Here is a 57,671-nt window from a genome sequence, read left to right as displayed (position 1 = left end):
GACCACCGCGATGCTGACGAACCTCACCGTCTTCAGCCGGGAGCGGAACGCCCCCGCGTGGCTCCCGCAGAATCCCGTCGGGATCACGCCGAACCCGAACTACGCCTCCCTCGCCGCCTCGTCGAACGCGACCAACGCCTTCGCCCCCCTCATCCGGAGGACCGCCGCCGCCACTCTCACGAACTACCCCGTCTCCGGCTCGGCGACGACCTACAAGGTCGTCGCGGGCGATCCGGTCGTCTACACCCGCTTCCCCCTCGACCGGCTCCGCTGGATCACCTCGTCGGGCCCCGCCGCCGGGATCACCGACGACGCGATCCAGGCCTGCTTCGGCCTGAAATGGGACAAGCCGACCGGCGTGTGGAAGTATGTCGGCTCGACCCTTCCCTTCGCCGCCGTCGAGCAGTCGGCGATCAAGACCCTCGCCCAGGTCGCCGCCGAGTCGAGGCCGCGCGAGGCGAACTTCTTCGAGCTCCTCCAGGCCGGGATCCTCAACGGCTCCCTCGGGAGCGAGCTCCACGGCACCCTCGGGCAGGGCGCCGGGAGCACCCTCAATTCCTTCACCTTCCACGAGACCTCGGTCCTCCTCCACCTCTTCCGCATCGGGGCCTCGATCCTCAGCCAGGTGCAGGCCGACGGCTGCCCGATCGTCCTCGAATACGCCCAGCCGAACATCAGGCTCAACAACGTCACCTACACGCCGAGCGTCCCGTGGCAGGCCGTCGGCATCGCGAACCTTCCCTACCTCAGCATGATGACGGCGGTGGGCGGGACGAGCCCCGACGACACCAGCGCCTTCGCCACCTACATGATGTTTGGCCTCTGGAATCCCCACCAGGGATCGGGCGCCCTCGTCAGCCGCCCGCCCGTCCGCCTTCGCCTCCAGGGGAATGTCTCCGTCGGGAATTTCTTCTTCGGCTTCCCCGGCGGCGCGACGACCGTCTATGAGAACACCGGGATCAACGGCGGAAATATCCCCGGGGGACGCTGGAATCTTTCGAGCACCGTCACCCTTTCCTCGGGGGCGGGAAACGGGGTGAACGGCTTCGTCGATCCCCATGTTCCCCTGCCGGGCGACGTCGATTCCGTGACGACGGCGGGCACCCCGGCGGGGCTGACCTGGGCGACGGTCTCCGCGCCGAACGGCTTGGGCGGCGTGGCGACCTACGCGGCGTTCCGCCTCCCCGACCTGAAACTGAGCCCGACCTACACGAGCGACCAGTTCATCGGCACCGCCGGGGGGGACAACTATTGCAGCATCGTCAATTTCTGGGCGAACACGAAGGAGACGATCGCGCAGCTCAGCCCGACCCACCCCTTCAACGTCGTCCTCGAATTCCAGAACCCGAACGGCCTCTGGATTCCCTACAACTTCCTGACCGGCATCAACGATCCGCAGACCTGGATGGCCAAGTCGGGCGGCTTCTACGCCGGGGGGCTCGGCAAGGTGCCGACGAGCGGGCCGGGCACGACCGCCGCGCCGATTCCGATCAGCAACATGACGACCTCCGATCCGGGCAACCTGGTCTATTATTACAAGGCGTTCTGGGAAGTCCCCGATCCCCGTTCCCTCCGCTACAACTTCACCCAATCGGTGCTCCGGGGGCCCTCGACATGGGGGACGGGGCTCAACTCCTCCCCCTGGTCGGCGGCGACCGACGCGGGGAGCCAGACGCTGGGGCGGACGGGACCCCAGGTGGCGCAGTACGGCTTCGGCCCGCCCTATGCGCCCGCCTCGCTGATGCGGAACAACAACCAGTCGGGCTTCGCCCGCGCCGATGTGACGAAGGCCGCCGCCTATTCCGATCCCGACGGCGTCGCCCGGATGGCCGACAGCGGCGCCTTCGGCACCGCCGCCCCCTCGGGGGCCAACGCCTGGCAGGGCGATCCCTACGCCCTTTCGACGACGCGGGTCGCCGACCGGCCCGTGATCCTGAACCGGCCCTTCGCCAGCGTCGGCGAACTCGGCTACGTGAACCGCGATTACCCGTGGCGGACCCTCGACCTCTTCACCGCGAACAGCGCCGACGCGGGCCTTCTCGATTACTTCACCGTCAGCCAGTCGGCCGATTCGGTCGCCCGGGGGCGGATCAACCCGAACAAGGCCCCCGCCCCCGCCGTCGAAGCCCTGTTGCGGAACTCGCTGGCGAGCCTCGCCGCGACGAACGCGATCTCCAAGCCGTCGACCCTCGCCGCGAGCCTCGTCACCTTCACCGCCGGGACCAACGGTATCGCCGGGCGGGACCAGATCGCGACCCGCTTCGTCTCCGGCCTCACCGCGGCGAACTACACGACGACCGACGAGCGGAACGTCAAGGCGCTGCGGGAAGGCGCGACGCGGGCGCTCGCCGACGTCTCGCAGACGCGGACGTGGAACCTCTTCATCGACATGGTCGCCCAGGCGGGCCGCTATCCCCCGGGGGCGACGCGCCTCGACCAATTCCAGGTCGAGGGGGAGCACCGGTTCTGGCTGCATATCGCGATCGATCGGTATACGGGGGAGATTCTTGATCAGCAGGTGGAGAGGGTGATGCAGTAGGGGGGGGCGCGGGGGAGGGGCGGCCCTTCGGGACCTGCGCGGTCGACCCCGTACAGCTGGATGTAATCCGCTTTATAGCCACAGAGGGGCTCCGCCCCTCCGTGACCTCCCTTTCGGAAGGCCTGAACTAGGCGGACGCGCTTCCGCTGCGCCTCGTCTCCCTCACTGGATTAAAATCCGCTGCTTCCCGAGCGTCCGAGGATACGTACTGAAGGGGTAGCAGTACCAATACGCCTAGACTCCTATTGGGATAGGGGCGCTTGGGTGGCTTAAAATGGTGCGACGGAGAAGTCGTCGAAGTCGGCGACGGTGGGGCGCTTGTTGAAGGCGTGGATGGCGAGGGAGAGGAAGGCGGCTTCCTTCGGGACGGTCACGGTGAACGTATAAGGATGCCATTCCCGGGCGTCGGGCGGGACGAGGGAGATGAAATCGCCGGGGGTCTCTGGCTTGATGGGTTTCTTGTCGCCGTCGAAGAACTGGATCCAGAGGCCGACGCCGCTTTCCTCGACGCAGCGCGCCCAGTAGGCGATGCGGTAACGCTTTCCCCCCTCGACGGCGAGGCGGGGGCTCTCGAGCCACGAGCCGGGGCCGTCGGCGGCCTGCTTCACCCGGAGTCCCGCTTTGCCCTCGTGGGCCGCCTCGGCGCTCACCTGGCTGATCCCGGCTGTCTCGTCGTCCTTGCCGAGGGTCCAGCCGTCGAGCCCGGCCTCGAAGTCGGCATTGGGGAACGGCAGGGCGGCGGGGGCGGAGGGCGACGGAGAGGGCGCGGGCGTCGCTTCCTGTGCCGGGAGGGAGGCTCCGGCGAAGAGGAGGAAGGAAGAGGCGAGGACGAGGGCGGAGCGGTTCATGAGGGGGGAGGGGGGAAGGTTCTAGATCACGCCGCGGCGGCGTTCGAGGGCGGCGCGGACTTCGGCCATCCGTTTCCGGTCGAGGGGGTAGTACCAGATGAAGAGGAGGGTGACGCTCCAGACGGCGAGGGGGAGGATGAGGAAGATCAGCCGCATCCGCTGGAGGACTTCGGGAGGCTGCTCGGGCAGGGCGGCGCTGAAGCCGGAGAGCTGAATGAGGAGGCCGCCGAGGCCCGCCGCGCCGGTGAGGGCCGCCTTGATGAACCAGGAGAAGAAGGCGTTGAGGGAGCCTTCCCGGCGGCGGGTGCTGCGGAGCTCGTCGTAGTCGGCGACGTCGCCCTTCATCGAGGGGATGAAGAGCCAGACGGCCGAGACGATCATCGAGCTGAAGACGGCGGGGATGACCTGCAGGTAGGGCTTCCCGGGCTGGAGGCAGACGACGTTGAGGAGGTGGCCCGCCATGCTCCCGCCGAGGAGGATCGCGAGGACGACCTTCTTGTCGAGCCGCTCGCTCACCCAGGTCCAGAACGGGATGGCGACGATCCCGGTGAGGAAGGTGACGCTCGAGATCCAACCCCCGATGACCGAGGCGTGGGCGAGTTTCCCGCCGTTGACGTAGTAGATGTTGAGGTATTGGCCGAGGGTCCCGACGGCGCCGCCGCCGAGGAGGAGGAAGAAGGAGATCCCGATGAGGCACCACAGCGGGCCGCACCGGGCCGATTCCCCGATGCTTTTCCAGAAGGGGTCGCGGGCCTGGTGGCGGGTCTCGGCCTGGTAGTAGCGCTCCTTCACGAAGAGGGCGGGAAGGAGGCCCATGACGAGGATCAGCGCGGCGATGTAGCCGCTGCAGGCGCGGACGCCGTGGACGATGTCGGCCTTGCCGGTGACGGGATCGGCGAACCAGGAGCAGGTGAGGAGCGCCATCGTCCAGCCGCCGAGGAGGCCGGAGAACTTGCTGAAGAGGGCCATCCACGCGCTCAGCCGGGTCCGCTCGTCGTAGTGGGGGGTCAGCTCCAGCTGGAGGCTGTAGTAGGGCATCGCCCAGCAGCTGAACCCGGCGTAGAAGACCATCCCGACGACGATGAGGTAGGCGATCTTCCCGTGCTCGCCGAGGCCCTCGGGGAGGCGCCAGAGGAGGAGGGAGAGGCCGGAGGTCGCGATCGCCCCGGCGACCATGAAGGGCCGCCGCCGTCCCCAGCGGGTCCGGGCGTTGTCGGAAATGTTCCCCATCACCGGGTCGGCGAAGGCGTCCCAGCCGCGCAGGACCATGAGGGCCATGCCGAGGAGGGCCGGGCTGAGGCCGAGGCCGATGTTGAAGTAGGGCATCCAGAGGACCGAGGTCACGAGCCCGGTGGCGAAGTAATCGGTCGTCCCGCCCGCGCTGAACATGATTTTCTGGAGCAGGGGAATGCGGTCCCTCGACGGGATGCCGGAGGGGGCGCTGGCGGGCAGGGGATCCACCCGAGCAGCATGGGGGGCGCGCGGGGAGGGGCAACGCCGCGCCCGTTCTAAGCATTGAACGGGGAACGAGGCCGGCTCACCGCCCGGGGAGGGAGGGGGCGTCGACCCAGATGCCCTCGACGAGGAACTCGATGGGGGTCTCGGGGATGCCGCGCTCGTTGCGGTGGATCATGCCGACGAGGAAGTCGACGGCGGCGCGGCCGATGGTGAGGTTGTTCTGGTGGATCCCCGCGAGGAGGGGGGCGTTCCGCGTGGTCGAGATGACGGCGAGGCCGCAGGTGGCGAAGTCGATCTTCAGCCGCTTGAAGAAGAGGGGGATGCTCGGGTCGTGGGAGAGGATGGCGTCGGGGCGGTGGGCCTCGTACCAGGCGGCGAATTTTTTCTGGAACGCGGGGCCGGGATCGGCGCGGGTGGGGGAGCCGGGGCCGAAGCCGGTGTCGTCGAAGATGAGCGGCGGGAGGTGTTCCTTCCGCGGGAAGTGGCGTTGCGCCGAGAGGTAGCCGGAGGAGAAGTTCCCGTTGGCGCTCCGCTCGTTCCCCTCGACGGTGACGAAGCCGATCCGCCGGTAGCCCTTCGCCCGCATCGTCTCCACGGCGAGCATGGCGCTCCGGTACTGGGCGTTGCAGGCGCGGTGGAAGGCGGGATGCTGGAGGCGGAAGCCGAAGGCGACGGAGGAGAAGTTCTCCCAGTCGAGCGTGAGGTTCTGGTAGCCGACCGGCTGCGGCGGGAAGAGGAGGCCCTGGATGTTCCGGGCGTGGAGCATGCGGGAGAGCTGGGCGGGGGTCGTCGTCGCGGTGTGGAATTCCTCCAGCTTGTATCCCAGCTCGGCGCAGCGGAGGACGGTCCCCTCCCGGTACTCGCGGAATTCGGCGGGCTCATAGAGGGCCTCGGGCGGGGTGTGGTTGTTGATCCAGGCGAGGAGGCCCTGGTGGCGGGCCGTCCGGGCGTTCCGCTTGTAGGCGACGAGGGCGGCCAGCATCGGATCGGGCTCGTAGCCGAGGTCCTTCGCCAGCTTCTGGATCCGTTCCCGGGTGGCGGCGGGGAGGCGGGGGCTGTCGCGGAGGGCGAGGGAGACGGTGGTGACGTGGACACCGGCCCGTCGGGCGATTTCCGTCTGGCTGATGCGGCGGGACGACATGGAGTGCTCTCTTTTTAGGGGGGCGTCCCCTCCCGAGTCGAGTTTCATTCTATGGTTATAACGACGGCGGAATTGTCGGTTCCGGGGGGCCTCTCCATGCTGGGGGAAAGCCCATTCCATGCATTCCCCTTTCTCCAGCGCCGCGGCCGGGTCTTCGGGGAGGGTCTCGTGACCGGCCTGCCCGCCACCCTCCCGACGGCGGAGGCGATCCGCGCGGGGAGCGCCCCCTCGGCCTCCTCCTCCCTCTCGACCGACCGCGTCCTCATCGCCCTCCGGGGCGACGCCCGGGAACGCTTCGAGCCGCTCTTCGATCCCTCGCTCCTCGCCGACACGCCGTGGCTCTGGCCCGACCTCTCCGCCGAGGCGTCGTGGGGCGGGGTGCTGGAGGAATTCGCCCCCACCGTCGTCGTCACCGGGTGGGAGACCCCGCCCGTCCCGGCGCGGCTCGCCGCCTCCCCCGATTTTCCGCTCCGCTACCTCTGCCACCTCACGGGGACGGTCCGGACGATCGTGCCGCGGACGCTGCTGGAGCGGGGCGTCGTCGTCTCGAACTGGGGGCGGCAGGTCGCCCCGGCGGTCGCCGAGCACGCCATCCTCCTCCTCCTGATGGGGGTGCGGAACCAGCCCGCCTGGGGCGCGGCCCTCGCCGATTGGCCGAAGAACGGCTACGCCACCCTCGACCTCGGCATCGGCTCCCTGCGCGGACGCCGGGTGGGGCTCCACGGCTTCGGCGCGGTGGGGCGCGAGGCGGTCTCGATGCTGCGCGCCTTCGGGGCGACGGTCTCGGCCTACTCCGCCGGGGTGCCCTCCGACCACTACGCCCAATACGGCGTCCGCGAGTGCGAGACGCTGGAGGAGCTCTTTTCGACGAGCGACGCGGTGATCGAGTGCGAGGGCCTCACCGAGAAGAGCCGGGGCTCGGTCACCGAGGCGGTGCTCCGCCTCCTGCCGCGCGGCGCGGTCTTCGTCAACGTCGCGCGGAGCGCCATCGCCGACGAGGCGGCCTTCGTCCGGCTGGCGCGGGAGCGCGACCTCCGCGTCGCCCTCGACGTCTTCGACGCGGAGCCGCTTCCCGCCGCCTCGCCCCTGCGGACGATGCCGGGCGCGATCCTCACGCCCCACATCGCCGGGCCGACGCGGGAGGGTTTCGCCGCCCTCTTCCACACCGCGATGCGGAACGTCCGCCGCTTCCTCGACGGCGCGGAGGTCGAGGGCCGCGTGACCCTCGAGGCCTACGACCGGGCGACCTGATTCTTTCGAGTTTCTTGAACGCGTCCTCGTCTCGGTTAAGCTGAATTCCTCCATGCCGCTCCTTCCCCCCCTCGCCCCGGCCCGCGTCCGGGAGATCGAAGGCTTTCTCTCCGCCTCGGTCCCGGCGTCCGTCCCTTCCCGCCGCGCCCGCGCCGTCTGGGACGCCCTGGGGGCCGACGCGGCCGTGAGGGAGCGGATCGTCTCTCTCGCCGCGGCCTTCCTCGCGGAGCCGATCCCGGAGCTGAGCGACGCGGCCTACCTCGAATCGCGCCGCACCGGGGGGCGCGCCGGGTATCCGGCCCGGGCCGAGGACCGCCGCATCCGCGTCACCCTCTTCGTCCTCGCCGAGGCGGTGGAAAACGGGGGCCGCTTCCTCGCCGCCGCCAACCGGGAGATCGCCGCGATCTGCGCGGAGCGGATCTGGGTGATGCCGCCCCACGACTGGAACAAGCTCAACTTCGAGGGCCTTCGCATCGACAACGACCTCATCTCCGCGATGACGGCGTGGACCCTCGCCACCGCCGACGCGATGCTCGGCGACGGGCTCGAGGCCCCCGTCCGGGAGGCCCTGCGCGGGCGGATCCGCCAGACGGTGACCGGCCCCTTCCTCGCCGCGATCCGGGGCCTGCGGGAGCACGAGTGGTGGGCGCGGGACGCCTACAACTGGAACTCCGTCGTCCACGCCGGGATCGTCGGCGCGGCCCTCCTCCTCGCCGACGACTATTCCCCCGCCGAGCGGGCCGAGATGATCGCCGCCGCCGAGGAGGCGATGCCCTCCTACCTCGCCGGATTCCCCGCCGACGGCTACTCCGTCGAGGGGATCGGCTACTGGCGCTACGGCTTCGGCCACTTCGCCCTCCTCGCCGAGGCGGTGCTGGCGGCGACGGGCGGGAAGGTCTCCCTCTACCGGCCCCGATCCCAGCCGGAGGCGGCCTATGCGCACGCCCGCCTCGTCGCCCGGTTCCCGGAACGGTTCGAGATGACGCGCGGCACCCATTTCTATCCGCCCTTCGCCGACGCCCGCTTCCCGGAACCGCCCGCCGCCTGGCTCCATCATCTGTTGGAGTGGCGCTACGGCTACGGCCAGCCCCCTTCCCCGATCCCCCTGCCGGAGGGCGATTTCGCGCAGGGCTTCTTCAGCTCCTTCCTCCATGCGTGGGGGGTCGTCCTCGGCTTCGATCCCGGCCTCGTCGCGGGGAAGGCGGAACAGGCGCGGGGCTCCGACGGCCTCCGCGATTGGTTCGAGGCGAGCGCGATCCTCGTCGCGCGAGGGGCGCGGGCGAGCGTGGCGTTCAAGGGAGGGAAGAACGGGGTCGCCCACGGCCACAACGATCTCGGCTCCTTCCTCTTCGTCGTCGGGGAGACCCCCCTCCTGGTCGATCCCGGCCTCATCCATTACAACAACCCCGACACCTTCGGGCCGAACCGGTTCCGGAACCAGATCCTCGGCTCCTACGGCCATCCGGTCCCCCTCGTCGCCGGGCAGTGGCAGGGGAGCGGGAAAGACTTTTACTCGACCGTCGCCGAGGTCGCCTTTGCCGACGAGAGCGACCGCCTCGTCCTCGACCTCGCCCCGGCCTATCCCGTGCCCGAGCTCCGGACGCTCGAACGGCGGTTCACGTTCTCCCGCGCCGGAGGCGGCCTCCTGACCGTCGAGGACCGCTTCGCCTTCGCCTCGCCCCAGTCGTTCGGGGTCGCCCTGGTGAGTTACGGGACGTTCCGGGAAGAAAGGCCCGGGGTCTGGATCGTCTCGCACGAGGGCGCCGCCGCCCGGATCGAGATCGAGAGCGACGGCCTCCCCTTCGAGGTCGTCGACGAGGCGCTCCGCGACGAGCCCAAGGCCGGAAAGGTCCGCCGTCTCGGGATCACCCTGGCCGCCCCCGCCCTGGCGGGCCGGATCGCCCTCCGCATTCTCCCCTATTCGCTGTAGGCCTGTAGGCAGGCAAGAGGCAGGGAATCCCCGGACAAGGGGGTTATACTATGCTTAGAATTGCGAGAACGTTGTTTGCGTTTAATTGCTTCTTTTATGATGGAAGCGTATGAAAACGACCCCGCTGTTTTTCTCGTTTCTCTTCCTTGTGGGAATGGGAGTGAATTCGGAGGCGGCGAACACGGTGATCAGTTGGCAGGGCCTCGGGAGCGGCGTCGGGACGAGCGCCAGCTGGGACAGCGCGGCGAACTGGAGCGCCCCGGGCTCGTTCAACTCGACGACGACCAATCTCGACTTCTCGAACATCACCACGGCCACCACCCTCTCCGCCACCGGGGCCGGGACGATCAGTGTCGGGGCCATCGCCTTCGGCGGGGCGGCCTCCCCGACGTCGGCGCCGAACATCACGCTCAACGGCGACGGCACGGCGGGCGATACCATCATCACCCTGGGGACGTTGAGCGCCTCGACCTATGTCTACGTCGGCACGCTCGGCAGCACCACGTCGAACAGCCCGGTCGACACGCTCGGCAGCGACCTGACCCTCAACCTGGGGACCAACTTCACCGGCTACCGCTACTTCGGCAACTACGCCGCGAACACCGCCGTCACTGGCACCCTGGCCGGCAGGTCGGTCCTCCTCATCAACTCGAAGATCATCGGCAACTCCACCGGGACGAACGGGCAGCTCATCTTCAACAGCTATTCCGCCTACGGCACAGGCACCGGTTCCTATGGGAACGCCGCGACCGTCCTGACGAACAATGCCAATTCCTTCGACGCCCCGATGACGCAGAGCGGCTTGCTCAGCTACACCTCGATCGGGAACATCGGCGGCGGGCCTTCCGCCCTCGGTTCTCCCAGCCTCGCCTCCAACGGCGTGCTGAACTTCAGCAACGGCGCCGGTTTCACCTACATCGGCAGCGCGACGCAGACCAGCAACCGCGACATCAAATGGGGCGGGAGCATCGGCATCCAGAACGCCGCGACGACGGCCTCGGTCCTCACCTTCACCGGGAACATCACCAACACGGCGACCGGCTCGTCCCCGAGCACGCAGACCCTCCGCCTCGGCGCGACGAGCGGGAACACCCTCTCGATGAACGGCGTGATCGGTGATTCGGCGACGGCGGGCTACCTCACGAAGGTCGTCAAGGACGCGGGCTCGACGGTGATCACCACCTATTATGACTCGACCGGGACGCTCAAGACCTCGACGAACACCGGCACGGTGATCCTCCGGGGGGCGAACACCTACACCGGCGGAACGCTCGTCAGCGCGGGCTCCCTCCTCGTCGCGAATACCACGGGGAGCGGCCTCGGGACCGGCGCGGTCTCGGTCGCCAGCGGCGGCACCCTCGGCGGCAACGGCATCATCGCCACGACCGGGGCGACGGCGGCGACCAACGTCGTCGTGGCCAGCGGCGGCATCGTCTCCCCCGGCGGCGTCGACGGCGTCGCGATCGACACGCTGAAGTTCGACGCGGCGGGGGCGAACACGGCGAGCTCCGGCGTCGCCCTCCTCACGATGCAGACCGGATCGAAGTTCGCCTTCGACCTCGGGGCCTCGAACACGAGCGACAAGATTGTGATCTTCGACTACGTCGTCGGCAACCTGGCGCTGAACGCGAACGCCTTCACCTTCTCCGGGGCGCAGGCGGGGAGCTACGTCCTCTTCCAGACCTATTCCGACGCGCTGGGGAACACGCTGACCGCGACCGGCCTCACGGCGGCGAACTTCAGCCTCGCCGGGAGCACCGGCCTCACCGGCTACACCGCCACCCTCGATTTCAGCACCACCGGCGAGGTGATCCTCAACCTCGCCGCCGTGCCGGAGCCCTCCACCTGGGCGCTTCTCCTCGGCGGCGGCGCGGTCCTCCTCCTGCCGCTGGCGCGGCGGCGGCTTCAGGCCTGCAAGGCCTGAGGTTCCGATGGATCGATAGGTCGCCGCGCCTCTCCCCGGTCATGTCGCCGATCCGCTTTTCCCTCTTCCCCGGCGGACGGACCCACGCCGTCACCCTCAGCTACGACGACGGCCAGATCCACGACCGGAAGATGGTCGCGATCCTCAATCGCCACGGCCTCAAGGGGACCTTCCACCTCAATTCGGGAACCCTCGGCGGCGGCTCGGAACATCTCGCCCCCGGGGAGATCGCCGCCCTCTTCGAGGGTCACGAAGTCTCGGCCCACACCGTCACCCATCCCCACCTCGACGGCCTTCCCGACGAGCAGCTGATCCTCGAAGTCCTCGACGACCGCCGCGCCCTCGAGCAATGGGTCCCCTATCCGGTGCGCGGGATGTCCTATCCCTACGGCACGGTCAACGGCCGCGTGGCGCAGCTCCTCCCCCGGCTCGGGATCGAGTATTGCCGCGTCGGCACCTCGCACGGACGCTTCCACCTGCCCGAGGATCTCCTCCGCTGGGAGCCGACCTGCCACCACAACCACGACCTCCTCGCGAAGACCGAGGCCTTCCTCGCCACCCGCGCCCTCGAGCCCCGCCTCCGGCTGCTCTACGTCTGGGGCCACAGTTTCGAGTTCCATCGCGAGGACAACTGGGACCTCCTGGAGCGTTTCGGCGCGCGCCTCGCCGGGGAGGGGGCCTCAATTTGGTTCGCCACGAACTTCGACATCGCCGATTATCTCCAATGCCTGCGGCGTCTCCGCGCTACCGTCGACGGACGGCGGGTGCAGAACCCCTCCCACCGGCCCGTCTGGATCGAGTGGGCGGGCGCCGCGCGCGAGATCGCCCCGGGCGCGGTGGCGTCCCTCTGATCCTCTCCTCTTTTATGCGTATCGCCCTCCTTCCGGTCCTCCTCCTCGCCGCCGCCTCGCTGTGCGGTTCCCCCTCCCTCCGTGCTGCCGAGGAAAAGCCGGTCCTCGACCTCGGCGCGGCCGACGCCCCGCAACGCTTCACGCCGTCGAGCGGGACGATCGCCGCCGCGTCGGCCTCCCCCGGCGTCGAGATCACCGTCCAGCCGGGGGCCGAAGCCTATCCCGGCGTCTCGCTGAAGCCGGCCGAGGAGTTCTTCGACTTCGCCGCCTTCGGCTACGTCGAGGCGAAGATCACCAATCCCGGCACCCAACTCCTCGTCGTCAACCTTCGCGCCGACAACCTCTCCCCCCTCGGCGGGTTCTGGAACTCCGATTCGGCGAAGATCCCGCCCGGCGAGACCCGCCCCATCCGCCTCTATTTCAGCAAGCCGGTGAACGGTTTCCGCGCCGACCGGATCACCCGCCTCCTCTTCTTCGTCGGCAAGATCGACGGCACGGCCCGCTCCTTCCGCATCGATTCGATCGTGACGGGCGGGGCACCGGGTGAACTCGCGCCAAACGCCGAGGTCCGCACCGTCCCCCAGGACGGCGTCCTCTATGCCGAGGGGGCAGCGGTCGATCCCGCCCAGTTGTCGGGAAAGAACAACGGCGCGATGTCGTTCCAGAGCGGGACGCTGCGCGCCGTTCTCCCCGCCACGGCGGGCAAGGACGCCCTCTCCCTCTTCCGTCCCGCCGCCGGGGCGTGGAACCTCCGGTACTACCTGGAGGTCCGCGTCGTCGTCGAGAACGCCGGGAGCCAGCCGGTGACCCCCTCCGCGCGGCTCGAAAGCCAGTTCGGCCCCTCCGACACCGTCGCCGCCGCCGCGCCCCTTGCGCCGGGGGCCAAGACCGAGATCGTCATCCCCTTCGCCGCCCTCGTGCCGTGGAAGGGCGGGGCCGAGGCGGGGAAGGCCGGGTCGGTCGAGGGGAGCGGGAGCGCCTTCGCCAGCAACGTGGTCCAGGGCGTCGCCCTCTCGGCGGCGTCGCAGGCCCAATCCGAGAGCCAGGAACGGGTGCTGAAGGTCGTCTCGATCCGCGCCTTCCTCCCCGAGGCCCCGGCGATCCCCGAGTGGGTCGGCAAGAAGCCCCCGGGCGACGGCGACTGGGTGAAGACCTTCGACGACGAGTTCGACGGCACCGAGGTCGACGCCTCGAAGTGGAGCGTCGCCGGGGAAAACTGGTACGACAAGGTCTCCCATTACAGCAAGGAGAACGTGACCGTCTCGGGCGGCCTGCTCCACATCCGCTACGAGAAGAAGACCGGCTTCCACAACGACGACCCGACCCGCTACCAGACCGATTACGCGACCGGCTTCCTCGAGACGTTCGACAAGTGGGCGCAGCGTTACGGCTACTTCGAGTGCCGGATCAAGCTGAGCAAGGCCCCCGGCCTCTGGCCCGCCTTCTGGCTCATGCCGAACCGCTCCGGCCCGGAGAAGAAGGGCGTTCGCGGCAGCACCTCGGACGGCGGGATGGAATTCGACGTCATGGAGCACCTCGCGATCTGGGGGCCCTACCGCTACAACATCGCGATGCACTGGGACGGCTACGGCAAGGATCACCGCTCCGCCGGGTCGAAGATCTATTTCCAGCCCGACAAGGACGGCTTCGTCACCGCCGGGCTCCTCTGGACCCCCGGCTCGGCGATCTATTACGCCAACGGGCGCGAGGTGCTCCGCCTCGAGTCGCCCCGCGTCGCGAGCGTCCCCGAGATGATGATGTTCACCCTTCCCTCGGGCGGCTGGGACGGCAACGTCCTCGACCCGCAGAACCCGCAGCTCCCCGACGAGTGCGTCGTCGACTACGTCCGCTGCTGGCAGCGCCGCGACCTCGCCTCCGACGCCGACACGACGAAGATCGACGGCGCGAAGTAAGCCGGGAATTTATTCCGGGGCGATGTAGCCGTCCGGCCCGCCGAAGGCCATGAACCGCCGGTGAAGCGCGAGGTAGAGCGCCACCGCGATGGCCGAGAGGGCGGCGCTCATGAAGAAGGTGCTGCGGTAGTCGTGGCCGCTCCGGTCGAGGATGAGGCCGACGAGGGGCGGCAGCGCGATGGAGACGAGGGAGTTCAGGACGCCGCCCGCCGAGGAGAGCTCCGCGAACTTCGAGCGCGGCAGGAGGCGCTGCCCCACCGAGGCGGCGGCAGTGTAGAAGGTCCCCATGAAGACCCCGTTGGCGACGAGGGCGACGCTGAACCCGGCGGCCGAATGGACGAAACAGCCGCTCAGCAGGGTGCTGAGGGAGCAGAGCGCCATCGCGCCGATGGTGACCCGCAGCGGGTGGAAGCGGTCGGCCAGCCAGCCGAGGGGATAGGCGAGGGCGAGCGAGAATGCGTAGGTGAGGGCGATGTACTTGCCGTAGGCGTCCATCCCCATGCCGAGGCTCTTGGCGTAAAAGAGGTTGAAGACGAGGGGGGCCCCTGCCGCGCCGCCGATGATCCCCGAGGCGAAGCAGAGGAGGTAGTAGGGATTGGTGAAGCAGTCGCGGAAGTAGGTCTTCACCCCGGTCAGCGCGCAGACGGTCGCCTGCGGAAGAACCGGCTCGGGCGGCGGCGGGTAGCCCCCTTCCTTCACCTTCAGGCACATCAACGTGAAGCCGACGCCGTAGATAGCGGCCATGCCGAGGAAGATCCAGGAGAAGTAGGCCTCGGCCTTCCCGAAGATCCAGTAGCTGAAGATCATCCCGACGATGAGGCTGACGGCGCGGAAGAGGGCGTAGAAGCGGCCCAGCAGGCCCTGGGGGACGACGTCGTTGACCAGCGCGCCGAAGACCGCCCCCGCCGCGATGCAGCCGACCTCGAAGATCGTCCAGAACACGCAGAGGAGATCGAGGGTGAGGGCGTCGAGGCTCGGAGAATGGGTGCCGAGGAGGGCGGCGAGGGGGGGGGCCAGCCGCGGGCTCGCGGCGAGGCCGACCATGCTGAGGACGATGAAGGGGGTCGGGGCGAGGAGGTACGGAATCCGCCGTCCCCAGCGGCCCCGGTGGCGGTCCGACTTGTAGCTGATGATCGGCCCCATGAAGAGGCCCAGCGTCGCAGGAAGGGAAAGGAGCAGGAGGCCGGTGAGCGAATCCGAGGCGCCGAATTTCTTGAAGAGGAGCTGAATGACCGGCGGGATCGAGCGGTCCCGCATCGACCAGGCGAAATCCCCCCACAGGAGCCAGCAGAAGAGGGCGACGAGCCCGGCCGAGGTGTAGGTGAGGGTGCCGACGGTCCAGATTTTATGCGGCGCGGCGGCGGAGGGGGTCGCCGGGGTTTCGGTGAGGGGAAGACTCATGAATGGGAACCATTTTTCCAGAAGGGAAGGCTGGAACCAACGTCGAGTATGCTCTAACTATAGTTTATTGCGTTCCCATCAGGTGCGGTTTTCGAGAAGCGGGAGGCTTTTTGGAATCGCTTTTGAGGGGGCGCGTTCTATCTATAGAAATGATCCTTCCGGGCTATGTCGGACAGCGCGATATCGCGCAGCGGGCCGGTGTCCATATCACGACGGTTTCCCTCGCCCTGCGCGACAGTCCCCGCCTTCCCGAGGCGACGCGGCAGCGGATCCGCTCCATCGCCGAGGAGATGGGGTACCGGCCCGATCCGATGCTCTCCGCCCTCACGATCTACCGGGAGCGGATCAAGCGGGTCCGCCACCAGGGGACGCTGGCCTGGATCGGCCCCGTCTTCCGCAAGGGTCAGCCGTGGAGCGGCTTCAAGGAATACCGCAAGGGAGGCGAGGAGCGGTGCGCCGAGCTGGGATACCAGATGGAGGAATTCCGCCTCTCGGAACTCAGCAGCGGACGGCTCTCGAAGATCCTGAAGGCCCGCAACATCCAGGGCCTCATCATCCCGCCCCAGTCGTTCAGCCGCGCCCACATCAACTTCGATTGGGAGAACTTCTCGGCGGTCTGCTTCGGCTACACCCTCTCCCGGCCGCGGCTTCATCTGGTGAGCAACGCGCAGTACCGCTCCGCCCGGATCGCGGTCCGCGCCCTCCGCGCCCACGGCTACCGGCGGATCGCCTTCGTCACCACCCGCGTCAACGACGAGCGGACCGACCAGAATTTCTCCTCCGGCTTCCTCTCCGAGCAGCGCCGCTTCCGGCCCGAGGACCAGGTCCCGATGCTGATCCTCGACGATGGGCCGCGGGTCGACGAATTGCCGCAGTTCAAGAAATGGTACCAGCGGTACAAGCCCGAGGTCGTCATCTACCATTACCCGCCGGTCGCCGACTATTTCGCCCTGCTCGGCGTCGGTCCCGAGACCTGCGGCTGGGCTTCCCTCAGCCTGGCCTCCACCGACGGTAGCCTCGCCGGGGTCTGCCAGAACGACCTTCTCATCGGCCGCGCCGCCGTCGACTTCCTCATCGGGATGATCCATCGCAACGAGCGGGGCATCCCCGAGACCCGCAGCCAGCTCCTGATCGACGGCACGTGGATCGACGGGGCGACCGTTCTCCCGAAGAAGGACCTGATGTCGCTGCCCAAGCCGAATCCGACGCCCGAGCCCAAGGCGGAGGAGGCGATCTCGCCCAAGCCGAAGCCGACACGGCGACGGGTCGCGGCGAAATAGCGAATAGCGGTGGCGGCGGTCTCCGCGCCGCAGGGCGGGGAGAGGGGTATTCTATAGTATGAATTTCGTCGCCTTTGCTCGCATCGAAGCCCAGTGATAAGAAGAATCCCTGTAAACATGAAACGCCGCATCCTGCGCCTCCTCCTCACCCCTCTCCTCGCCCTCGCCATGGAAATCGGATACTCCACAGATGTCGTCGCCGCCTCGTCCTCCGACGGGAAGACCCCTGCCGAGACGGTGCTGACGGTGACCGCCGACCGGCCCGACGCCCTCTACCACCAGGGGGAGACGGTCACCTTCAATATCTCCCTCCTGACGAACCAGCAGCCGGTCGCCGAGGGGGCCGTCGAGTGGACGCTGACGAAGGACGGCGTCCTCCCGCCCCTCGACCACGGGACGGCGACGGTCCACGACGGCAAGGCCTCGATCACCGGGACGATGAGCGAGCCCGGCTTCCTCCATTGCGAGGCGAAGTTCAAGAGCGACAAGGGCCTCCTCACTGCGATCTCGGCGGGCGGGATCGACCCGACGCTGATCAAGCCGAGCCTCCCCGTCCCCGACGACTTCGACGCCTTCTGGGACGCGAAGAAGAAGGAGCTGGCGGCGGTCCCGATGAACACGAAGCTGACCCCCGTCCCGCCCCCGGCGAACCGTTCCGGCGTCGAGACCTTCGAGTTCCAGGCCGACAGCATCGGCAACCCCGTCATGGGCTTCTACGGCCGCCCGATCGGGGCCGCGCCGAAGAGCCTTCCCGCCCTCCTCTTCGTCCCCGGGGCCGGCGTCCGCAGCGCGAACCTCGACGGCGTCGCCGGCTGGGCGAAGAACGGGAATGGCATGCTCGTCGCCGACATCAACGCCCACGGCATCCCGAACGGCCAGCCCGGCGCCTTCTACGGCGGCCTCGACGGCGGGGAGCTGAAGGACTACCGCGTCCGCGGCCGCGACTCGCGGGACACCTACTACTTCCTCGGCGTCCACTACCGGAGCCTCCGCGCGCTCCAGTTCCTGATGGAGCAGCCCGAGTGGGACGGGAAGACCCTGATCCTCATCGGCGGCAGCCAGGGCGGCGGCCTCGCCTTCGCCGCGGCGGCGCTCGAGCCCCGCGTCACCTACATGATCGCCTTCGTCCCCGGCCTCTCCGACCACTCGGGCTTCCTCGCGGGCCGCATCGCGGGCTGGCCGAAGATCGTCCCGAAAGGGGCCGACGGCCAATACGACCCGAAGGTCACCGAGGCGATGCGCTACTTCGACACGTCGAACTTCGCCACCCGGATCAAGATCCCGGCCCACGTCGAGGTCGGCTTCCTCGACGTCATCTGCCCTCCGACCTGCGGCTACCTCGCCTACAACAACCTGGCCGGAAAGAAGGAGATCGTGAACCACGTCGAGAACGGACACGACATCGGGCCGCAGATCTGGAACGACTCGAAGAAGCTGACCCTCGCCCACATCGCCGAGCAGGCCAAGACCCCCTGATCGCCCCGATCTTCCGCTCCCGCTCCCTCATTTCAACCCAACCCCCGCCCTTCCACCCCAATGAACTCACGCGCCTCGTCCCTCCTCCTCCTCGCCGGTGTCCTGCTGTTCCCCGCCTTGCCCCTCCCCGCCCGCGCCGATGACGCGCCTCCCGCCCCCGCCGGTGCCGTCCCCTTCCCCAACGCGGGCTTCGAGTCGGGCAAGGAAAACTGGACGTTCGCGAAGGACGACGAGGCGCAGGGCCTCAGCCAGGTCAGCCCCGACGCGGCCCACACGGGCAAGTCCGGGCTCCGGGTGAAGCAGGCGACGGGCGGGCCGGGCTCGTGGGCGCAGTGCGACAAGATCCCGGTCGAGGGCGGGAAGCGCTACCGCATCTCCTATTGGGCCCGGTGCGTCGAGGACAGCGGGATCGGCGTCTGGGTGAACATCTTCGACGCGTCGGGCAAGGTGATCAAGCCGCCCTCGGCCGAGGCCTTCACCTCCCTCGTCCCGTCCTCGGCGACGACGTGGACCCAGTATTTCTTCGACGTCACGGTGCCGGCCGACACGACCTCGCTGAACCTCGCCGTCCACTGCTTCTCCAAGCGTTCGACCCTGGCCGACTTCGACGACTTCTCCGTCGTCCTGAATCCCTAAGTTCCGGGCTCCCTCCCACCCCATGCGTTTCTTGACGTTGGGCCTCGCTCGCGCGGCGGCCCTCTCCCTCTCCGTTGCCTCGTTGCTCCCCGCGGGAGCGGCGGCCCAGGAGGCGGCCCCGGCGGGTCCCCCCGTCTTCGATCCCGCGCGGGCCAAGGAGATCGCCGGTTTCCTCGATCCCGTCGCCAAGGGGGTCGGCCCCGCGATCGAGGACCGGAAGGCGTGGGAGGCGCTCGGTGCCGATGCGGCGTTCCGCGCCCGGATCACCGCCCTCGCGGTCCGTTACCTGACCGAGCCGGTCCCCGAGGTGACCTCCGCCCTCTACGCCGCGTCGGCGCAGAGCGGCGACCGCAAGATCGACAACGCCGTCACCCAGCGCCGCTTCCGCCTGGCGAACCTCGTCCTCGCCGAGGGGATGGAAAACCAGGGCCGCTTCGTCCCCGCGATCGAGAAGGAGCTGGCCGCGATCTGCTCCGAGACCAGCTGGATCCTCTCCGGCCACGCGAAGTTCACGAAATTCAACGACCTCGGCACCGCGATGACCTCGTGGAACCTCGCCACCGCCGACGCGATGCTGGGGGACCGCCTCTCGCCCGACCTCCGCAAGACGATCCGCGACCTCGTGCGGCAGCGGGTGATCGCCCCCTACCTCGACAGCATCCAGGGGAAAAAGCCGATCGAGTGGTGGGCGAACAACCAGAACAACTGGAGCGCCGTCGTCCACGGCGGCATCGTCGGCTCGGCCCTTGCCCTCGACGATTCGGTCGAGGAACGGGCCCAGATCATCGCCGCCGCCGAGAAGGAGACCCAGTTCTACATCGCCGGGTTCCCTGCCGACGGCTACTCCCTCGAGGGGATGGGCTATTGGAAGTACGGCTTCGGCCACTACGTCCTCCTCGCCGAGGCGATCCTCTCGGCGACTCACGGGAAGGTCTCCGTTTACTCCCGCGACAACATCCGCCTCGTCGCCCAGTTCCCCCGCCGCTTCGAGATGATCACGAACGTCTGGCCCGCCTATTCGGACTCCATGTTCATGGAGCAGCCGAGCCTCTGGCTCTTCCATATCATCGACCACCGCTACGGCTTCGGCGACAACACCGTCCCCAGCCTCCAGCTCGACGGGATGTTCTGCACCTTCCTCTATGCGTGGGGAATCAACCTCGCCTTCGACGAGGCGGCCCCCCCGCTTTCGACCGGCGACGACGTCCTGCGGGGCCGCCGCCTCCGCGATTGGTTCGGCGACAGCCAGATCCTCGTCGGACGGCCGCCCGAGGGGCAGCCCGGCCTTTCCTTCTCGTGCAAGGGCGGGAACAACGGGACGAGCCACGGCCACGACGACCTCGGCACCTACACCCTCGTCCTCGCCAAGGAGCCGATCCTCGTCGATCCCGGCAGCATGGTCTACGACGGGCGGACCTTCAGCTCGAAGCGGTACGAGATCGCGCTCAACAACTCCTACGGCCACGACGTGCCGAAGGTGGCCGGGCAGCTGCAGAAGGAAGGGGCGGCCCACGCGGCCGCGGTGGTGGCGAAGGAATTCGGCGACGACGCCGACAGCGTCACCCTCGACATCACCAAGGGCTACGCCGTTCCGGCGCTCAAGACCCTGACCCGCCGTTTCGATTACGTCCGGAGCGGCGGCACCTCCCTGACGGTGGCCGACCATGTCGAATTCGCCTCCCCGCAGGACTTCGGCACCGCCGTCGTCACCTACGGAATCCCGACCGAGGAAAAGCCCGGCGTCTGGACCGTCACCCGCGAAGGCGAGACCGTCCGGATCGAGATCACCTCCGACCTCCCCTTCACCGTGACGAACGAGACCCTGAAGGACGAAGGCCGCGCCGGGAAGCTGCATCGGCTGGGTATCGACCTCCAGGCCCCCGCAACGCAGGCGACGCTAACGGTGAAAATCGTGCCGGTGGTGGCGGGGAGATAAGGGGTCGCGGGGGAGGGGCAGCCCTTCGGGACCGGGTACATGGCCCTGTACAGGTGGATGCCGGACGCGCGTTTGAACGAACGGAGGGGTTGCCTCCCGGCCCTGCAAGTTAGTCTCCCCTGAGGAACGAGTGTCGCTAGCGCGACGGCAGTCGCCCCTCCGGACCCTCCTGTCTGATGGGCCTTGGTGTAGATGGGGCGTAATCCTAAAGGCCTATCTTCCATAGGCTCACTCTACTCCGCTGGATCTAACCTCCTTGAGGGCCGAGCCATGGGAAGGAGCATCCAATGAGCAATCTCATCTCCTCGGTGCTGAAACCCCTGAAGACCTCTCTCCCACACGCTTCCCTCCCGATAGGAATCTGGGTGTATTGGTACCGCTCCCCCTTCAGTACGTACCCTCGGGCGTACTGAAACCATCCGATTTTAATCCAGTGAGGAGACGAGGCGCCGCCAAAGCGCGTCCGCCTAGTTCAGGCCCTCAGAACAGGAGGTTCCAGGAGGGGCGAAGCCCCTCTTGGGCTATAAAGCGGATCGCCTCCAGCTGTACAGGGTCGACCGCGCCAGCCCCAAAGGGCACTCCCCAACCCGCCCCCCCCTACTGACTCACCCGCTCAATCTGCTGATCAATAATCTCCCCCGTATACCGATCGATCGCGATATGGAGCCAGAACCGGTGTTCCCCCTCGACCTGGAACTGGTCGAGGCGTGTTGCCGTCGGGGGGTAGCGGCCTGCCTGGGCGGTGACGTCGATGAGGAGATTCCACGTCCGGGTCTGGGCGACGTCGGCGAGGGAGCGGGTCACGCTCTCGCGCAGGGCCTTCACATTCGCCTCGTCGGTCGTGGCGAAGTTCGCCGCGTTGAGGCCCGCGACGAAGCGGGTCGCGATCTGGTCCCGGCCAAGAAGGGTGTTCGCCGCCGTCGCGGTGAAATTCGTCAGGCTTCCGGCGATGGTCGAGGGTTTGGAGAGGGCGTTCGTGGTGGCGACGCCGGAGATCGTCCCCCGCAGAATGGCCTCGATGACGGGAGCCGGGGCGCGGTTCGGGTTCACGCGGCCCCGTGCGACGGAGTCGCTCGACTGGCTGACGGTGAAGAGGTCGAGAAGGCCCGCGTCGGCGCTGTTCGTGGTGAAGAGGTCGAGGGTCCGCCAGGGGTAATCGCGATTCACGTAGCCGAGCTCGCCGACGCTGGCGAAGGGGCGGTTCAGGATCACCGGCCGGTCGGAGACGCCCCGCTGGACGACGAGGCTGGAGGAGGCGTAGGGATCGCCCGCCCAGTTGTTCGCCGTCGCCGGGGTGGTGAGGCCGAAGAGGCCGCTGTCGGCGATCCGCGCGACGCCGTCGGGATCCTTGTAGGCGGCGGCGCTGGTGGCGACGGCGCGGACGAAGTTGGCCTGATTGTTGTTTCGCGCCAGGGAAGCGGGGACCCACGAGGGGCCGAAGTAGATCTGGGCGATCTGGGCTCCGATCCATCCCAGGGTCTGGCTGGCGCTATCGGTCGACGAGGACCAGTAAGAGCCGTTGAGATGGGTCGGCCAGACCGACGTGCCGGCGGACTGGGATTGGGTGTAGTTGTAGCGGAGGGAGCGGGGATCGGGTACTTCCCAGAAGCATTTGTAGTAGTAGTTGTTTCCGGGATCGGTCGCGGTGGTTTCGGAAATGGAGACGGGAGTGGCGATGGAGTTGCTCGGGTTGAGCCTGCCGAGTCCCGCGAAGGTGAAGCCGGGCGTCTTCGCCATCCAGGTGTTGGTGTCGTTGATCCCGTTGAGGTAGTTGTAGGGGACCCAGACGCCCTTCGGGTTCTGGTACTCGAGCCAGACGTTGAAGGGGTTGTTGACGGGGTCGTTGTTGGCCCAGAAATTCATCGAGCTGGTATAGGAGGAATTGGTGATGGCGGAAGTGCCGCTGCCGGAGATGGTAAGGCTGTTAGTCCAGAAGTTGCTGCTCGCATAGGTCGCGCTGAGCTTGAAGTCGGGGAGACGGTAACCGCCGTAGGTGACGTTGCCGGGGGCCATGAATGTGGCCCAGGAGGAGCCGGCGGGAGTGCTGACCGGAGCGGAGACCGACATGTCGTTCGGCGCGATCGCATGGGGATCGACGAAGCCGTTCACCCCGTTGGCACCCGCGGTGGAGAGGAGGTTCGTGGTGTTGAGCGTATGGGTATAGCCCGGAATGGCGCCAGCGTTGACGGAGGTGCTTTGGGGGACCGTCGAATAGCCGCCGGGGGAAAACCCGCCGTAGAAATCGCAGACGGAAACGGTGCCGATGGAGCGCAGACGGATGGGGGGACGATTCGTCGAGGTCACGGTCCCCGTCCCCTGATGGGGGTTCCAAAGGCCGAACACCATGTAGATGGCCATGTTGGCGGCATTGTCCGGGCTGGTTCCGCCCAGGACGGTCATCATGTTGAGGTAGGGGAGGTTGGCGATGCCCGATGCCTGCCACGGGATGAGGCTCTTGCCGGCGGCGGGATAAGTGGTGCTGCCGATCTTGATGCTCGGCTGGACGTATTCGACGACGACCGGGCAGGCGTCGGGCTGGTATTGGGTGAGGATCGAGGCGCCGATCCGGAAAATGTGAAGGAGGGAGGAACTCTCGTGGAAGGTATTGGCGTTGAATCCGTTGACGCTACCGGTGAGGGGCGGGGTGAGATGGAGCTCGCTGCCGAGGGAGCCGGTGAGGATCCCCGCCTGGAGGAGCTCGAAGAAATTCGCCTCGCGGGGTTTCGTCTCGGCGGCGACCTGGGCGAGAGTCTTGATCGACGATTGTTCCGCAGGGGAGGAGGCGTAGGGAAGGGTCGAACCGACGTATTGCCACAGCCCGCGCGCGGTGTCCCACTTCAGGCCGAAACAGGCCTGGATCGCCTCGTCGGTCGCCCCGGCGGCGGGGCCGGAGGAGGTGATCCAGCGGATGCGGTCGAGGGGGAAACGGGTGTAGAGGAGGGGGTCGCCCGCCTTGACGGGATAGGTGTATTTGGAGGAGCCGGAGCCGCTGATCCGGTAGCTGGTGATGGTATTCGTCGTGGTGTAGCGGACGAGGGGGGGGAAGACGTTGGTCGAGGTGGCGACGGTTCCGAGGGTGGTGTAGTTGACGGAGGGAGTGATGCCGGGCGGATTTTGCGGGCGCCACGTGGGGGAATTCCGTTCCCGGCTGAAGACGGTGAGGTTCGTGAGGGCGGCGGTCGTCAGCCCGGCGGTTCCCTTCTGCGCGGCCTGGATGAGGTCCTGGCGGCTGAGGAAGGTGGTGTCCCCGTTGGCGACGCTCAGGAAGCCGTTCGTCGAGGCGAAGTTCGTGACGTAGGTGAGGTAGGAGGTGGCCGAGGCGGCGGAGGCGGCGTTGCGCCAGGTGGTCAATTTCTTCGGGTCGATCCCGAGGGCGGAGACGTCGGCCCCGGCCAGGGTCCCCTTCAGCGCCACGGCCTGGATCGCGGAAACGAGGTTGGTGGGATAACCGGCGATGGTGATGTCGAGGAGGCCGCTGGTGTCGTAGACGGCGTAGGCGAAGCGGCCGACGGCGTAGTTCGTGTTGGAGATGGCGCTGTTGTTGATCGTCTCGCCGGCGGGGCCGAAGAGGGCCTTCGTCCCGTCGGAGGGACCGCCGCGGGTGACGATGACCCAGGAGGGAAGGGCCTTCGTCGAGGGGAACGTGCCGAGGTAGGGATCGTTCCAGCGGGTGATGCCGAGGGAGCGGCCGTTGAGGGAGGCCGTCGCCGTGCTGATCGTCGAGGCGACGAGGGTTCCCTTCGTCCGCGTCCCGGTAAAGAACGGGGCGTTGGTGCTGATCTTGACGAGGAGCGGCATCGCGCTGTTCGTCCCGAGGGCCTGGGGAGAGAGGTTGGCGGCGGTGACGTTCGTGTAAAGAGGCTTGGCGGGGTAGGTGAGGTCGGGGAGCTGGTCCTTGCTCATCTCTTGGCGGAGCTGGGAGATCACCATCTCGAGCCCGGCGATCCCGATCTGCTCGGCGCCGAGCGATTTCGTGTAGTTGGCGCTCGCCTGGTGGTCGAGGCTGGTCCGGCTGACGAGCGCGACGAGCATCAGCGAGAGGATCGCGATGAGGAAGAGGGTGACCAGCAGCGCCATGCTCCGTTCCCCCCGTGGCGGAAGGGAGGGACGGCGGTCAGAAGACGGGAGAGACATAGACGAAGCGTTCGAAGATCTGGAGGCCGTTGCGGAGGGAGGCGGGATAGGCGGCCCAATCAAAGGAGCCGTCGAGGGACTTCTGCCAGGCTTCCTTCACGGTATAGTTCGCGGGGGCGGCGGAGGCAAGCGTCCCGCGCAGGGAGAGGAGTTCCGCCGGGGTCATCCGCTTGAGGCTCTCGTCGTCGACGACGGCGAGGGTGACGCCGATGGCGCGGAGAGGATTGTCGACGGTGTTCGCGTAGGTCGACTGCGTCGTCCCGTCGGCCATCACGAAGCGGATCTGGAGGCCGACGACGCCGCTCGCGGTATCGCTCGGCGTGACGCGGGCGAGGTTCGTGAGCGTGGCGTCGCCGAAGGAGACGTCCTTCGCCTGGGAGCCCCAGCCGATCGAGAGGTCGCTCCGCTTCAGGATGCTGTCGGTCGAGGTCGCGTCGATGGAGTACTGGACGAGGGCGAGGTTCCGCGTGGCGGCGGAGCTGGCCCCGGGGCGAAGGGTGTAGAAGGCGATCGTTGTCTGGCTTCCGGCGGGGTAGACGGCGAGGTCGCTCCGGTAGAGCCCCGCGGAGAGGTCGCGCGCCAGGAGGTCGAGCAGGGCGCGGGCCTTCGTGAAGTTGTTGATCCGCTGCTGGACGACGTTGGAGACCTTCTGCGCCGTCCCCATCATCTGCGTCAGCAGGGTGGTGATCAGCGTCAGGACGGTGATGGCGACGAGGACCTCGACGAGGGTGAAGCCGCCGCGCCGGGCGGAACGGCGGAGGCTAACGGAGCGGGATGGCGCTGATGAATTCATACGACTTCACGTTGGGTTGGGAGGGGGCCATCTGCGGGGGCCAGCTCAGGAAGAGGTGGACCAGGGCGACGTCGGCCCCCATCACGGCGTTCGTCCCCGCGCTGCACCGGATGCGGAAGGCGGCCTTCGCCGGGGTGGTGAGGGTGCCGTCGAGGGCGACGTACTTGTCGGCCCCGGCATAGGCGTCGCCGAAGGAGCGGGCGAGCGCCGTGGGAGGGATCGCCAGGGTCGCCATCGTCCCGTTGGTCCCCAGGGGGGAGGCGCGCCGGGCGGAGAGGATGAGGGAGGCGAGGTTGGCCGCCTCGATCTTTTCCCCCGACTCCCGGCTGTCGTGGAGGCCGATGGTGAAGAGGGCGAGGAGGGCGATGAGGACGAAGGAGCAGATGCCGAGCGCGAGGAGGACTTCGACGAGGCTGAACGCGGGGGAGGAGATGGGGGACAACAGGGAAGAGGAGGGCGAAGGAGAAGAGAGTGTCTGCATGAGGTGCCTTCCCTGATTCCCCCCAGAATAGGCCGCACGGGTTGTTACTGTATTACAAATAGCCGATTTCATCGCTCTCGAACATAATAATTGCTCCCAAACCAGCTTTAGCGATCTCTCTGAGATTCTCATTATAGAATCCATTCTATAGAGAGAACTTCGACGTTATTGTAAAACAAATTGCTTGATTCAAACTTTAGGCAAATCCACGCGCGTGAAAACTCACTCCCTCCTCTCTCGCTCCCTTCTCGGGGCGGCGGTCCTCCTTTGCCTGGGAGGTGTCGGCGGGGTCGTGGCCGACACGGCGGAATCGGTCTGGAATGGCGGGACGACGGCTTGGACGACGTCCGGGAATTGGTCGGCGGGCGTTCCTTCGGCGACGGTCAGCGCCGAGTTCAACTCGACCTTCACGAATCAGCCGGTGATCGCCGCCGCGACGACGCTGCAGGGGCTTTGGCTGGCTGACGGCCTCGGTCAGACTCTCACCATCAGTCCCTCGGCGATCCAGACTTTCGAGCTGGTCGGTACGGCGACGCTCAACGGCCTCGCCAACACGGCGATCCTGATCGACAACAGCGGCAACTTTGGGCTGACCTTCAGCAATAAGCTGAACCTGGTTGTCGATAACAGTTCGAGCTTCCTCGTCAACAATGCCTCGGCATTGACCCTCAGCGGCACGGTCGCCGTCGCCACGGGCCAGACCCTCACGCTCGGCGGAACGAACGCCTCCGGGAGCATCGTCCTCAACGGCGTCGTCAGCGGCGCTGCCGTGAAGGTGAACACGGCGGGGACGGTTTCCCTCTTCGCGGTGAATACCTTCACCGATGGGCTGGCGGTCCAGTCGGGGACGGTCCTGCTGAAGTCGGGAGGGGCGGGGGCGACGACCACGGCGATCTCTCTGGGCGGTACGGGCGGCAGCGGCTCGGCGGCGCTCATGGGCGCCAACAACAGCAACGCCACCATCGCCAACGCCATCGTCCTCGGCACCACCACGGGCACCCTCACGCTGGGGCAGGCAAGCGGCGGTACGAGCGCCTCGGCGACTTTCAGCGGCGCGATCAGCGGAGCCCACGACCTCGTCATCGCCAATAACTCGAGCGCGACCGGCAACGTTTCCCTCACGGGCGGCGTCAACAACTCCGGGACCATCACGAATAACGGCAGCAGTACCACGGTCATCACTACGGGGAATATGCAGGGCGGCGTGATCATCAACAGTGCCCTCGGGGCCAACGTGACGGGCATCGTCCAGGACAGCGCCACCTCTTCCCTCTATATCAACGGCGTCAGTGCTGCCCAGAACACGGCCTTCGTCGGAACGGTCACGGTGAAGAAGGGGACGCTGCTCGTCGGGGGCACCTCCGCGTTCGGGGCCTCCGCCAACGTGATCACGCTGGGCGATTCTTCCGGCTCCAACGCCGCGACCCTCATGAATCTCGGTACGACCAGCCTCACGAATAAGATCAGTCTGGGCGGCACGACCGGCGCGCTGACCATCGCGAGCTACGGGATCGTCTCGAATCAGCCGTTTACCCTGACCGGCGGAGTCGACCTGAATGGTCGCGACGTTCAATTCATCAACAACGTCACGAATGCGGGGACAACCAACCTGACCGAAAGCGGCGCCATCAACGGCACGGGCAGTGTGACCGTGACGACCAATTCGACGAGCGCCACGTTGATGTCGGGTGGCTTCAACCAGATCGGCAACCTCAATCTGGTCAGCGCGGCGGGCGGCACGACTTCGGTGACCGGCACGGTGAACAACACCGGGATCGTCACCCATTCGGGAGCCGGAACGGGTGCGACCACGATCAGCAGCCAGATCAAGACGAACGTGACGGGGGTTGTCCAGAACAGCCTGACGAGCGCTCTCATCCTCAGCAATGCCAACACCTATAACGGCCCCACCACCATCAACGCGGGTACCCTTCTCGTCACGAGTAACGGCGGCACCGGTACGGGTCTCGTCACGGTGAACAGCACCGGCATTCTCGGCGGCACCGGCACTATCACGCCTTCGACGACGTTGGGCAGCGGCCAGGTCATCGTGAACAGCGGCGGCGCGATCGCCCCCGGCCTCGCCGGTTCGATCGGCACCCTCAATTTCACCGGGGCGGCGGTGACCGGAAACGTGGTGACGCTGGCCTCGGGCGCGAAGCTCAACTTCGATCTCGGTGCCTCGAGCACGAGCGACAAGATCGTCTTCTTTAGCTACGTCAGCGGCGATCTCTCCCTCTCGGCGAACGCTTTCAACTTCAGCGGGACGCAGGCGGGGACCTATACCCTCTTCCAGTTCTATTCCAGCAGCAACACGTCGACGGCTGCCTCGGTCAACTTCCAGTCCTCCGACTTCGACCTCGCGGGGAGCACCGGCCTCGACGGGTACACCGCCACGCTCGATTTCACGACCGTCGGCCAGATCAATCTCATCGTCGCCGCCGCCGTGCCGGAGCCTGCCACCTGGGTTCTCCTCCTCGCGTCGGCGCTGTTTGTCGCCGTCGCTTCCCGTCGCCGTCTCCTCGCCTGTGGCACGGTGCGCGGTTAGCGACAACCTTCATTTGGACCTACCCGGGTGCTCAGGGGGCGCATTCGTTCTATAGGAAGAATTGCGGGATGATTGTGGATCAAATTGCTTGCTTCATGATTTAAGCAACCCCTGTTATGAAAACGACCTCCCGCATCGTCATCACTCCCCTCTTCCGGGCTGCAGCACTGCGCCGGGGAATCGCCCTGGCCTTTGGCGGTTTGGCCCTGCTCCTGGCTCCGCAAACCGGGGTGGCGACGACGACGGCGACCTGGAACGGGACTGGCGTCACGGGCGGGACGGGGAACGGGGTCTGGAGCAACCTTTCCAATTACACGAGCTCCGCCGCCTTCTCGACGAGTCAGATCCTCGATTTCGGGCTCATGAGCGGGACGAACACGCTCTCGGCGACGGCGGGAAGCTACGACGTTGGCGGCATCTCCTTCGGCTCGACCTCGGCGTCGAGCCCCAGCACCACGATGAAGCCGACCCTCACCGGCGACGGCGTGCTCGGGGACGTCACGATCAATCTGACGGGCAACATCACCGCGGCCTCCCCCGCGGGCTCGGTCGCGACCCTCGGCAGCGACCTGATCCTGAATCTCAGCAACGGGATTCATACGATGGGCTACGCGTCGAATCCGAACGTGACGGCTACAGCGTCGCCCGTCGGGGTGCTGGTCATCAATTCCCTCATCACCGGCGGCGGCTCCGGCGCGAGCATCGGCGTTGCCTTCGCCACGTATGGCTCCACGTCGACGTATGGAGGGAGCATGCCTTTGGTTCTCACGAACAATAACAACAGCTTCGACGCGGCCTTCATCTATTCGGCGGTCCGGGGCCCCCTTTCCTACACCTCGATCGGCAACGCCGGCGTGAATTCGAGCCTCGGCAATGCGAGCGCGGCGAACTCGACGATCGGTATCGGCAACAGCAGCTCCTTTAACTACATCGGCGCGACCAGCCAGACCACCAATCGCGGGCTCATCTATGGATCGACCCAGATCAGCAATTATGCGAGCTCCCCATCGACCCTCTCGTTCACGGGAACTCTGACGGCGACCTCCCAGACGTTGGCCGGGTATCTGCGCCTCGGGGTGTCGGCGGGGAACACGCTCTCCTTCACCAACGGCTTCACCGACTTCGGTGCTAATTCCAACATGGTGACCAAGATGGGGACCTCCTCCTATTACAATGCCTCCGGCGTCAGCACGGCGGCGAGCGGCACCGGGACCGTCATCCTGCGCGGGGCCAGCACCTATACCGGCGGCACGGTCTTCCAGTCGGCCTCGGGAACGATCCTGGTGGCGAATACGACCGGGAGCGGCCTCGGCACGGGCAACGTCACCTTCGCCTCCGCCGGTGGCTCGACCCTCGGCGGCACCGGCATCATCGCGCTCGGCGGGAGCGCCATCGTCAACGTCCTGACCGGCAACTTCATCTCCCCGGGCGGCGTCGACGGGGTCGCGGTCGGGACGCTCACCTTCGACGGCGGCAACACCACCGGTGCGGTGCTGACGATGGCGGTGGGAGCGAAGTTCGTCTTCGATCTCGCCGCCTCGAATGCGAGCGACAAGATCGTGATGCTGAACTACGCCTCGAACGACCTGACGCTGAACGCGAACGCCTTCGTCTTCTCCGGGGCGCAGGCGGGGGACTACGTCCTCTTCCAGACCTATGACTCGAACGGCGTCCTGACCGACGCGGGCCTGAGCGCCGCGAACTTCAGCCTCGCCACCAGCACCGGCCTGACGGGCTACACCTCGAGCCTCGACTTCGGCACCACCGGCGAGGTCATCCTCCACCTCGCCGCCGTGCCGGAGCCCGCCACCTGGGCGCTCCTCCTCGGCGGGACGGTGTTCCTGATGTTCTCCGCCGCCTTCCGCCGCCGCCGCGTCGCCCTTGCCTAACCTCTCCCATGCGGGACCTTCTCTCCTTCGTCAATCCCCTCCAGGGGACCGCCTCCGAAAAGGATTACTCGGTCGGCAACACCTTGCCGCTCCTCGCCCGTCCCTTCGGAATGCACCATTGGTCGCTCCAGACGGCGAAGGGGCCGTGGCTTTTTCACCCCGCCCATCAAAAGGTCTGGGGCATCCGCCTCACCCACCAGCCGAGCCCGTGGATGGGCGATTACGGGAGCCTCCTCGTCACCGCCTTCCGCGGCCCGGCGCGGGAGGAGATCGAGCACCAGGCCGGGGCCTACCGCCTCCTGGAATGCCAGCCCGCCTCGCTCCGGTACGAGTCGCTCCGCTACGGACTCCTCGTCGAGATGAGCCCCGCCGAGCGGGGCGCCCTCTTCGTCTTCACGCCGCAGGGGGACGCCTCCGAGCCGTTGAAAGTCCGCCTCCACTTCGGCGGCGTCCACGAGATCCGGGGCGGCGCGGGGGAGAACCGCTTCACCGGCTGTTCCCGCGACAAGACCTACGCCACGCCCGAGGTCTTCGGGCTCCATTTCTTCGGTTCCTTCGACGTCGCCCCGGAGGCCTTCACGCCGCTTCCCGACGGAGGCTATTGGACCTTCCCGGCCTCGGCCCGGCGGGTCGAACTCCGCCTCGCCGGTTCCTTCATGAGCGGGGAGATGGCCCGGACGGCGTGGGCGCGGGAACTGCGCGACCGCTCCCTCGACACGCTCCGAAACGAAGGGGCCGAGGTCTGGACTGCCCTCCTCGGTCGCGTCGATCTCGGAATCCCCGGGACGGCGGAGGAAGAGAGGCGCGCCCGCACCTTCTATTCGTGCCTCTACCGCTGCCTCCTTTTCCCCCGCTTCCTCGACGAGGTCGATGAGGCGGGCGCGGTCGTCCATTACAGCCCCTACGACGGGGGGATCCATTCCGGCCCGCTCTGCACCGACAACGGCTTCTGGGACACCCACCGGACGCTCTATCCCCTCCTCGTCCTCCTCTACCCGGAGACGCTGAAGCGGATGCTCGAGGGCTGGCTCAACGCCTGCCGCCAGGCGGGTTGGTCCCCGAAGTGGGCGAATCCCGGGCTCTGCGATTGCATGATCGGGACCCATTACGACGCCGTCGTCGCCGACGCCGTCGCGAACGGGATCACCGATTGGGACGTCGAGGGGGCGTTCGAGTTCCTCTGGAAGAACGCGACGGTCCCGAGCGATTCGGGCCGCTACGGGCGGCGGGAGCTCGACGATTACCTCCGGCTCGGCTACGTCCCCTCCGACCGCCATCTCTACGCCGTCTCGAGCACCCTCGATTACGCCTACGACGATTTCTGCGTCGGCCAGGTCGCCCGGCACCTGGGGCGGACGGCGGAGGCGGAGCAGATGGCCCGGCGCGCGCAGAATTACCGCAACGTCTTCGATCCCTCCGTCGGCTTCATGAGGGAGCGGCTGGCCGACGGGAGCTGGAAGACCCCCTTCCGCGAGTTCTCCTGGGGCGGCGGCTTCGTCGAGGGCGGCCCCTGGCAGCATCTCTTCAACGTTCCGCACGATCCCGAGGGCCTCGCCTCCCTCCTCGGCGGGCCCCGGGCGCTCTGCGCGAAGCTCGACCGGATGATGGCCCTCCCGCCGACCTTCGAGGCCGGGCACTACGGCTTCGAGATCCACGAGATGACCGAGATGGCCCAGGCCGGGTTCGGCCAATACGCCCAGTCGAACCAGCCGGTCCACGGCTTCCTCTTCCTCTACGCCCTGAACGGCGAGCCGGAGAAGACCTCCCGCTGGGTCCGCGCGGTGGCGACGACGCTCTACACCCCGGAGACCTTCCCCGGGGACGAGGACAACGGCGAGATGGCGGCCTGGTATGTCTGGGCCACCCTCGGCCTCTATCCCCAATGCCCGGGCCGGAAGGGACACGTCCATTTCGAGGGCCTCGGCGGCTTCGGTGGCTCGGGCGGCGTTGGAAAGATCGAACTCCCCGGAATCGAAATCGCGAAACTTCATCCTGTATGAGAAAGCCCGCCGCGTTGATCCTGCTCGACCGCCCTTACTGGGGGAATGTCTACGGACCGGCCGAGCGGAAGCGGCTGGAGGGAATCGTTTCCGGGCCGTGCCCGATGGACGACGCCGTCTCGCTCCGGGAGCGCGGGGGCGCCTCGGCGCAGGCCCTGGCCGAGGCCGAGGTCGTCTTCGGCGGATGGGGGATGCCCCGCTGCGACGAGGCCTTCCTCGCCGCCGCGCCGAACCTCAAGGCGATCTTCTTCGCGGCGGGAAGCGTGAAGGGCTTCGTCACCGACGCCCTCTGGGCGCGGGGCATCGTCGTCAGCTCGGCGAACAGCGTCCTGGCCGTCACCGTCGCCGAGTTCACCCTCGCCCAGATCCTCCTCAGCCTGAAGCTCGCGTGGCGGCACGTGGCCGACATGCGGGCGGCGCGGCGGCCGGTCCGCCATCCCATGCCCGGGATCTACGACAGCGTCGTCGGCCTGATTTCGGTCGGCGCGGTGGCGCGGCACCTCATCCCGCTCCTGCGGCCCTTCCGCGTCGAGGTCATCGCCTACGATCCGTTCCTCTCCGACGCCGCGGCGCAGGCCCTCGGCGTCCGGAAGGTCTCCCTGGAGGAACTCTTCGAGACCGCCCACGTCGTCTCCCTCCACACCCCGCTCCTCCCGGAGACCGTCGGGATGATCCGGGGCCATCACTTCGCGCGGATGCGGCCCGACGCCGCCTTCATCAACACCGCGCGGGGCGCCATCGTCAACGAGCGGGAACTGATCGAGGTCCTCTACCGCCGTCCCGACCTCCACGCCCTCCTCGACGTCACCCATCCCGAGCCGCCCGCCCCCGACTCCCCGCTCTACACCCTCCCGAACGTCGTCCTCACCCCGCACATCGCCGGGGCCGTCGACGGGGAATGCCGCCGCCTCGCCGCGATGGCGATCGACGAGTGCGAACGGTACCTGGTCGGGGCTCCCCTCCACGGCCAGGTCGACGAGGAGATGATGGCGACGATCGCCTGATTCCGTTTTATCTTCCTCAGTGCGAATCAAGCCGCTTCGTTCCCCTAGCACTGGGACGCGTGATTTCTCCCAAGCGGACAGGGGAACTAGCGGACCCTTTCTACCCGAAGCGGACAACATAATGCGGTACCGCTCCGAACAGTTCAGGCCTATCTGACGGGGACTGCCGTCGCGGTAGCGACCTCGTTCCTCAGGGAGAAACTAACTTGCAGGGCCGGGAGGCAAGTCCAGGAGGGGCAGAATGCCGTCGCGGTAGCGACACTCGTTTCTCAGGGGAGACTAACTGGCATGGCCGGGAGGCAAGCCCCTCTTGCGTCTTACAACACGTGCGGATCGCCTCCACCTGTACAGGGTCATCTGCCCGGTCCCGAAGGAGCACCCACCGCCCCTTCGCGACCCCTTCTTCCGCAGCCTTCCCAAAGTGCACGACAGCCCCTAGGCTCGGCGGTTCCCATGAACCACCGGCTCCTGATTGTCCTCCTTGCCGCCCTGACGATGCTCGGGGCGCTTTGCATCGACGCCTATCTTCCCTCCCTGCCGTTCATCGCGCGGGAGTTCTCGGCGACCCTTCCCGCGGTGCAGCAGACCCTCACGATCTATCTCTTCGCCTTCGCGGTGATGTCGCTCCTCTACGGGACCCTCTCCGATTCGTTCGGGCGGCGTTCGGTCCTGCTCGCCTCGATGTACCTCTACGTCGCCGGATCGGTCGGGGCGGTCTTCGCGCCGAGCCTCGGCTGGCTCCTCTTCTTCCGCCTCCTCCAGGGTCTCTCGGCGGGCGCGGGGCCGGTCATCGGCCGGGCCGTCGTCGGGGACTTCCTCAGCGGGGCCGAGGCCCAGCGGACCCTCTCCTACATCTCGGTCGTCTTCGGCCTCGCCCCGGCGATCGCCCCGATCCTCGGCGGCTGGCTCCAGGCCACCTTCGGTTGGCGCTCGGTCTTTGTCTTCATCGCCCTCTTCGGCCTCGTCCTCCTCGTCGCCTGCCACCGGTTCCTGCGGGAGACCCTCGTCCCGGAGGAGCGGCACGCCTTCCGGTTCGGCGTCATCGTCGCGAATTACTGGCACGTCGCCCGTCACGGCCGGTTCCTCCTCCAGTCCCTCGGGACGGCGTTCAGCTTCTTCGGGATCATGCTCTACGTCGCCGCCGCCCCGGCCTTCGTCCTCGACCTCCTTCACCTCCCCGTCACCCAGTTCGCGTGGCTCTTCATCCCGCTGATCGGCGGCATGACCCTCGGTTCCTTCGCGGCGGGGAAGATGAGCCACCGCTTCGCGCCCGCCTTCACCATCCGGGCCGGTTTCCTCATCATGTTCGCCGGGACGGGGATGAATCTCCTCTACACGGGCCTGGCCGGGGGGGCGCTCCGCGTGCCGTGGGCGGTCGTCCCGATCTTCGTCTACTCGCTCGGCGCGGCCCTCGCCACCCCGGCGATGACGGTCCTCTCGCTCGAGTTGCTGCCCCGCATCCGGGGCCTCGCCTCCTCCTTCCAGACCTTCATGTTCATGATGCTCTTCGCGCTCGATTCGGGCGTCGTCTGCCCGCTCCTCTTCGGGAGCGCCTTCCACCTTGCGCTCGGCCTGCTGGGCGGCGTCCTCCTCAGCGTGGTATTCTGGACCCTGGGGAGCGCGTTGCCCGAAGAGGGCGGCCAAGAGAGAGCGGAAGCGTAGCGGGCAGGGGGGAAATCCCCCTCCATTTGCGCCCGGCGGGGGAGTGCGTATATTAGTTCATGAATAATGAACTAACGGGCGGGCGGCCCGGGGAGCCCGAGGGGACGCAGCAGCGGCGGTTTTCCGATCCGGAGCTCCTCGACGCCTATTCGGGCGCGGTGACCGAGGCGGTCCGGCGGGCCGGTCCCGCCGTCGTTCACATCGAGGCCCGGACTGAGGGAGGGGAACGGGGCGGAAGCGGCTCGGGCTTCCTGATCTCCCCCGACGGCCTCGTGGTGACGAACAGCCACGTGATCGACGGGGCGGAGCGTCTCCGGGTCCAGACCTCGGACGGACGCAGCGTCCGCGCCGAGGTCGTCGGCGACGATCCCGACACCGACCTCGCCGTCCTCCGGATCGACCTGCCCGATCTTCCCTACCTCCGGTTCGCCGAATCGGGCGAGATCCAGGTGGGCCAGATCGCCATCGCGATCGGGAATCCCCTCGGCTTCGACCACACCGTCACGGCGGGGATCGTGAGCGCGCTCGGGCGGACCTTCCCGGCGCGGACGGGGCGGCTGATCGACAACGTGATCCAGACCGACGCGGCGCTCAATCCGGGGAACTCCGGCGGCCCCCTCCTCGACGCGCGGGGGCGGGTCATCGGCGTGAACACGGCGATCATCGCCTCGGCGCAGGGGATCTGCTTCGCCATCGGGAGCAAGACCGCCGAGTTCATCGTGAGCTGGCTGATCAAGGAGGGCCATATCCGGCGCGCCCGGATCGGCGTGGCGGGGCAGGACGTCCCGATCCACGAGAAGGTCGCCCGCTTCCACCAGCTGCGGCAGCGGTCGGGGATCCTCGTGCAGGAAGTGCAGGAGGGCTCCGCCGCCGAGGCGGCAGGGGTGGAGCAGAACGACCTCCTCATCTGGCTCGATCACGAGGAGCTCCGCTCGGTCCATGAGCTCCACCGGCTCTTGGTGCTGCGGGAATCGGGGCGGACGTCGCGGCTGACGGTGCTGAGGCGGCATCGGCTGATCCATCTTTGGATCACGCCGGAGGTGGAGGAGGAGTGAGGCGGAACGGCTACACCCGGAGGGCGGAGATGGCGAGGAGGCCGAGGGTGGTCGACTGGGTCGGGTCGATGGCGACTTCGATTTCGTCGAGGGGCTTTTCGGGCTCGGGGTTGATCCATTCGAGCGTGTAGAGGTAGGCGTGGCGCTGGGCGGCGTCGGTCGGCTCGCTCTGGTTGAAGGGGGCGACGCGGGCCCCGGGGAGATCGAAGTGGGGGAGGTCGGACCACCAGTCCTGGATGTTCGCCTTGAGGAAGGCGGGGGAGAGGACGCCGGAGGGATATTCGGCGGGGGGCTGGCCGAGGGGGACGAGGGGGATTTCCCCGATCCGTTTCTGGCCCCGGTAAAACCGGTACGCGCCGAAGGGCCTCAGGAAACGGGCGTAGCCGCACCCGTGGAGGAAGTAGAGCGCGCGGACCTTCGCCTCGACCGGGACGCGGAGGGCCGAGGGGAGTTCCCTCGCGCTGCCCTGCACGTTGACGGTCGACTGGAAGATGACGGCCCCGCAATCGGAGCGGCGGGGGCCGCCCCGGATGTGGAAGGGGACGCCGTGGATCGAGTGGAGCCCGGGAGGGATGTGCTTCAGCGGGAGGTCGCCGAGCCAGCCGCGCCGGTAGTTCAGGGGCCGGTTCATGTGGGGCTGGAGGTCGAGCTGGAGGAAGCGGGCGGCGTCGATCCGGGCGACTCGGTCGTAGGGACGCCGCCGCATCGCCTCGAGTTCGGCCTCGGGCGGGAACTCGGGCCGGGGCGGGATCGTTTTCTCGTGCGGCGCCTCGCCCGGCGGGGGGGATTTGGCTTTTCCCGAGGGCTTTCTTTCCCAGACGGCGGGTCCGGGGGCCGTCGATCCCCGGACGATCAGCTGGGGCTGGATGCGGATCTGGAACGGGGCGGAGGCGGCGCCCGGCCTGTTCCGTTTCCGGGCGAGCGACTGGACCATGAGCAAGGCGTTTTCGCGGATGAGATTGATGTCCGACTCGGCGGCGCCGATGGGGGGGACGAGGGTCCGCAGCGCCGCCGAATCCCGGAGGGAGAGGAGGGAGAGGTCGCGGGGGACCTGCTTTTTGCGGAGGGAGAGGATCTCCAGCAGGGGGGGAATGTTCGAGGCGTTGTGGGCGCAGACCAGCGCCGTCACGTCGCTCCATTCCGCGTCGAGGCGGTCGGCCAGGTCGACGAAGTCTTCCCGCAGGGGCATCGCCCGGTCGGGGCTCGCGATCCGCTTCGCCGAGGCGGGGAGGCCGTGCTGGCGGCAGAGACTCTTCCAGGTGTCGAGGATTTCGGCGAGGGCGGAGGTCCACGGCGAGGGGGCCGTGAGGGCGAGCTCCCGGTGGCCGAGCCCGTGGAGGTGGTCGACGATCAGGGCGAGCGAGCGGGGCGGGTCGCCGAGGATCGAGCAGAGCTCCCGCGCGGGGGTGTCGATGCAGACGAGGGGAACGCCGCGCCGCGCCAGGGCCGTCGCCGCCTCCTCCCAATGGTGGGGATCGTAGCCGAAGGGGGGGTCGAGGACGATGCCCTCGGTCCGCTCCGGGTCGAGGCGCTGGAGCGTGGTGCCGATCTCCTCCGTCGTCTCCCAGCGGTGGACGACGAGGTCGATTCCGAGTTCCTTCGCGATCTTCCGGTAATTCGGGAGGTAGTGGGAGCGGTGGGCGAGGATCAGGTGGCAGGCGAAGGCGGCGGCGGGGGCCTTCCGGGCCGCGCCGAAGAGCTTGTACCCCTCGCGGACGACGAGGCCCTCGGCGATCAGCCGGGCCATCGCCCGGTTCAGGGCGTAGTGCTGGATGCCGAGGGTCTTCGCGAAGTCCCGCTCCGAGGGAAGGCGGTCCCCTTCGCCGATGCCGTGCTCTTTCAGCCAGGCGCGGAGGAGGGCTTCGGCTCCGTTGACAAGGGTCCCTGCGGCCATGGGAAACAGTCTCGGGGGTGGGGGGCCGTTTCGACAAGGGGAAGTTCCCCCGGGAGGGGGCCGTTCCCGGGGTTCTCATCGAATTGTTAAAACAATTTGTTGAAATAACCCGATCTGATTCGATGGCGGCGGCGGGAATTGAATGTCGGGCGGGGAAGGAAGGGAGTTATCTTGGAGGTAGAGAATATTGCAAACGCGCCGAATGCGCCAATGCGTCGACTGAGCCTCCCCTTCCATGAAAACCATCTCCCTCCCATCGCTTTTCTCCCTCATGCTGGCCTGCGTCCTGTCGGGAACCTCCGCCCGGGCGGCGACCTACACGTGGACCCCGACGGCCGCCGGGACCGCCTACACCTGGACCACGGCGGCGAACTGGGGCGGGACGGCCTATCCCAATGCGATCGGCGACGTCGCGAACCTGACCCTGAACCTCGCCGGTTCCCAGACGATCACCCTCGACGCGCCGATCACCCTCGGCTCCCTCACCTTCAACAACACGACGAACGGGAGCAATTACCTCTTCACCCTCGCGGGCAGCGCGACGAACACGCTGACCCTCCAGGCGGCGAGCGGCAGCGCCCTCCTCGTCAGCAACGCCTCGCGGACGGCGAACACGAACGTCGTCTCCGCCCCCGTCGTCCTGGGGAGCAGCACGACGATCGAGACCGACGCGAACCTCACCCTCAGCGGCTCGATCACCACCACGGGCGGGAGCGGGATCACGAAGACCGGGGCCGGGACGCTGACCCTCAGCGGCACCACCTACGCCGGGGCGATCGACGTCAGCGCAGGGACCCTCGTCCTCGCCATTTCCGGCAGCACGCAGCCGACGACCTCGGCCTCGTCTATCGTCGTGGAGAGCGGGGCGATGGCTTCCACCGGGGCTTCCCAGAATGTGACGATCGGCGCGCTGACCCTCAATGGGGGGACCTTCAGCCAGGCTTACACCTATATCTACGGGACAATCACGATGACCGGCGGGACACTGCAGGGGACGACCGGGGCGGCGAGCTGGTTCGGCAACAGCGTCGTGACGCTGGCCAGCGCCACGACGTCGACGATGGCGGCGAACATGTCGGGGGCGTCGGCGAAGACGTTCACCGTCGCCGACGGTGCGGCGGCGGTCGATCTGCTCTTCTCGGGTGCCTTCAGCGGCAGCAGCGCGGGGGTGATCAAGGCGGGGGCGGGTTGGATGACCCTATCGGGGTTGAATTCCTACACCGGGGCGACCGCGATCCAGGCGGGAACGCTCAGCGTGAGCACGCTGAACAGCGTCTCCGGCGGCGTCGCGAAGAGCAGTCTGGGCGCTCCGGTCACGGTCGCCAACGGCACCATCGCCATCGGCGCGACGATGACCACCGGGACCCTCGTCGATACCGGCACGGGGGAAACCACCGACCGTGTCATCAACCTCGCGGGGACGACCGGCGGCGCGACGCTCGACCAGTCGGGGACGGGGGCGTTGAAGTTCACCAGCGACTTTACCGCGACCGGCGCGGGCTCGAAGACCCTCACCCTCCAGGGCTCGACCTCCGGGACGGGCGAGGTCGCCGGGGCCATCGTCAACAACAGCACGACGAACAAGACCTCGATCCTCAAGGCGGGGACCGGCACCTGGACCCTTTCCGGGACCAACACCTACACCGGTGCCACGACGGTCAACGCCGGGACACTGTTGGTGAACGGCAGCCTCGCCTCGGGTTCGGTCGTGAGCGTGAAGTCGACCACCACCGGCAACGCGATCCTCGGCGGCATTGGGACGATCAACGGCGCGACGACGGTCGGCGCGGGAACAGCGGGGACTTCCATCGTCAACGCGGGCAACGCCGGGGCGGTCGGGACGCTGAACTTCGCGGGAGGATTGACCTTCACCACCTCGTCCCAGCTCCAGTTCGAGCTGAACAGCGATGCTGGGACGATCGATCTCGTCACCGTCACCGGCACCCTCGTCCTCGGCTCGGGCATCGCCTCGCTCTCCGGGACCGACCTCGGCAGCACCACGCTCGCCCTCGGGACGGTGCTGACGTTGGCCCAGAGCAGCGGGACGACCACCGGCTACTTCCTCGGCGAGACCGACGGGACGAAGATCGTCATCGGCAACAATGCCTTCACGATCAACTACCTGACCAACTCGATCACCCTCACCGCCGTCGCCGTGCCGGAACCCTCGACGTGGGCGCTTCTCGGCTTGGGATGTTGCCTCGCCGGGACTGCCAAGAAGGTGCGGGAGCGTCGGAAGGATTCTCAGGCGATTATTTAAACAAAAATTAAAATCCCCTTCCCGCTTTGACAAGCGAACGGCGGTTGACCCATCCTCTCGGGTCATGTCTGCCTCTCTCGTCGACTTCCCTGAAATCGACCTCAGCACCATCGCTCCCTCTGCCGAAGGACTCGTCGAGTCTCCCGTTCGCATCGTTCCCGGTTTGCATGCGGAGCCACCCGTCCGCCTCCGCCTCCGTCTCCCCGCGATGGCGAAGGCCTGCTATTTCGCCCCCTTCCAGCGCCACGCCATCGCGCCCGATCTCGACCTTTGGCCCGAGGGGTACAACCAGTGCCATCCGCTCCCGGTCCCCGAGTTGAAGAACCTGAAGCGGGGCGGGATGTTCCTCCTCGTCGAGCTGGCCGGGGGAGGTTACCTCGCGGTGTTGCCCCTCGTCAGCGATCTCCTCATGGCGTGGCTGCGCGGCGACGCGGAGGGGCTCCTGCTGGAGGGCGATCATTTCGGCCTCGCCGGGCTGGAGGAAACCCTGCCCCTCCTGGCCTGGGCACGGGACGCCGATCCCTACCGCGCCTGCCGCCGCGTGTGGGAGCAGGCCGCCGAACATCCCCGCATCGCGGGCAGCCTCGGCCTCCGCGCGGGGAAGACGCTCCCGGAGCCGTTCCACTATCTCGGTTGGTGTACCTTCGAGCAGTACAAGCTCGACATTTCGGAGCCCCTCCTCGTCTCGGCCTTCGCCGATCTTAAGAAATCGGGCGTCCCCATCCGGTGGGTGCTGATTGACGACGGCCACCTCGACAGCTCCCTCCCCGGCGCCCTCCACGACACGCAGGAGGGGAACAACGGGATGCCCGACGACCGCCTGGTCAGCTTCGGCACCGACGCGAGTCGTTTCCCGAACGGCTGGACGGCGGTGCAGGAGGCGCGCCGCGCGGCGGGGATCGACTGGCTCGGCCTCTGGATCAACTTCAGCGGCTATTGGGGCGGCCTCCACGGGCCTGAAAAATTCCCCCCGGACATCGCCGCCACCCTCGTCGAGTTCGACAAGGGGCGCTGGCTTCCCGACGGCTCCGCCGAGGCCGCCGACCGGTTCTACCGCGCGTGGCTCGATTCGATCGCCGACGCCGGGTTCGATTTCATCAAGGCCGACGGCGAGGCGAAGAACGTCGTCTTCTACTCGGGCCGCGTCGCCAACGCCGTGAGCGCCACGCGCCGCAGCCACGCCGCCTTCGAGGCCGGGATGGGCCGGCGCTTCCTGGGGGGCATCAACTGCATGGCCCACAATAACATCTGCGCCTTCAACACCCGTTCGACGCAGCTGACCCGGTGCAGCGAGGATTACAAGAAGGGCGATCTCTGGCGGGCGAAGCACCATCTCTCCAACTCCTATTTCAACTCCCTCTGGCTCGGCCAGACCGTCTGGTGCGACCACGACATGTTCCATTCGAGCGACGCGCTCGCCGGGCCGCTCATGGCCCGGAGCAAGGCACTCTCCGGCGGCCCCATCTACCTCTCCGACGCTCCCGACGAGATCGACGCCGCCCAGGTCGCCCCGCTTTGCTACGCCGACGGGCGGCTCCTCATGCCGGCCCATCCCGCCGTCCCCGCTCCCGACAGTCTCTTCGTCGACACCTACGAGGACCGGGCGCTCTTCAAGACCATCGCCCCGCTCACCCCGTCGGCGGTCGCCCTCATCGCCTACAACCTCACCGCCCCGGAGCAGCCGGTCTCGGGCACCCTCTCCGGGCGGGACTGGGAGGCGGGCCAGTCCTACCGCCTCGTCTCCGAGGGGAAAGCCGAGGATGAGGCGGCGGCTCCCGCCTCCGGGCGGACGATCCTCTTCCGGTGGGCGGATCGGACGCTCCGGGTCCTCCGGCCGGGCGAGGGGTTCCCGCTCGCGCTCGATCATTTCGGCGACGAGCTCTTTTGGCTGGTCGCCGTCCCCGGCGAGGCGACCCGCGCTGTCGTCCTGGGGCGGGCCGACAAATACATGGGGCCCCTCGCGCTGGCGCCCGGGACGGTGGCGGAGGCGGGGAACACGCTCCGCTTCACCCTCGCCGAGACGGGCCCCGTCTATCTCTGGATCGACGGCGGGATGCCCTCGCTGCCCGGGGTCAATGCCGCGGCCTGCGGGAACGGCCTGTGGCGTCTCGACCTCCCCGTCGGGCCGGGCCGGGAGATCGAGGTCGGCCTCGCCTTTTGAGCGGGGGCGTCGCTTAAAAGCGATGGCCAAGCGTCCCGTTTTCGGGAAAATGGGGGGATGGCCCTCCCTTCCATCCGGCTGGATCTCTTTCCCGGCGGCGTCAGCCGCGCCGTCACGCTGAGCTACGACGACGGCGTCGTCGAGGATCGCCGCCTCGTCGAGATCCTCAACGCCCACGGCCTGAAGGGGACGTTCCATCTTAATTCGGGGGTTCTGGGCCGGGAGAAGAAACTGGCGCGGGAAGAGATCGCCACCCTCTTCGCGGGGCATGAGATCTCGGCCCATTCGGTGACCCATCCCCATCTCGACGCCCTTTCCCGCGAAGAGCTGGCGCGGGAGATCCTCGACGACCGGGCCGCCCTCGAGGCGCTGGCGGGCTATCCCGTCCGGGGGATGTCCTATCCCTTCGGGACCCACAGCCCGGAGGTCGTCTCCCGCCTTCCCCACCTCGGGATCGAGTACGCGCGGACCGTCGAGTCCCATGGCCGCTTCCACGTCCCGGAGAACCTCCTCCTCTGGCATCCCACCTGCCATCACAAGCACGACCTCGCCGCGAAGGCCGAGGAATTCTTCACCCCGATGCAGTCGTGGCAGGCGCGGCTCCGCCTCCTCTACGTCTGGGGCCACAGCTACGAGTTCCCGAACGACAACAACTGGGACGTGATCGAACGCTTCGCCGAGCGGGTCGCGAAGGAGGGGAACGCGTGGTGCGCCACGAACATCGAGATCGCCGACTACCTCCGCGCCCAGCGCGCCCTCCGCTGCGGCGTCGACGGACGGCAGGTTCAGAACCTCGCGTCGCGTCCCGTCTGGATCACGTGGAACGGCGAGGCCCGGGAAATCGCGGCGGGCGCGGTCGCCACGCTTTAATCATCCTCCCCTCCATGCTCGATCACCTCCCCTTCATCTCCGATCTCGGCTACGCGGGGCTCTTCCTCTGGATCTTCGTCGAGCAGGCCGGGCTCCCGATCCCGGCGGTCCCGGTCCTCATCGCGGCGGGCTCGTTCGTCACCGCAGGCCGCCTCGGCTTCGGCTGGTGCCTGCTGCTGACCGTCGTCGCCTGCCTCGCCGCCGATCTCCTCTGGTTCTTCCTCGGGCGGGCGAAGGGGGTCCACATCCTCCACTTCATCTGCCGCCTTTCGTGGAAGCCGAACACCTGCATCGCCAGCACGAAGAACCTCTTCGGCAAGTACGGCGCGCAGACCCTCCTCTTCGCGAAATTCGTCCCCGGCCTCAATACGCTCGCCCCGCCGCTCGCCGGGGCGACGGGGATCACGTTGCGGCAGTTCCTCGCCTACAACACCGTCGGGGCCGTGGTCTGGGGCGCGGTACCGCTGCTGGCCGGGATGGGATTGCGGGCCGCGCTGCCGAGCCCCGAGGCCGCCCTCGCCCTGCTGCGCGCCCATCTCCCGGCGATCGTCGCCGGCCTCCTCGTCCTCTTCCTGATCGGCCGCTATGAATGGCGCCGCCGCTACGTGGCCCGGCTGGAGAAGGAGCTGCGGCAGGGCGTCACCGTCGACGAGTTCAAGGCGATGCTCGACCGCGGCGACGACGTCGTCGCCCTCGACATCCGCCATCCGATCAACTTCGGCCTCGACCCGGTGAGCCTCCCCGGCGCGCTCCGCTTCCATTACGGCGAGCTGGAGTCGCGCGCGCACGAGATCCCCCTCGACCGCCCGCTGATCGCCTACTGCGACTGCCCCCGGGACCAGGCCTCGGTCCTCGCCGTCGAGCGGCTGCAGAAGCTCGGCGCCAAGTCGGCCCGCGTCCTCAACGGCGGCCTCAGCGCGTGGAGAGCGCGCGGGTATCCGACCGTCGGCGCGTAAGGGCAGGGATCGCGGGGATTCCTCGCGCTATGGTCTAGATCGTCTGCGCCAGGAACCCGCCGTCGACGCGGAGGTCGGTGCCGGTGATGAAGCCGCTCGCGGCGGGGCTTGCCAGGAAGACGGCGGCGCCGATCAGCTCCTCGCTCCTCCCGAAGCGGGCCATCGGTGTGTGGCCGAGGATCGACTGGGCGCGGGGGGTCGGCGTTCCGTCCTCGTTGAAGAGGAGGCGGCGGTTCTGCTCGGCGGGGAAGAAGCCGGGGGTGATCGAGTTCACCCGGACGCCGTGGGGCGCCCACTCGCGGGCGAGGAACTGGGTGAGGTTCAGCACCGCGGCCTTCGCCGCCGAGTAGGCGATGACGCGGGAGAGGGGGAGGTGGGCCGAGACGCTGGCGATGTTGATGATCGAGCCGCCGCCCCGCTTCGCCATCGCGGGGCCGAATTCCTGGCAGGGGAGGAGCGCCCCGCCGACGAGGTTCAGGTCGAAGCTCGCCCGCCAGTCGTCGGCGGCGATCGACTCGAAACTCCGGTCGCCGGTCACCGTCACCTTCGGATCGTTGCCGCCCGCCGCGTTGACGAGGACCGTCGGCGCGCCGAGCGATTCGGCGATCGCCGCGTGGGCGGCGGCGAGGCTCGCCTTGTCGATCGCGTCGCATTCAAAAAACTGCGCGTTGCCGCCCTTCGCCTTGATCCGGTCGGCGCAGGCGGTGCCGCGCTCGGCGCTGCGGCCGAGGACGGCGACCTTCGCCCCCGCCTCGGCGAGGCCCTCGGCGAGGGTGCCGCCGAGGACGCCTGTCGCGCCGATGACGACGGCGACGGCGTGGGAGAGATCGAAACGGGAGGGCGAGGGGGCGGCGGGGGTCGTCATGGGAGGGGAGGAATCAGGGGGTGGGGTTTTGGAAAAGGGTTTCGAGTTCTTTCTGCCGCTCCCGGACGGCGGCATGGGCGCGGGCGGCGGCGGGCCGGGGCCGGATCAGCGGGCCGGGCTTCGAGGGGCGCGGCGTGGCCCCGAGCCGCTCGAGCGCGAAGAGGGCCGCGCCGCGCAGCGAGGCCTCGGGCTCGACCGAGGCGCGGACGGGGCGGCCCAGCACGTCGGCGAGCCGCTGGAGGGCGGCGGGCGAGTGGCTGATGCCGCCGGAGACGATGAAGGTGAGGGAGCGGCCTTTTTTGGTCCCGGCCTTCCTGACGACCGATTCGACCGAATCGGCGATCAGGGCGAGGCGCTGGTAGGTCGCCTCCATGAGGGTCTGGAGGAGGTCGGTCCCGGTCGTCGCCTGGGTGATCCCGAGGACGACCGAGGAGAGGTCCTCGGGCCAGGTCGGAGCCCGTTCGGCGACCCAAAAGGGAAGGACGACGAGGCCGGGGACGGGGAGGGGACGCTTCGCCAGTTCCTTTTCGAGTGCCGCCTCGGCGGGAAGGGCGAGTTCGCGGAGCGCCCAGGCGCGGAGGTTCCCCGCGTTGCTGACCGCGCCCCCGACGAGGCGGCGCGTCCCGTCGACGCGGTAGCCGAAGAGGCCGAAGGGGGCGGGGGAGAAGGTCTTCGAGGCCCGCTCCTTCGCGTCGCCGTCGATCACGACGCGGAGCGCGGCGCTGGTGCCGACGTTGATCGCGGCGACGCCGGGGGCGGTCGCGCCGGAGCCGAGGTTGCTCGCCGCGCCGTCGCCGAGGGCGGGGAACCACTTCGCCTTGCCGAGCCGGGGAAAGCGTTTCGCCACGGCGGGGGCGAGGGTGCCGGGGGCGTCGGAGAGGGGGTTGAGATGGGCGGAGGTGAGGCCGCACTGTTTCAGCAACGGGGCGTTCCAGCGGAGGGTCTTCGCGTCGAGGAGGCCGGTGCCGCTCGCCATCGAGAGGGAGACGGTGGCGCCGCCGCACCATTCGGCCTGGAGCCACTCGGCGGGGGAGACCCAGCGGGCGACGCGCCGGAAGAGGCCGGGATCGGTCCGCTTCAGCCAGCGGAGCCGCGCGGTCCAGAAGGAGGCGCGGGTCATGCAGCCGGTCCGGCGGTGGCGGCGGGCTTCGGTACCCTTGCCGCCCTTCCGCAGCGCGGCGGCGTCGGCGCGGCACCGGCCGTCGGCCCACGTGTAGATCGGGGTGATCGCCTTCCCCCGCGCGTCGAGGCCGATCATGCTGTGCCAGAAGCACGAGACGCCGATGCCGAGGATCGGGGCCGCCGAGGCGGGGTATTGCCTCAGCGTCGCGGCGACGATCTTGAAGACCGCCCGGCGGACGGCCTCGGGCTCGAGCTCGGCCCGGCCGTCGGCCGAGGTCCGGAGGGAGTAGCTTTCCTGGGCCGTCGTCGGAACGAGGCGGCGGCCGCTGGCGTCGTGGATCGCGGAGCGGCTGGAGGAGGTTCCGATGTCGAGGGCGAGGACGGCGCTAGGGGATGGGGGCATGGGTCAGTGCCTGGTTGAGATTTCCCGAACTATACCCCATGCAGTCGAGCGCCGCGTAACGAAAACCGATTTCCTTGAACTGGAGGGCGATGCGGTCGAAGACCGCCAGGGAGAGGGCCTTCTCCATCTCCTCGCGGGCGATCTCGATCCGGGCGATCTCGCCGTGCTGCCGGACGCGGAACTGGCGGAACCCGAGTTCCCAGAGGACCTCCTCGCCCGCCTCGATCTTCGCGAGGGTGACGGCGTCGACGGCCTCGCCGTAGGCGATGCGGGAGGAGAGGCAGGGGGAGGCGGGCTTGTCCCAGACGTCGAGGCCGGCCTCTCGGGAGAGGGCGCGGATCTCGGCCTTCGTCAACCCCGCCTCGACGAGGGGGGCGAGGACGCCGTGCTGCTCGGCCGCCTTCTGCCCGGGCCGGTAATCGCCCCGGTCGTCGAGGTTCATCCCGTAGGCGAGGTGGAGGCCGCCGAGGCGGGCCTGTTCCCGCGCCATGACGGTGAAGAGCTCGCTCTTGCAGTGGAAGCACCGCGCGGCGTCGTTCTTCGCGTAGTCGGGGTTGTCGAGCTCCGCGGTGCGAACGATCTCGAGGGGAATGCCGTGGGCGGCCGCGAAGCGGACGGCCTCGCGCAGGTGGCGGCGGGCCAGCGAGGGGGAGTCGGCGATCACCGCCTTCATCCGGTCGCCGAGGACCGCGTGGGCGCGCCAGGCGAGGAAGGCCGAATCGACGCCGCCGGAGTAGGCGACCAGCAAGCCCTCCCCGCGCCATCCGCCGAGGAGGGCGTCGAGCCGGGCCTGCTTGTCGTGCGCCGTTTCCATCGGGTCTGCCTAGGCGATTTCGTGGTCGGAGGCGCGTTCGAGCTTCTGCTTCGTCGACCAGAGGCCGGCGGAGGGGGTGCTGATGTAGAAGATCTCCTCGCCGTCGGGCATCGTGTTCCAGCCCTCGGCGAGCTGGCCGATCGGGTAGCGCTTCACCGCCTCGTCGTAGTCGGCGTAGGCGAACTTCACCTGCTCGATGTCTTCCTTCTTCAGGTGGCCGCCGCCGGGGGCGTAGCGGATCGTGAAGCGGCCCTCGGAGGTGCCGTGGATGAGGTGGGCCGTGCCGTGGGCCAGGTCCTGCATGTCGGCGTTCTTCTTGTATTGCTCGAGGACCCACGGGGTCGTGTCGTAGCCGTACTTGCGGATCAGGGCGTCGACGTCGGGCTGCTCGCCGAAGCGTTCGAGGCCGGGGGCGAGGATGAGGAGCTCGCCGCCGTCGGCCATCGCCATCCGGGTCCGGTAGACGGCCTTGTTGGCGACCCACGTGCTGCGGAACTCGTCCCCCTGCATGTGGGCGACGATCTTCCTGATCGGCTTGTCGAACGTCGTGATGTTGACGGAGCGGCTGAGGCGCGCGGCCTGGAGATAGGTCTCCAGGTCGTCGCCGATGAAGACGCCGGTGTGGACGAGCTTGTTCTGCGGGTCGCGCTTCATCACGACCTGGAGGTAGACGTCGGGGAGGTGGCCGAGGAACTGCTCCTCCGCCCAGTTGTAGCAGGCGCGGAGCGGGGTGATGAGGTTGCCGAGGTTGTTCTCGATGCCGTAGACGCCCGCCGCGATGTGGGAGGCGCAGATCGTCTCCTTGCCGCCGAGGCCGATGAAGTAGTTCTTGTTGTGATTCGCGAAGCCGAGGACTTCGTGGGGGACGACGTGGCCGACGTTGATGATGAGGTCCCACTTCTCGGTCATCAGCATCGTGTTGAGGTCGACGGGGATCTCCCAGTCGGCCTTGCCGCCGGTGCTCTCCTTCACCCGCTCCGCCGGGATGACGCCGACGCGGGTGACGCCGCCCCGCCAGTCGTGGGCGTGGATTCGGGAATGGGGAATCGAGCCGAACATCCACTTGTTTTCCTCCTCGGTGTGCGGCACGTGCTGGCCGAGGGTCGGGATGACGTGGATGTCGGCGGCGGGGTTGAGGGCGAGGATCTGGTTGTAGAGGGTCTCGGTGATCCAGCCCGCCCCGCTGTGGGCGCGGGTGAGGTCGGGAGGGAGGAGGAGGACGCGGCCCAGTTTGGCGCTGCCGGGAATACGGGTGCGGGCCTCGTCGAGGAGGCGGGCGCAGGCCTGCTCGATTTCGGTGCGGGGAATCGATTCGGATTGGAGGGAAAACCAGGGCATGGCGTTAATTTGATTGAATGTGTCCTCCAATGTGCCAACGTTGGCCTAAATTGGCAAGAATGAAAACCTTTCTGACCGAAACCTTCCTCCTCGAGACCGAAACCGCCCGGGAGCTCTACTTCAACGAGGCGGCCCCCCAGCCGATCTACGATTACCACTGCCACCTCCCGCCGAAGCTGATCGCCGACAACCACCGCTTCCGCAATCTCTACGAGATCTGGCTCGGGGGAGACCATTACAAGTGGCGGGCGATGCGCTCCAACGGGGTCGCCGAGCGCTACTGCACCGGCGACGCCTCGGATCGGGAGAAGTTCGACGCCTTCGTCGCGACCGTCCCCTATACCCTCCGCAATCCGCTCTACCATTGGAGCCACCTCGAGCTCGAGCGCTACTTCGGCATCGATCTCCTCATCGACGGGACGAGCGCCGACACGATCTGGGAGCAGGCCAACGCGAAGCTGGCCGAGCCCGGCTACGCCGTCCACGGGCTGCTGGAGAAGTGCAACGTCGCCGTCGTGGTGACGACCGACGACCCCGCCGATCCCCTTCCCGACCACGCGCGGATCGCCGCCTCCGGCCTGAAGACCCGCGTCTATCCCGCCTTCCGTCCCGACGGGGCCTTCGTCGTCGACCAGCCCGCCGCCTTCAAGGCGTGGTGTGCGAAGCTCTCCGCGACGGCGCAGGCCGACACCGGCACCTTCGACGGCTTCGTCTCGGCGCTGAAGCAGCGGCACGATTTCTTCCACGCGCAGGGATGCCGCCTCTCCGACCACGGCCTTGAATCGTGCTTCGCCTCGGAATGCTCCGACGCCGAGGCGGGCGCGATCTTCGCCAAAGCCCTCGGCGGCACGGCGGCGACGCCCTCCGAGACGCAGCAGTTCGGCACCTGGCTGCTGCTCCTCCTCGGCCGCCTCGACGCGGCGAAGGGATGGACGAAGCAGCTCCACCTCGGCGCGCTGCGGAACAACAACAGCCGCCTTCGCGCCCGAGTCGGCGCCGATGCCGGGGTCGACTCGGTCGGCGATTTCCCGCAGGCCGCCGCCCTCTCCTGGTACCTGAACCGCCTCGCCTCGACGGACGAGCTGCCGAAGATCGTCCTCTACAACCTGAATCCCGCCGACAATTACGTCTTCGCGACGATGATCGGCAACTTCCAGGACGGGACGATTCCCGGGAAGATCCAGTTCGGCAGCGGCTGGTGGTTCCTCGACCAGGCCGAGGGGATGACGTGGCAGCTCAACGCCCTCTCGAACCTCGGCCTCCTGCGCCGCTTCGTCGGGATGCTGACCGACTCCCGGAGTTTCCTTTCCTACACGCGGCACGAGTATTTCCGCCGCCTTCTCTGCAACCTCATCGGGAATGACGTGGCGAAGGGGCTCCTCCCGAACGACGGGAAACTCCTCGGCGCGATGGTCCGCGAGATCTGCTTCGAGAACGCCCGGGGCTACTTCGGCCTCGACCTCGATCCCGCCTTCGCGGCGAAGAAGGGGTAGGCGGTTTCACCGGCTGGCGACTCATGGCGACCCTCAAGGCATTGGCGCAGGCGGCGGGCGTCTCGATCCGCACCATCAACCGGGTGCTGAAGGGGAAGGGCTACGTCGGCACCGAGACGCGGGAAGCCGTCGAGGCCGCCGTCCGGAAGCTCGGCTACCGGCCGAACCTCGCGGCGCGGAGCCTGAAAACCGCGAAGAGCCACATCGTCTCGGTCCTCGCCTTCGCCGCCGACGAGCCCCGGCTCGCCCAGGTGGCCGGGCTCGAGCGACGCCTCCGCGAGGCCGGGTTCATCGTCTCCGTCGCCTTTCACTTCGAGCCCCGGCGGGGCGATTGGGGCGAACGGCTCGTCCAGGAGCTGCTTGCCCAGAATCCGGCGGGGGTCGTCCTGGTCGGCTCCGGACAGCACGATCCCTACGTGCTGGAGCATGTCCTCCCCGCCCTCCTCGCGCTGCTGGTGAGGGCGCAGCTTCCCTACGTGATCCTCGATCCGCGCGGGGAACTGCCGCCGCGGTACGACGCGATGAAGATCGACCGGGGGCAGGGCGTCCGCGAGGCGGTCCTCCTCCTTGCGGAGCGGGGCCGGAAGCGGATTGCCTTCCTCGGGCCGACCGACGACCGGACCCGCCTCGACGGGTACGAGGCGGCCCTTCGCACGCTGGGGCGGAAGCCGCTCCTCCTCGATTATCCGGGGGAGGAGATCGATGCGTTGCGGGAAGCGGGCCGGACGGTCGCCGCGCTTCCGGCGCGGGCGCGGCCCGATGCCGTCGTCATCCATGCGGACCACATCGCGCTCTCTTTCCTGGCCGGGCTCCACGACCGCGGCGTACGGGTGCCGGAGGAGATCGCCCTCGTCGGCTTCGACGACCGCTCCGCCGCGGCCCTCGCGTGGCCGCCGTTGACGACGATCGCCCAACCCGCCGGCGAGATCGGCAAGGCGGGAGCCGAAGTCCTCCTCGCCAAGATCGCCGGGGAGAAGAAACCGAAGGGCGGCTGGTCCCGGGTCTTCTCCACGCGGTTGATCGTTCGCGAGACGACCTGATAGACTCTATAATATCAAACGATGAACCCGACCAGCCTCCTCGAACTGTTGACGGCGATTGAACAAGGCAAGACGACGCCCCAGGAGGGGATGGCCCGGCTCGCCAACCTTCCCTATGAGGATCTCGCCTACGCGAAGGTCGACCACCACCGCGCCCTGCGCACCGGGATGCCCGAGGTGATCTATGCGGCGGGGAAGACCGACGCCGAGGTCGCCGGAATCTTCGCCCGCATGGCGGCGGCGGGCGGCGATGTCCTCGCCACCCGCGCCGGGGCCGGGGCCGCCGCCGCCGTCCTCGCCGAGGTGCCGGCGGCCACCTATCATCCGGTGGCCCGCATCCTCTCCCTCCGCCAGCACGAGACGATTCCCTTCCCCGGCACCCTCGCCGTCCTCTGCGCGGGGACGAGCGATCTTCCCGTGGCGGAGGAGGCCGCCGTCACGGCCGAGTTCCTCGGCAACACGGTCACCCGCCTGTACGACGTCGGCGTGGCCGGCCTCCATCGTCTCCTCTCCCAGCGCCCGGTCTTGGCCGAGGCGCGGGCCTGCATCGTCTGCGCGGGGATGGAGGGGGCGCTGCCGACGGTCGTCGCCGGATTGGTCCGCGTCCCCGTCATCGCGGTGCCGACGAGCGTCGGCTACGGCGCGGCCTTCGGCGGCGTCGCGGCGCTGCTGGGGATGCTGAATTCATGCTCGCCGAACGTCGCGGTCGTGAACATCGACAACGGCTTCGGTGCGGCCGCCTTCGCGACCTCGATGGTGCGGGGCGCGAAGGGGTGACCGGTTTTCCGGTCGCCAATCAGGGAATCAGGCCCGTGCCGAGAGCACGGTCTTCTCGTAGTTCTTCACCTCGTTCAGCCAGGCGTCGCCGGTGGGGACGTCGTGGCGCTTGAGGTATTCGTCCCAGACGAGGCCGAAGGGAAGGGTCTTGATTTCCTCGAGGAGGAGGAGGCGCAGGGTGCCGTCGCCCGCTTCCTCGGCGGCGCGGAGCCGGGCGGTCGGCTCGAGGAGGCCGAGGAGGAGGGCCTTCAGGGCGCTCCGGGCGCCGATGGCCCAGGCGGCGATGCGGTTGATGCTGGCGTCGAAGTAGTCGAGGCCGATGTGGGTGCGGCCGAGGAAATCGCCCCGGACCAGCTCTTCCATGATCGCCTTCGTCGGGTCGTCGAGGAGGACGACGTGGTCGCTGTCCCAGCGGACGCCGCGGCTGACGTGGAGGATGATCTCGGGGACGAACTGGAGGACCGAGGAGATCTTGTCGGCGAGGCTCTCCGTCGGGTGGAAGTGGCCGGCGTCGAGGCAGAGGAGCTTCCGGTTCTTCACGGCGTAGCCCATGTAGAATTCATGGGACCCGACGACGTACGATTCGGAGCCGATGCCGAAGAGCTTCGACTCGACGGCGTCGAGGTGGTGCCGGGGATCGAGGGCTTCCTGGAAGACCGCGTCGAGGGAGGCTTCGAGGCGCTCGCGGGGGGCCTTGCGGTCGACGGGGAGGTCCTTCGAGCCGTCGGGGATCCAGACGTTGGTGACAGTGGCGGTGCCGAGCTGCCTGCCCATCTCGGCGCCGATCTTCCGGCAGGCGATGCTGTGGTCGATCCAGAATCGGCGGATCCCCTCGTCGCGGCTGGAGAGGGTCGCGCCGTCGTTGGCGAGGGGGTGGCCGAAGAGGGTCGGGTTGAAGTCGAGGCCGAGGCCGCGCGCCTTGCACCAGTCGATCCAGCTCTGGAAGTGGGTGACGTCGTATTGGTCGCGCCCGACTTTCTTTCCGCCGAGGTCGGCATAGCACGCGTGGAGGTTCAGGCGGTGCTTCCCGGGGAGGAGGGAGTAGACCTTGTCGAGATCGTGCCGGAGTTCGGCGAGGGTGCGGGCCTTGCCGGGATAGTTCCCGGTGACCTGGATGCCGCCGCCGCTCAGTTCGGCGTCGGGCGTCTCGAAGCCGCCGACGTCGTCGCCCTGCCAGCAATGGAGGGAGAGGGGGATCGTGGCGAGGCGGGCGAGGACCGCCTCGGTATCGACGCCGTGGGAGGCATAGACGGCTTGAGCATGGGCATAGGCGGAGGCGGGAGTACTCATTCCTTATTTTTGACACAGATGGGAAAGGCGATAAATCGACAAACTGATCTTTTCCATATAAAAAATGACACAAGAAAACGGATGAGCCGCAACTTCCACAGCTATTTCCCCGTCCCCGCCCGGGATCGGGCCTGGGGACTCTACGCCACGGCGTGCGGGGTGAACCGGACGCCGCCGCACGCGGTCTACCCGTCCGGCGGCCATCCCGAGAGCCGCCTTTTCTCGTGGGAGCAGGGGCGGACGCTCGCCGATTACCAGCTCCTCTACCTGAGCGCGGGGCGGGGCCTCTTCGAGTCGGCCCCGGGGCTGAAGCGGCGGCTGGGCGCGGGGACGCTTTTCCTCCTCTTCCCCGGCGTCTGGCACCGCTACCGGCCCGCCGTCGAGACGGGGTGGACCGAGTCGTGGATCGAGGTGAACGGGACCTACTTCGACCAGCTCCGCGCGGCGGGGCTCCTCGATGCGCGGCATCCGGTCCACGCGGTGAAAGCCGTCGGCGAGGTCGAGGCGCTCTGGGCGGAGGCGCTCCGGCTGGCGCGGGGGAAGCCGCCCGGGTTCCCCGTCCGCCTCGGGCTCTGCGCGGCGCAGATCCTGGCGTTGGTGTTGCGGCACGGGAATCCCCTCCGGCCGCAGAGCGCGGCGACTTTCTCGACGCGGGCGAGTGGCATCGTTTCCAAGGCGCAGGCGCTCCTCGAAGGCGAGTGGGAGAAGGGAGGCCCTGAGGTTTCCCCGGAGTCGGTCGCCCGGAAGATGGGGGTCAGCTATTCCTATTTCCGCCGCGAGTTCAAGCGGCAGACCGGCTTCTCCCCGAAGCAATACCGGATGGAAATCCGCCACCGCCGCGCGCGGAATCTGTTGCAGAACACCGCCCTCGCGGTGAAGGAGATCGCGGGGCAGCTCGGCTATTCCTCGCCCTACCACTTCACCCTCGATTTCCGTGCCCGCGCGGGGATGCCGCCGACGCGGTGGAGGCGGGCGGGGCAGGGCGGGAGCCCTGCCCTTTGACGAATCACGCGAGACTGATCAGCCCAGCGGCTGAATCGTCGCCCCGCGGTTGCGGATGGCGTCGGCTTCCATCTGCATGTTGACGAGGGAGAGCTGGGTGGCGCGGAAGAGCTGCCAGCTGCCGAGCATCAGCCCGCCGACGCCGACGCAGCCGAGCACGAGGCCGACGTTGATGAAGAGATGGTAGGCGAAGCCGGGGAAGACGGTGGCGAGGCTCGCCCCCAGGAGGGTGACGAGCGTCGAGCCGGAGAAGGCGGCGAGGGCGATGTAGATCGCGTGGAGGGAGTGGAGGAGGAGCTCGCCCTGCCGCTGGATCCGGTCGACGTGGAGCATCCGCCGGGCGCGGTCGGGGGCCGATTCGTCCTTCGGGTCGGGAAGCTTGTAGAGCTCGTGCATCCGGTCCCGCGTGCGGAGGTGGCGGTTGATCGTGCTCATGGCGAGGACGCTCGTCGCGTTCGTCAGCAGCGCGGGGGCGACGATGAAGGTGAGGGCGGAGAACGGGGCCTGGGCGGCGGCGGGATCGATCATATTCGTGAGGCTGGGGGAGTTAGGGAAGGGTGTGGATCTTGACGAAGTTGGCCCCGCGCGGGGTGTTCGACGGGACGCCGCCGAGGATCAGGATGCGGGAGCCGGAGGGGGCGAGGCTCCGCCGCCGCAACGCCTTCTCGGCATCGCGGACGAGGTCGTCGAAGGAGTCGGAGGGGGCGCCGGGGGAGGGGAGCTCCAGCAGCGGCTTGATCCCCCAGAAGAGGTTGAGCGCGTGGTAGACCCGCTCGTTCCCGGTGACGGCGATGACGGGGGTGCGGGAGCGTTCGGCGGCGACGGCGCGGGCGGTGTGGCCCGAGGTGGTGAGGACGACGATGCTGTGGGGCTCGATCGAGCGGGCGATGACGTTGGCCCCCTCGGCGAGGGCGTCGGCGTCGCCGCGCCGGAGGGTGGGGTAGCTCTTGAAGTCGATCCCGGCCTCCACCTCGACGGCGATGCGGTGCATCATCTCGACGGCGCGGACGGGGAAGGCCCCGGCGGCGGTCTCCCCGGAGAGCATGACGGCGTCGGTGCCGTCGATGATCGCGTTGGCGACGTCGCTGGTCTCGGCCCGGGTCGGGCGGGGATCGTTGATCATGCTCTCCAGCATCTGCGTGGCGGTGATGACGGGGAGGCCGCGCCGGTTGCACGACTCGATGATCCGTTTCTGGAGCATCGGCACCTTCTCCGGGCTGATTTCGACGCCGAGGTCACCGCGGGCAACCATGATGCCGTCGGACTCGTCGAGGATCTCCTCGAGGTTCTCGATGGCCTGGGGCTTCTCGATCTTGGCGATGATCGACTGGGTCGCCCCGTGTTCCTTCAGGATCGCCTTCAGCAGGCGGAGGTCCTCGGCGCTGCGGACGAAGCTGAGGGAGATCCAGTCGACGTGCTGGGAGAGGCCGAAGACGAGGTCTTCCTTGTCCTTCTCGGTGAGGGAGGGAAGGCGGAGCTTCAGGGCGGGGAAGTTGACCCCCTTGCGGCTCTGGAGGGTGCCGCCCTCGACGACGCGGCAGAGGAGGGAACGTTTCGCTTGGTCGACCTCGACGACGACCATCTCGTAGAGGCCGTCGGCGAGGAGGATCTGGGTTCCCGGCTTCGCCTCCTCATGGGCGTGGGGGTAGTCGAGGGGGATGGTGGCGGGCTGGCCGGTGTAGTCCTCCTCGGGGATCAGGGTGACGAGGGCGTCGGGGATGAGGAGGATCTTCCCTTCGGGCATCGCGCCGACGCGGACCTTCGGCCCCTGGAGGTCCTGGAGGAGGGTGACGGGGGTATCGAGTTCCTTCGAGATCGCGCGGAGGGCGGCGATGCTCTGCGCGTGGTCGTCGTAGGAGCCGTGGGAGAAATTGAGCCGCGCGACGTTCATCCCCGCGCGGATCAGCTGCCGGATGATTTCGGGAGACCGGCTGGCCGGGCCGATGGTGGCGACGATCTTCGTGCGGCGGAGGAGGGGGGTGGTCATGGGAGAGTGGAAGGGGGGGTGGGAAGATTGAAGCCCGCGCCGGGGGGCAAGGCAAGTGCGGGAGAAATTACCCCTGAAAATGGGGTATGCCCAAAAAGCATGCTAAGCGAAGAAAGACGGTCTTTCCGCTTTTCTCCAATCGGGGTTACAACTAGGGAAGAAACCAATCGAACCCAACCCAGACCCCCAACCTCTCCACTCTTATGTCCAAAGTCCTCCACATCTCCGCCTCGCCCAGGGGCGAGCGTTCCGCCTCGACGACCGTTGCCCGCCACTTCCTCGACGCCTACCTGGCCGCCCATCCCGGCGACACGGTCGAGACGCTCGACCTCTGGACGGCCAACCTCCCCGAGTTCGACGGCGCGGCCCTCGACGCGAAGTACGCGATCCTCCACGGCCAGCCGTTCACCCCGGAACAGGCCGCCGCATGGACGGCCATCGTCTCCCTCGCGGAGCAGTTCAAGGCCGCCGACAAATTCGTCTTCTCCCTTCCGATGTGGAACTTCGGCATCCCCTACAAGCTGAAGCAGTGGATCGACCTCATCGCCCAGCCCGGCCTCACCTTCAGCTTCTCGCCCGAGACCGGCTACACCGGCCTCGTCACGGGGAAGCCCGCCGTCGCCGTCTACGCCCGGGGCGGCGCCTATGGTCCCGGCACCGGAGCCGAGGGCTACGACGCCCAGACCACCTACTTCCGCCAGGTCCTCGGCTTCGTCGGCGTCACCGACCTCCGCGAGATCCTCGTCGAGCCGACCCTCGCCGGGGGCGAGGCGAAGGATGCCGCCGTCGCCGTGGCGAAGGGACGCGCCGACGAGATCGCCCATACGTTCTAAGGAGAGCCGTTCTCCTCCACCGCCCCGCCGCAGGGTTGCACCCTGTCGCGGGGCGGTTTAGTTTCGCGGCATGAGCTTCTTCAAGGATTTCCGGGAATTCGCGGTCAAAGGGAACATGGTCGACCTCGCCGTCGGCGTCATCATCGGCGGGGCCTTCGGCAACGTCGTGAACTCGATCGTCACCGACCTCGTCATGCCGATTGTCGGCAGATTGACGCCGGGGAGCACCGATTTCAGCAAGCATTTCTGGGCGCTCTCGGACAAGGCGCAGCCGGGGGACACCATCGCGAAGCTCAAGGCCGATTCGATCCCCGTCTTCGCCTACGGGAACTTCCTGACCGTGACGTTGAACTTCCTGATCGTCGCGCTGTGCGTTTTCCTCCTGGTGAAGTTCATCAACATCGCGCGCCGCGCCT

41 protein-coding genes (2 of these 41 running past the window's edge) are annotated in these 57,671 nt (G+C 68.0%); 26 read left to right on the top strand and 15 right to left on the bottom strand.

Features of this window, described 5'->3' with window-relative positions:
* On the top strand, positions 1 to 2,539 hold the 3' portion of the coding sequence (locus tag BLU04_RS02175; protein WP_093281647.1) for a hypothetical protein. Its footprint begins 893 nt before the window's first position; the window shows 2,539 of its 3,432 coding nt (coding positions 894-3,432); its start codon lies beyond the left edge, outside the window; the stop codon is at positions 2,537 to 2,539.
* 269 nt (positions 2,540 to 2,808) lie between these two features.
* Here BLU04_RS02175 and BLU04_RS02170 read toward each other — a convergent pair whose 3' ends face one another.
* From BLU04_RS02170 to BLU04_RS02160, 3 genes are all read right to left on the bottom strand, one after another.
* Positions 2,809 to 3,387 carry a carbohydrate binding domain-containing protein gene (locus BLU04_RS02170; protein ID WP_093281644.1) on the bottom strand — a complete coding sequence of 193 codons (579 nt, stop codon included), beginning with the start codon at positions 3,385 to 3,387 and terminating at the stop codon, positions 2,809 to 2,811.
* Between the two features lie 21 nt (positions 3,388 to 3,408).
* Entirely contained in the window at positions 3,409 to 4,848 is a 1,440-nt protein-coding gene (locus tag BLU04_RS02165) for an MFS transporter (RefSeq protein ID WP_197673003.1), read from the bottom strand.
* Positions 4,849 to 4,924: 76 nt separating this feature from the next.
* A complete protein-coding gene (locus tag BLU04_RS02160; protein ID WP_162274613.1) occupies positions 4,925 to 5,986 on the bottom strand; it encodes a LacI family DNA-binding transcriptional regulator in 1,062 nt (353 codons plus the stop codon).
* A 168-nt stretch (positions 5,987 to 6,154) separates the two neighbouring features.
* On the opposite strand from BLU04_RS02160, the gene BLU04_RS02155 reads away from it, so the two are divergent.
* The 5 genes from BLU04_RS02155 to BLU04_RS02135 all read left to right on the top strand — a co-directional run bounded on the left by BLU04_RS02155 (position 6,155) and on the right by BLU04_RS02135 (position 13,855).
* Complete coding sequence (locus tag BLU04_RS02155) at positions 6,155 to 7,237, top strand: NAD(P)-dependent oxidoreductase (RefSeq protein WP_157895036.1); 1,083 nt, start codon at positions 6,155 to 6,157, stop codon at positions 7,235 to 7,237.
* A 52-nt stretch (positions 7,238 to 7,289) separates the two neighbouring features.
* Positions 7,290 to 9,167, top strand: coding sequence for a heparinase II/III family protein (locus tag BLU04_RS02150; protein WP_093281634.1), 1,878 nt, complete (start codon positions 7,290 to 7,292; stop codon positions 9,165 to 9,167).
* Between the two features lie 154 nt (positions 9,168 to 9,321).
* The gene (locus BLU04_RS02145) at positions 9,322 to 11,091 is read left to right on the top strand and encodes a PEP-CTERM sorting domain-containing protein (protein WP_157895035.1); all 1,770 of its coding nucleotides are present in this window, start codon (positions 9,322 to 9,324) and stop codon (positions 11,089 to 11,091) included.
* A 41-nt stretch (positions 11,092 to 11,132) separates the two neighbouring features.
* Positions 11,133 to 11,942: a polysaccharide deacetylase family protein gene (locus BLU04_RS02140; RefSeq protein ID WP_093281629.1), complete on the top strand. Its 810-nt coding sequence runs from the start codon at positions 11,133 to 11,135 to the stop codon at positions 11,940 to 11,942.
* Positions 11,943 to 11,956: 14 nt separating this feature from the next.
* Entirely contained in the window at positions 11,957 to 13,855 is a 1,899-nt protein-coding gene (locus tag BLU04_RS02135; RefSeq protein ID WP_093281626.1) for a glycoside hydrolase family 16 protein, read from the top strand.
* Positions 13,856 to 13,864: 9 nt separating this feature from the next.
* Here BLU04_RS02135 and BLU04_RS02130 read toward each other — a convergent pair whose 3' ends face one another.
* Positions 13,865 to 15,256, bottom strand: coding sequence for an MFS transporter (locus BLU04_RS02130; protein WP_093281623.1), 1,392 nt, complete (start codon positions 15,254 to 15,256; stop codon positions 13,865 to 13,867).
* A 149-nt stretch (positions 15,257 to 15,405) separates the two neighbouring features.
* Here BLU04_RS02130 and BLU04_RS02125 point away from each other — a divergent pair, with 149 nt between their 5' ends.
* From BLU04_RS02125 to BLU04_RS02110, 4 genes are all read left to right on the top strand, one after another.
* Positions 15,406 to 16,536: a LacI family DNA-binding transcriptional regulator gene (locus BLU04_RS02125; protein WP_157895034.1), complete on the top strand. Its 1,131-nt coding sequence runs from the start codon at positions 15,406 to 15,408 to the stop codon at positions 16,534 to 16,536.
* 117 nt (positions 16,537 to 16,653) lie between these two features.
* Complete coding sequence (locus BLU04_RS02120; RefSeq protein ID WP_197673002.1) at positions 16,654 to 18,012, top strand: acetylxylan esterase; 1,359 nt, start codon at positions 16,654 to 16,656, stop codon at positions 18,010 to 18,012.
* Between the two features lie 60 nt (positions 18,013 to 18,072).
* Positions 18,073 to 18,648: a carbohydrate binding domain-containing protein gene (locus tag BLU04_RS02115; RefSeq protein WP_093281618.1), complete on the top strand. Its 576-nt coding sequence runs from the start codon at positions 18,073 to 18,075 to the stop codon at positions 18,646 to 18,648.
* 22 nt (positions 18,649 to 18,670) lie between these two features.
* Entirely contained in the window at positions 18,671 to 20,584 is a 1,914-nt protein-coding gene (locus tag BLU04_RS02110; protein WP_093281615.1) for a heparinase II/III family protein, read from the top strand.
* Positions 20,585 to 21,181: 597 nt separating this feature from the next.
* Here the strand turns inward: BLU04_RS02110 and BLU04_RS02105 are convergent.
* The 3 genes from BLU04_RS02105 to BLU04_RS02095 are packed head-to-tail and all read right to left on the bottom strand — an operon-like array spanning position 21,182 to position 25,992.
* Positions 21,182 to 24,718 (bottom strand): hypothetical protein, encoded by a 3,537-nt coding sequence (locus BLU04_RS02105; RefSeq protein ID WP_157895033.1) that lies wholly within the window; start codon positions 24,716 to 24,718, stop codon positions 21,182 to 21,184.
* Positions 24,699 to 25,511 (bottom strand): prepilin-type N-terminal cleavage/methylation domain-containing protein, encoded by an 813-nt coding sequence (locus tag BLU04_RS02100; protein ID WP_093281611.1) that lies wholly within the window; start codon positions 25,509 to 25,511, stop codon positions 24,699 to 24,701. The genes BLU04_RS02105 and BLU04_RS02100 overlap by 20 nt, the downstream gene beginning before the upstream one ends.
* Complete coding sequence (locus tag BLU04_RS02095; protein ID WP_157895032.1) at positions 25,480 to 25,992, bottom strand: hypothetical protein; 513 nt, start codon at positions 25,990 to 25,992, stop codon at positions 25,480 to 25,482. Before BLU04_RS02095 ends, BLU04_RS02100 begins: the two co-directional genes overlap by 32 nt.
* Before the next feature lie 214 nt (positions 25,993 to 26,206).
* Between BLU04_RS02095 and BLU04_RS02090 the strand changes: the two genes are divergently transcribed.
* The 6 genes from BLU04_RS02090 (at position 26,207) to BLU04_RS02065 (ending at position 36,150) form a co-directional block, all read left to right on the top strand.
* Positions 26,207 to 28,540 (top strand): autotransporter-associated beta strand repeat-containing protein, encoded by a 2,334-nt coding sequence (locus BLU04_RS02090; protein ID WP_093281605.1) that lies wholly within the window; start codon positions 26,207 to 26,209, stop codon positions 28,538 to 28,540.
* Positions 28,541 to 28,656: 116 nt separating this feature from the next.
* Positions 28,657 to 30,429, top strand: a complete 1,773-nt coding sequence (locus BLU04_RS02085; protein WP_093281603.1) for a PEP-CTERM sorting domain-containing protein — start codon at positions 28,657 to 28,659, stop codon at positions 30,427 to 30,429.
* A gap of 8 nt (positions 30,430 to 30,437) precedes the next feature.
* On the top strand, positions 30,438 to 32,429 hold the full coding sequence (locus tag BLU04_RS02080) for a GH92 family glycosyl hydrolase (RefSeq protein ID WP_093281600.1): 1,992 nt from the start codon (positions 30,438 to 30,440) through the stop codon (positions 32,427 to 32,429).
* Positions 32,426 to 33,433 carry a hydroxyacid dehydrogenase gene (locus BLU04_RS02075; RefSeq protein ID WP_093281598.1) on the top strand — a complete coding sequence of 336 codons (1,008 nt, stop codon included), beginning with the start codon at positions 32,426 to 32,428 and terminating at the stop codon, positions 33,431 to 33,433. The genes BLU04_RS02080 and BLU04_RS02075 overlap by 4 nt, the downstream gene beginning before the upstream one ends.
* A gap of 453 nt (positions 33,434 to 33,886) precedes the next feature.
* Positions 33,887 to 35,095, top strand: coding sequence for a multidrug effflux MFS transporter (locus BLU04_RS02070; RefSeq protein WP_093281595.1), 1,209 nt, complete (start codon positions 33,887 to 33,889; stop codon positions 35,093 to 35,095).
* Positions 35,096 to 35,154: 59 nt separating this feature from the next.
* A complete protein-coding gene (locus BLU04_RS02065) occupies positions 35,155 to 36,150 on the top strand; it encodes a trypsin-like peptidase domain-containing protein (protein WP_093281593.1) in 996 nt (331 codons plus the stop codon).
* 10 nt (positions 36,151 to 36,160) lie between these two features.
* Here the strand turns inward: BLU04_RS02065 and BLU04_RS02060 are convergent, their stop codons facing one another.
* A complete protein-coding gene (locus BLU04_RS02060) occupies positions 36,161 to 38,044 on the bottom strand; it encodes a substrate-binding domain-containing protein (protein WP_093281590.1) in 1,884 nt (627 codons plus the stop codon).
* 235 nt (positions 38,045 to 38,279) lie between these two features.
* Between BLU04_RS02060 and BLU04_RS02055 the strand changes: the two genes are divergently transcribed.
* From BLU04_RS02055 to BLU04_RS02040, 4 genes are all read left to right on the top strand, one after another.
* A complete protein-coding gene (locus BLU04_RS02055) occupies positions 38,280 to 40,304 on the top strand; it encodes an autotransporter-associated beta strand repeat-containing protein (RefSeq protein WP_093281588.1) in 2,025 nt (674 codons plus the stop codon).
* Positions 40,305 to 40,368: 64 nt separating this feature from the next.
* On the top strand, positions 40,369 to 42,465 hold the full coding sequence (locus BLU04_RS02050) for a Sip1-related alpha-galactosidase (RefSeq protein WP_093281585.1): 2,097 nt from the start codon (positions 40,369 to 40,371) through the stop codon (positions 42,463 to 42,465).
* Between the two features lie 57 nt (positions 42,466 to 42,522).
* Positions 42,523 to 43,335 (top strand): polysaccharide deacetylase family protein, encoded by an 813-nt coding sequence (locus tag BLU04_RS02045; RefSeq protein ID WP_093281582.1) that lies wholly within the window; start codon positions 42,523 to 42,525, stop codon positions 43,333 to 43,335.
* Positions 43,336 to 43,349: 14 nt separating this feature from the next.
* Positions 43,350 to 44,291, top strand: a complete 942-nt coding sequence (locus tag BLU04_RS02040) for a VTT domain-containing protein (RefSeq protein ID WP_093281580.1) — start codon at positions 43,350 to 43,352, stop codon at positions 44,289 to 44,291.
* Between the two features lie 34 nt (positions 44,292 to 44,325).
* Here BLU04_RS02040 and BLU04_RS02035 read toward each other — a convergent pair whose 3' ends face one another.
* Genes BLU04_RS02035 through BLU04_RS02020 form a run of 4 tightly spaced genes read right to left on the bottom strand, consistent with a single transcriptional unit; the run spans position 44,326 to position 48,833 of the window.
* Positions 44,326 to 45,156 (bottom strand): SDR family oxidoreductase, encoded by an 831-nt coding sequence (locus BLU04_RS02035; protein WP_093281577.1) that lies wholly within the window; start codon positions 45,154 to 45,156, stop codon positions 44,326 to 44,328.
* Between the two features lie 13 nt (positions 45,157 to 45,169).
* Positions 45,170 to 46,681: a gluconokinase gene (locus BLU04_RS02030; protein WP_093281573.1), complete on the bottom strand. Its 1,512-nt coding sequence runs from the start codon at positions 46,679 to 46,681 to the stop codon at positions 45,170 to 45,172.
* Positions 46,665 to 47,495: an ATP-dependent sacrificial sulfur transferase LarE gene (gene larE / locus BLU04_RS02025; RefSeq protein ID WP_093281571.1), complete on the bottom strand. Its 831-nt coding sequence runs from the start codon at positions 47,493 to 47,495 to the stop codon at positions 46,665 to 46,667. The genes BLU04_RS02030 and larE overlap by 17 nt, the downstream gene beginning before the upstream one ends.
* Positions 47,496 to 47,504: 9 nt before the next feature.
* Positions 47,505 to 48,833 carry a lactate racemase domain-containing protein gene (locus BLU04_RS02020; RefSeq protein WP_093281568.1) on the bottom strand — a complete coding sequence of 443 codons (1,329 nt, stop codon included), beginning with the start codon at positions 48,831 to 48,833 and terminating at the stop codon, positions 47,505 to 47,507.
* 59 nt (positions 48,834 to 48,892) lie between these two features.
* Between BLU04_RS02020 and uxaC the strand changes: the two genes are divergently transcribed.
* The 3 genes from uxaC to larB are packed head-to-tail and all read left to right on the top strand — an operon-like array spanning position 48,893 to position 52,143.
* The gene (gene uxaC, locus BLU04_RS02015) at positions 48,893 to 50,326 is read left to right on the top strand and encodes a glucuronate isomerase (protein WP_093281565.1); all 1,434 of its coding nucleotides are present in this window, start codon (positions 48,893 to 48,895) and stop codon (positions 50,324 to 50,326) included.
* 23 nt (positions 50,327 to 50,349) lie between these two features.
* Positions 50,350 to 51,366: a LacI family DNA-binding transcriptional regulator gene (locus BLU04_RS02010; protein WP_093281563.1), complete on the top strand. Its 1,017-nt coding sequence runs from the start codon at positions 50,350 to 50,352 to the stop codon at positions 51,364 to 51,366.
* A 21-nt stretch (positions 51,367 to 51,387) separates the two neighbouring features.
* The gene (gene larB / locus BLU04_RS02005) at positions 51,388 to 52,143 is read left to right on the top strand and encodes a nickel pincer cofactor biosynthesis protein LarB (RefSeq protein ID WP_093281560.1); all 756 of its coding nucleotides are present in this window, start codon (positions 51,388 to 51,390) and stop codon (positions 52,141 to 52,143) included.
* Between the two features lie 27 nt (positions 52,144 to 52,170).
* Here larB and BLU04_RS02000 read toward each other — a convergent pair whose 3' ends face one another.
* Entirely contained in the window at positions 52,171 to 53,433 is a 1,263-nt protein-coding gene (locus BLU04_RS02000) for an L-rhamnose isomerase (RefSeq protein WP_093281557.1), read from the bottom strand.
* Between the two features lie 81 nt (positions 53,434 to 53,514).
* Between BLU04_RS02000 and BLU04_RS01995 the strand changes: the two genes are divergently transcribed.
* Positions 53,515 to 54,435, top strand: a complete 921-nt coding sequence (locus tag BLU04_RS01995) for an AraC family transcriptional regulator (protein WP_162274612.1) — start codon at positions 53,515 to 53,517, stop codon at positions 54,433 to 54,435.
* 18 nt (positions 54,436 to 54,453) lie between these two features.
* Here the strand turns inward: BLU04_RS01995 and BLU04_RS01990 are convergent, their stop codons facing one another.
* Both BLU04_RS01990 and pyk read right to left on the bottom strand, forming a co-directional pair.
* Positions 54,454 to 54,963 carry a DUF2721 domain-containing protein gene (locus BLU04_RS01990; RefSeq protein ID WP_093281552.1) on the bottom strand — a complete coding sequence of 170 codons (510 nt, stop codon included), beginning with the start codon at positions 54,961 to 54,963 and terminating at the stop codon, positions 54,454 to 54,456.
* A 19-nt stretch (positions 54,964 to 54,982) separates the two neighbouring features.
* Positions 54,983 to 56,422 carry a pyruvate kinase gene (gene pyk / locus BLU04_RS01985; RefSeq protein WP_093281550.1) on the bottom strand — a complete coding sequence of 480 codons (1,440 nt, stop codon included), beginning with the start codon at positions 56,420 to 56,422 and terminating at the stop codon, positions 54,983 to 54,985.
* Between the two features lie 203 nt (positions 56,423 to 56,625).
* On the opposite strand from pyk, the gene BLU04_RS01980 reads away from it, so the two are divergent.
* Together BLU04_RS01980 and mscL are read left to right on the top strand one after the other, a co-directional pair.
* A complete protein-coding gene (locus BLU04_RS01980; protein ID WP_093281547.1) occupies positions 56,626 to 57,255 on the top strand; it encodes an NAD(P)H-dependent oxidoreductase in 630 nt (209 codons plus the stop codon).
* 70 nt (positions 57,256 to 57,325) lie between these two features.
* Positions 57,326 to 57,671, top strand: the 5' portion of a protein-coding gene (mscL, locus tag BLU04_RS01975) for a large conductance mechanosensitive channel protein MscL (RefSeq protein WP_093281545.1). It continues 143 nt past the right edge of the window; only the first 346 of its 489 coding nucleotides appear in the window; it begins with the start codon at positions 57,326 to 57,328; the stop codon falls past the right edge of the window.

The sequence above is a fragment of the Verrucomicrobium sp. GAS474 genome, assembly GCF_900105685.1.
GTDB lineage: Bacteria > Verrucomicrobiota > Verrucomicrobiia > Methylacidiphilales > GAS474 > GAS474.
This window is presented reverse-complemented; position numbering and strand designations above follow the sequence as displayed.

Coding starts and splice junctions, on each gene's coding strand:
- BLU04_RS02065 (WP_093281593.1), top strand. CDS start 35,155: ATGAATAATGAACTAACGGGCGGGCGGCCCGGGGAGCCCGAGGGGACG.
- BLU04_RS02075 (WP_093281598.1), top strand. CDS start 32,426: ATGAGAAAGCCCGCCGCGTTGATCCTGCTCGACCGCCCTTACTGGGGG.
- BLU04_RS02080 (WP_093281600.1), top strand. CDS start 30,438: ATGCGGGACCTTCTCTCCTTCGTCAATCCCCTCCAGGGGACCGCCTCC.
- BLU04_RS02000 (WP_093281557.1), bottom strand. CDS start 53,433: ATGAGTACTCCCGCCTCCGCCTATGCCCATGCTCAAGCCGTCTATGCC.
- BLU04_RS02140 (WP_093281629.1), top strand. CDS start 11,133: ATGTCGCCGATCCGCTTTTCCCTCTTCCCCGGCGGACGGACCCACGCC.
- BLU04_RS02035 (WP_093281577.1), bottom strand. CDS start 45,156: ATGACGACCCCCGCCGCCCCCTCGCCCTCCCGTTTCGATCTCTCCCAC.
- BLU04_RS01995 (WP_162274612.1), top strand. CDS start 53,515: ATGAGCCGCAACTTCCACAGCTATTTCCCCGTCCCCGCCCGGGATCGG.
- pyk (WP_093281550.1), bottom strand. CDS start 56,422: ATGACCACCCCCCTCCTCCGCCGCACGAAGATCGTCGCCACCATCGGC.
- BLU04_RS02115 (WP_093281618.1), top strand. CDS start 18,073: ATGAACTCACGCGCCTCGTCCCTCCTCCTCCTCGCCGGTGTCCTGCTG.
- BLU04_RS02070 (WP_093281595.1), top strand. CDS start 33,887: ATGAACCACCGGCTCCTGATTGTCCTCCTTGCCGCCCTGACGATGCTC.
- BLU04_RS02170 (WP_093281644.1), bottom strand. CDS start 3,387: ATGAACCGCTCCGCCCTCGTCCTCGCCTCTTCCTTCCTCCTCTTCGCC.
- BLU04_RS02160 (WP_162274613.1), bottom strand. CDS start 5,986: ATGTCGTCCCGCCGCATCAGCCAGACGGAAATCGCCCGACGGGCCGGT.
- BLU04_RS02100 (WP_093281611.1), bottom strand. CDS start 25,511: ATGAATTCATCAGCGCCATCCCGCTCCGTTAGCCTCCGCCGTTCCGCC.
- BLU04_RS01980 (WP_093281547.1), top strand. CDS start 56,626: ATGTCCAAAGTCCTCCACATCTCCGCCTCGCCCAGGGGCGAGCGTTCC.
- BLU04_RS02130 (WP_093281623.1), bottom strand. CDS start 15,256: ATGAGTCTTCCCCTCACCGAAACCCCGGCGACCCCCTCCGCCGCCGCG.
- uxaC (WP_093281565.1), top strand. CDS start 48,893: ATGAAAACCTTTCTGACCGAAACCTTCCTCCTCGAGACCGAAACCGCC.
- BLU04_RS02020 (WP_093281568.1), bottom strand. CDS start 48,833: ATGCCCTGGTTTTCCCTCCAATCCGAATCGATTCCCCGCACCGAAATC.
- BLU04_RS02095 (WP_157895032.1), bottom strand. CDS start 25,992: ATGCAGACACTCTCTTCTCCTTCGCCCTCCTCTTCCCTGTTGTCCCCC.
- BLU04_RS02105 (WP_157895033.1), bottom strand. CDS start 24,718: ATGTCTCTCCCGTCTTCTGACCGCCGTCCCTCCCTTCCGCCACGGGGG.
- BLU04_RS02125 (WP_157895034.1), top strand. CDS start 15,406: ATGATCCTTCCGGGCTATGTCGGACAGCGCGATATCGCGCAGCGGGCC.
- BLU04_RS02135 (WP_093281626.1), top strand. CDS start 11,957: ATGCGTATCGCCCTCCTTCCGGTCCTCCTCCTCGCCGCCGCCTCGCTG.
- larE (WP_093281571.1), bottom strand. CDS start 47,495: ATGGAAACGGCGCACGACAAGCAGGCCCGGCTCGACGCCCTCCTCGGC.
- BLU04_RS02040 (WP_093281580.1), top strand. CDS start 43,350: ATGCTCGATCACCTCCCCTTCATCTCCGATCTCGGCTACGCGGGGCTC.
- BLU04_RS02030 (WP_093281573.1), bottom strand. CDS start 46,681: ATGCCCCCATCCCCTAGCGCCGTCCTCGCCCTCGACATCGGAACCTCC.
- BLU04_RS02010 (WP_093281563.1), top strand. CDS start 50,350: ATGGCGACCCTCAAGGCATTGGCGCAGGCGGCGGGCGTCTCGATCCGC.
- BLU04_RS02055 (WP_093281588.1), top strand. CDS start 38,280: ATGAAAACCATCTCCCTCCCATCGCTTTTCTCCCTCATGCTGGCCTGC.
- BLU04_RS02120 (WP_197673002.1), top strand. CDS start 16,654: ATGAAACGCCGCATCCTGCGCCTCCTCCTCACCCCTCTCCTCGCCCTC.
- BLU04_RS02145 (WP_157895035.1), top strand. CDS start 9,322: ATGGGAGTGAATTCGGAGGCGGCGAACACGGTGATCAGTTGGCAGGGC.
- BLU04_RS02050 (WP_093281585.1), top strand. CDS start 40,369: ATGTCTGCCTCTCTCGTCGACTTCCCTGAAATCGACCTCAGCACCATC.
- BLU04_RS02110 (WP_093281615.1), top strand. CDS start 18,671: ATGCGTTTCTTGACGTTGGGCCTCGCTCGCGCGGCGGCCCTCTCCCTC.
- larB (WP_093281560.1), top strand. CDS start 51,388: ATGAACCCGACCAGCCTCCTCGAACTGTTGACGGCGATTGAACAAGGC.
- BLU04_RS02085 (WP_093281603.1), top strand. CDS start 28,657: ATGAAAACGACCTCCCGCATCGTCATCACTCCCCTCTTCCGGGCTGCA.
- BLU04_RS02150 (WP_093281634.1), top strand. CDS start 7,290: ATGCCGCTCCTTCCCCCCCTCGCCCCGGCCCGCGTCCGGGAGATCGAA.
- BLU04_RS01990 (WP_093281552.1), bottom strand. CDS start 54,963: ATGATCGATCCCGCCGCCGCCCAGGCCCCGTTCTCCGCCCTCACCTTC.
- BLU04_RS02045 (WP_093281582.1), top strand. CDS start 42,523: ATGGCCCTCCCTTCCATCCGGCTGGATCTCTTTCCCGGCGGCGTCAGC.
- BLU04_RS02060 (WP_093281590.1), bottom strand. CDS start 38,044: ATGGCCGCAGGGACCCTTGTCAACGGAGCCGAAGCCCTCCTCCGCGCC.